The sequence below is a fragment of the Pedobacter sp. PF22-3 genome (assembly GCF_026239555.1).
Classification (GTDB): domain Bacteria; phylum Bacteroidota; class Bacteroidia; order Sphingobacteriales; family Sphingobacteriaceae; genus Pedobacter.
On sequence record NZ_JAPIVP010000024.1, the window covers coordinates 1 to 57,671 of the forward strand.

Below are 57,671 nucleotides of genomic sequence, written 5' to 3' on the forward strand. Positions count from 1 at the left end.
CCCAAGGAATAAGGAAAACGGCAGGATATAAACCAGGAATAACCCCAAACAAAATAACCCTTAGAACTAATAAAAATTAAAAGTTATATTGCATTAGTAAATCAAGTAAATTGGTGTAAAAAGCCTTAGTAATTATTCACCAAAACTGTCAAGCTTTTTTAGGAAGGGTCAGGTTGCAGTCGTTAGTTCAGACGTTGCGGTCGATGGTTCAGAGGTTGCGGTCGACAGTTCAGAGGTCGCAGTTAATAGTTCAGACGTTGCGGTCGGTAGTTCAGCCGTTGCGGTCGATAGTTCAGCCGTTGCGGTCGATAGTTCAGACATTGCGGTCGACAGTTCAGAGGTTGCGGTCGATAGTTCAGCCGTTGCGATCGATAGTTCAGATGTTGCGGTCGACAGTTCAGAGGTTGTGGTCGACAGTTCAGAGGTCGCAGTCGTTAGTTCAGACGTTGCGGTCGATAGTTCAGAGGTTGCGGTCGATAGTTCAGAGGTCGCGGTCGATAGTTCAGAGGTCGCGGTCGGTAGTTCAGAGGTTGCAGTCGGTAGTTCAGGCGTTGCAATGAGCCGTTTTACGGTTAAGCATTGCATAAAAGAGAAACAGCAACCCGTTTAGGTGACTGTTATTGGAATGAGGAAATAAATTAGGGATGATTTTTTAGGGTATTATGGGTGTTTTAGTTCAGGGTTCGGAACGGTATACCCGAAATCTGTTTGTATTGGGGGCTGGTTGACCCAAAAACAGATTTTGCGTAATTTTTCACATCCTGAGCCAGGGCAACTATACCCGTTTCTGCATCGTAAAGCGTGTTATTGCGGTTAATGCGTAGGGTACTCAACTGCGAGCTGTTGGCTACCACATCGCGGTTTTTCTGCAATAAATCGTTATATAAACTGGTGAGGCTGGCCAGCTGCAAATCTACCTCGTTAGGAGCGTACTGCGGTATGGTGGCTAAGAGTTTAATCTGCTTATCCAACGTATCGAGCAGGTTATCGTAACTCTGTTGCGAGGCCGAAACCTGGTTAACCACCGTACCGCTGGCGGCCAGGTTATTCTTTTCTTCGGCGGTGAGTTTGGCTGTTGCCCTTTGCCCCTGTATTTTGCGGTGGTGGCTTACTGCATTATCCAATACCTGTTGGGCTACACTGTTGGCCTTAACGGCGCTCAGCACACGGGTACTCAACTTTTTTAAGGGCTTAAAAGCCAGATCGCGCAGGGCTATGGCATTGCTGTTTTTGGCGGCAGCATCGTGCACCTGCTCGTTAATGGTTTTGGCTGCGGTGGCTTTCTCGGTTAAACTGCTCAGCTGGATGTTGGCATTGCTGGGGTTGTACACGGCACCATAACCGGTTACATAACTTAAAAGGGTTTCGAAATTGGCTACGTTTTTGGCGTGGCCGGTTTCATTCGTTTTAGACATAACTTGTAGTTTTAAAAGGTAAATAAATTGGATTAATTGGCATTAAGTTAATATTATTTTCTTTACAACTAAAAGGAGTGGAGATATTTTTTTTAAAAGAGTGGGGGAAACCGTAAAGAGGGGTGATATGAATTGGAGAGATTTGATTGAATAATTTAAAACCAAATCTTATGGCCAATTACAGATTAAATTTGAACCAACAAGCCAATGGCAATTATGAGGTTCACGAAGCGGGATGCAGGTATTATCCTGAACAAAATTACGATTACTTAGGGGTGTTTAGCTATTGTACCAGCAGTTGCGGAAGCGAAAAGAAAGCATGCTTACAAATAGATTAATGGTTGTGTGCATTGTTCGAAGCCTTGCCATACGTGTTAATTGAATTATTATTGGAGCAGGGGTTAAATGACTGCTGTCACTATTTTTTTATTTTAGTGTATTTTTTATTGGAGTAACAGATAGCAGATTCATTTGTATGATTGTTTATGATTACATTAGACAATTAAATAAATTATAAAGCGATAAAATCTATCATCCCACATGAGGTTCTATTTTTTTTTGAATTCCAATATCTATTTTAGTTCCTAACAATTTAAAGCAGCTTTAATGGATTTGCTATATTTTAGCAGAAAAAACACACCAAATTTTAATATGGCTAAAAATACTATAAATAAGAAGAACGAAGAACCTTTAGAAAAGCAGCTTTGGAAAACAGCTGATAAATTGCGCAAAAATATAGATGCTGCTGAGTACAAGCATATAGTGTTAGGTTTGATATTCTTGAAATATATTTCTGATGCTTTTGAAGAACAGTATGCAAGTTTAAAAGCAGATGAAGCAAATGGCGCCGATCCGGAAGATAAAGATGAGTATAAAGCAGAAAATATTTTCTTTGTGCCACAAGATGCAAGATGGATTCACCTACAATCGAAAGCAAAACTCCCAGATATTGGGAGGTATGTAGACGATGCAATGGATGCAATTGAAAAAGAGAATTCTTCATTGAAAGGCGTACTTCCAAAAGTATTTGCCAGACAAAACCTTGATCCAACCAGTTTAGGGGAATTAATTGATTTGGTAGGTAATATTGCTCTAGGTGATGTTAAATCGAGAAGCGCTGATGTTTTAGGCCACGTTTTTGAATATTTTTTAGGTGAGTTTGCATTAGCAGAAGGTAAAAAAGGCGGACAGTTCTATACGCCTCGAAGTGTGGTGGAGCTATTAGTTGAACTATTGGAGCCTTACAAAGGTAGGGTATATGATCCATGCTGTGGTTCAGGGGGGATGTTTGTCCATTCGGAAAAATTCGTGCTTGAACATCAGGGAAGAATTAACGATATTTCTATTTATGGACAGGAAAGTAATCAAACGACATGGCGACTAGCCAAAATGAACTTGGCTATACGTGGTATTGATAGCTCACAGGTAAAATGGAATAATGAAGGTTCTTTTTTAAATGATGCTCATAAAGATTTGAAAGCTGACTATATAATTGCTAACCCACCGTTTAATGATAGTGATTGGAGTGGTGATTTACTTAGAACAGATGGAAGGTGGAAGTATGGTACTCCATCTTCGTCCAATGCGAATTTTGCGTGGATTCAACATTTCATTTATCATTTATCCCCAAATGGTAAAGCTGCATTTGTTATTGCAAATTCTTCATTAGCTTCTGAGAACAAAATTGAAAATGAAATTAGAGCTAAAATAATTAATCAAGATATAATAGAGTGTATTGTATCAATACCTGGCAAGCTTTTTTATTCCACACCAATCCCAGTTTGTATCTGGTTGTTAGATAGAAATAAAATAAAAAATACAAATGGTAGAAAAGGAAAGATCTTATTTATTGATGCAAGTCGTTTAGGAAAACAGCTTACAAGAACAAGTAATTCACTGACAAAAGATGATATTGATAGAATTACATCAATATATCGTAATTGGAAAAAAAGTGATGAAAATTACAAAGATCTGCCTGGTTTTTGCAAAACAATTGATATTGAAAATGTAGCTAATAATGATTATATCCTTTTTCCTGCTAAATATCTAGATATAGATCATTATGCAGAAGTTGTATCTGTTGATAAGATAAAAGAAAATATGGCTAAGCAATGGAATTTATATAATCAAGCTATTATTGAAACCAATTCATCTATTAAAGATATTGAAAACCTATTCTTAAAACCGCAATTACAATTTCCGTTACCTCTAGAAACCAAAAAGTTCAAATTAAGTGAAATATTAGAAAAATCCAATGAAAGATTGGGCAGTAATGAAGAACCTGAGATTTTAACATGTACAGAGAATGCTGGGTTAATTTTTCAAAAAGATAGGTTCTCTAAGCGGATAGCTACTGACAATACAAGTAAATATATGGTTGTTCGAAAATCAGATATAGTGTACAACCCTTATTTATTGTGGGCAGGGGCAATTGATCAATGTTGGATAGTTGATATTGGTATTACTTCTCCAGCCTATGAAGTACTTAGAGTAAAAAAAGGCTTTAATCCAACATTGATAGGTACATTATTGAAAAGTGATTTGTTGAAAAAAATGTATGATGGTATTTCAATCGGTACTATTCAAAGAAGACGAAGAGCGCCAGTAGAGCGTTTCCTTGATTTAGAAGTAGTTCTTCCTACTATGAAAGAACAGGAAAAGTTAAATGTCCTATCTGAAAAAGTCCAAATAGAGATTAAAAATCTTCGTAATTCTGAGAATAAGTTGCAAAATTTTTACAAAGAATTAAATAATTACTGGTTAAATGGCTCTTATGATAGTCAATAGTATTTAAAAAAAAATAATTAAATATTTTCAGCTAAAGAATAGGAATAATATGAAGATTTTATATCAATTTTTTTTGGCATTTAACTCAACATGGCTAATAGTGGTGGTTTATCTTGTAAAGGAGAAATTCAGATTTAATTTTTTACAAGAAATTCCAAGCTACTACTCTTGGGTTCTCTTTATATTAATACCAATTGCTTTAACTGCGCTAAGCTTCCTTGTCGCAAGAAAATTGCCAAGAGACAGATTGCAAACTACTTCAATCAAAGAGATTGAATTGGCTAATAATAATTTTCTGCCTACCTATTTAGGGTATTTTTTTGTATCGCTAGGAATAAATGATATTTCTACATTAATTGTTGTTTTTTTAATAATATACGTTTTTACAGTTTTATCGCAAACACTTTATTTTAATCCTATATTCCTACTATTTGGTTATCATTTTTATTTTATAAAAACATCGGGAAATGTTAAGATATTTTTGATTACCAAAAAACGATTAAAAACACCTGGTGATGCAGGATTCAATGATTTAAGAAGAATTAACAATTATACATTTATTGAACTCTAAATTAATCTCTTATGGCAAATTACATTTACGGAAAAGTAAAAAGAAAACAAAGTGTTTTTAGAATAATCGAAACAGAAACAGAAGTTTACAAAATAGCTGAACTAAATTTAAATGGAGTTGATTATAATCCAGCAACTTTAATCGAAAATGAAGAATTATATCAAATATCAAATTTTTCTCAGTCTGGATATTCCTTTGATTTTCTAAATAATGATTTAGATTCAGTAAATCATGATCAAATAAGTAAAGATGATTTGAAAAAGCTATCGTTTATATGTACTGTACAAGCTAATTTGTATTTTTTTCAAATAATTAATTCTAGTTTTTATATCAGTAAAAAATGGTTTTCAATTGAAGAATTGTCTTTAGAAACTAACAAGCCAATCATCACAATAAATCCATTCGCAGATGCTATATATGATAAGCAAACTGATATTCTTTATTTCAAGAAGTTACCAGCTGCTCAAAAAATATTTAAAGGGATGGATCAATTATATAAAGAAGCCACTGAGGCAGAAACAGATGCATTTTTGCAGAATGAATTTCTTAAAGTAAACGATACATTTAATGTTCAGAAAGTTACTGTTCCCAATAGAAAGAGAATAGCATTAGTTAATGAAACTTTAAGTCATTTTTCTGATGATGAAAAACAAGCGATATATAACTATACGAATCAATATGGTCAAGTTAGCTATGAAGGGGGCAAATTTAAAATTGAAACTGACGATGATTTAAAGTTTGTGCTATGGGGAATTGAACAACGTTTTTATACTACACCTATAGGGGGAGAAAAAAGAGTAGCTAATTCTGTCATTTCAATTTAAAGAAAGATTCAAAGTTATGACTGAATTCAACGCCTCAATATTACAATTACAAGATTTAGAATTCTCGCTTTTTAATATACCTGATTATCAACGTCCATATATTTGGTCAATTAAGGAAACGCGGCAACTATGGGAAGATATTTTGTTGAGCATAGAACAAAAGAAAAACGATTATAGAATTGGTACAATTATTTTACATAACAACAAAGAGACACATCGTTTAGATATTGTTGATGGGCAGCAGCGCTTAACTACATTATCATTATTATTATACTTGTTGAGTGATAAATCTGTGGAATTGCCATGCCAGTGCTTTTTGGAGCAAAAGCAATTTTTACATAAAAATTCCATAGAAAATATTCAAAATAACGCTATAGAAATTCAGCAATGGATAAATGATGAATTGGAAGACAGTGAAATTGTTTTAAAGTATGTACTTACGCAATGCTCTATGGTTGAAATTAGGGTAAATAGCATAACTGAGGCTTTTCAAATGTTCGATTCGCAGAATGGTCGAGGTTTGACTCTGGAAGCCTACAATTTATTGAAAGCATATCATCTTCGTTATTTTGGTGACTTGCCGGAAGAAGAAAAGATACTTCATGATCGGACATGGGAGAGTTCAGCTAGAAATAATGATGAGAAGGATTATTTAAAGCAGTTGATTGATGAGCAACTATATAGAACCCGTATTTGGTCAAGACATTACCCCGCTTATAGTTTTACTAAAAAGACTATAGGAGAGTTTAAGGGCTGCGGAACCTGCAATTTAAAATATCCTTATCAAAACTTTGTTAATAGCCAACAGCTAAAAACAGATAGTAAAAATGTAGTGCGTTTTGCCGATGATGGCTTATCTCCAATCACTCAAATTAATCAGTCTATTGTAAATGGTACTAGTTTTTTTGAATATATCCAAAACTATGTGAAAATGTACAAATTACTTTTTCTACAGAGTCATTTGCATCAACACCTAATGTTTTTTGCGGATTTTTATAAGGATTATTGCATAGGATTTAAGAAAAAAGGAGATTATTACTTATTAGAACTCTACAAGTCTTTAGTTATGCTTGTTTTTGATAAATTTGGCATTGTAGGTTTAAAGAAATATCATCAGTTGCTTTACGCTTATGTATTTAGATTTCGTTTGGAGAAAAAGTTCGTCAAATTTGATAGTGTAGCTCAATTTCCAGCAGGTACTATAACACAGATACATCATGCTAAAGATTTGTTGGATTTGAATTTTATAAAGAAGCCCGCATTAGCAGACATACATAAGCAAGTTAATAATCATAACAACGGCATTGTAGAACGCTTTTTTAATCAATATTTTAATGTAAATATTAGGTAGTTTATGGCAGCCTTAAATAATGCTATCGCTAAAAATGTTGCGCAGATATTAAAACAGTCCTATGTTGTGCCCTTATATCAGCGAAATTATAACTGGGGTGTTAACGAAATTACCCAATTTTTACAGGATATATATGAAAGTTTTAAGAACAATAGTAAACAGAATTATTATATAGGAAGTTTAATTGTTTTTAAAAGAGAAATAGAAAATATTCGATTTGAAGTGATAGATGGGCAGCAGCGTTTAACTACTTTGCATTTAATTGCTGAGCTAATTGATAGTGAAAATATTGAATTTAGCCATTTGAGATATGATTCTAGAAAAGAAGTAGAAGCTTTTTTTGATAGACTTAGCAGAGAAAAAGGTAAGATTAAACAGGATGACCAAGATTTAGAGCAAAGTAATTTATTAAGTTTCTTTTCAGCGGTAGATACTATTCTTAATTCAAAATTAGATGGGGAATTAGACTCTGTATTGTCTATTTCTAACTTAAAAAAAACGGGTAAATTGAAAGAATTTGCTAATTATTTCTTTAATAATGTGATGTTAGTTGAAGTAGAAATGCCTGCAGATACAGATGTTGCCAATTATTTTGAGATAATGAATAACAGGGGAGGTCAGTTGCAAGAACATGAAATCTTAAAAGCCCAACTGATGTCTAAAATTAAGGATAATAAACAACGTTCTATTTTTGGTAATGTTTGGGATGCCTGTTCTCAGATGGATCGCCCAATACAAAAATTTTTTACTCCAGATCAAAGAAGCTTAATATTTGGAGATAATTATGATGAAATTAAACTTAAGAAACTTTATAAACTAGAATATCATAAAGGTAAGGTGGAACGCTATTCCATACATGATATTATACATAGTAAGGTTATAAAATCGCAAGAAGCTTTTTCATTAGAGAAAGAAGGCGAATTAGATGAAGATATTAAGTACACCTCAGTAATTGATTTTACAAATTTCCTAATCCATGTTTTAAAATTAACATATTATGAGGCTGAAATACCTTTAAGTAGTGATAAATTGCTTAAAATATATAAATCGATACCATCAGCTATAATAGATGTAATTTCTCCGATGGAATTGCTAGAAAAAATATTTTTTTATAGGGTAATCTTTGATCGTTTTATTGTTAAATCATCAATAGAAAGTGAGCAAGCAGATAGACGTGACGGAATTGTAAAAGGGGGAGCTGATAGTGAGCTAAATGGTAGGTGGATGTTGGTGAAACCTGTAATGTATTTGAAAAATACAAAATACAAGGGAAGAAGATACCCTACTCTAAATTTTAAAAATACATTTGAGAATGAGTTTTACCAAGGTAGGATTTTGAAACTCTTATCTATGCTACAGGTGACTTATCGACAACGTAAAAATAAGAATTATCTTCAATTCATCTTGAGCTTATTTGAAATTAGTAATTCAAAGACTATTGGAATTACAGCAATAGATTTTTTGCGAAAAGTAGAAGGATTTGCTTTATCTCAATTTGATAAATTAGAACTTAGAGAATATCTCGAAATTGAGGATATCTGTATAGATAAATCTGTCTACGCACAGGGAACAAATACTCCTCATTTTGTTTTTAATTTCATAGACTATTTGTTATGGGTTGATAAAGTCCATAATAAGGCAGAACATAATATTGATGAGGAGTTTGATTTTACGTATAGAAACTCTATTGAGCATCACTATCCACAAGCATTAAAAGAGCACTTACACACAAATACTATATTGAATAAGGACGTAATCTTAAATTGTTTTGGTAATTTATGCTTGGTAAGTAGAGGAGCAAATTCAAAATTAAATGACAGAGAACCTTTGGGTAAGGCTGCTGACCAACGTTTTAATTTAAGCACGCTTACTCCCAAAAGAAGAATAATGTATAGCGTTACCAACAATAATAAAAGTTGGAATGAAAAAGAGATAATAGAACATCATTTAATATCCGTAGGTATCCTGCGTAGGAGAAAAGAAATATTAAATCATAATTGATTTTACCACCAATGACTGAAAATTTAATAGAATTATTGGCTGTAGAGCGTTTAAAACAACTTGGATATGAATATATCTATGGCGCTAATATAGCTCCAGATGGAGAACAACCCGAAAGAGATAGTTTCGAACAGATTTTATTATTGGGCAGATTAAAGAGATCAATCGAAAGAATTAACCCTCAAGTTCCTTCTGATGCGCAAGCAGAAGCCATTAAAGATTTACAACGCATTGCATCGCCAGAGTTGCTTACTAATAACGAAACTTTTCACCGTATGCTTACTGAAGGCATTCCAGTATCTAAGCGGGTATACGGCGATGATCGTGGGGATAGGGTTTGGCTAATTGATTTTAAGAATCCTCTAAATAATGATTTTGTAGTTATTAATCAGTTTACCGTTGTTGAAAATGGAAATCATAAGCGGCCCGATATAATATTGTTTATCAATGGTTTACCTTTGGTTGTAATTGAACTTAAAAACGCTGCTGACGAAAAAACAACATGTCAAAGTGCATTTAGGCAGGTTGAAACCTACAAAACCATAATTCCAAGTTTATTTACTTACAATAGTTTTGTAGTAATTTCTGATGGATTAGAGGCGAAGGCGGGCTCTATTTCTGCAAGCTTCAGTCGGTTTATGGCTTGGAAATCGGTAGATGGAAAAGCCGAAGCATCCCATTTAATCAGTGAGTTGGAAACACTAATAAAAGGAATGTTAAACAAAGATACTTTAATTGATCTTATTAGGCATTTTATAGTGTTTGAGAAATCTAAAAAGGAAGATCTAGCAACAGGAATTATTACTATTTCAACCATTAAAAAATTAGCAGCTTATCACCAGTATTACGCAGTAAATCGTGCAATAGAATCAACTCTACGGGCTACAGGTTTCCAAATATTGAGTAAAAATGAAATAGGAGTAGTTATGGAAGACCCTATAAGTTATGGGTTGCCAGGAGTAAAAAATCAGCACATTGGAGATAAAAAGGGTGGAGTTGTTTGGCATACACAAGGGAGCGGGAAATCATTGTCTATGGTTTTTTATACTGGCAAAATAGTTTTGGCTTTAGATAATCCTACAATTCTTGTAATAACCGACCGCAATGATTTGGATGACCAGCTGTTTGATACTTTTGCTTCATCTAAACAACTACTTAGGCAAGAGCCAGTTCAGGCAGAGGATAGAAACCAACTGAAAGATTTGTTAAAGGTGGCATCTGGTGGTATAGTATTTACTACAATTCAAAAGTTTAAACCTGAAGGAGGTAATGTTTACGAACTGCTTTCTAACCGAAAAAATATTGTGGTTATCGCCGATGAAGCACACAGGACCCAGTATGGTTTTAAGGCTAAAACTATTGATGATAAGGATAGAAAAGGAAATGTAATTGGGAAAAAAATTGTTTATGGTTTTGCAAAATATATGCGGGACGCGCTACCAAATGCAACATATTTGGGATTTACTGGTACACCAATAGAAAATACAGATGTAAATACACCTGCAGTTTTTGGTAATTATGTAGATATATACGATATCGCACAGGCAGTTGAAGATGGTGCAACGGTTCGTATTTATTATGAAAGTCGCCTAGCCAAAGTTAACTTGAGTGAAGTAGGTAAAAAGTTGGTTGCTGATTTAGATGAAGAGCTTGACCAAGAAGATTTAACAGATACACAAAAGGCAAAAGCAAAATGGACACAGCTAGAAGCACTTGTTGGTAGTGAAGATAGAGTTAGGAATATCGCAAGTGATATTGTTACTCACTTTACCCAAAGACAAGAAGTATTTGAAGGTAAGGGGATGATTGTTTCAATGAGTAGAAGGATCTCAACCGAATTATATGATGCCATTATTGATTTAAAACCAGAATGGCATTCTGATGATTTAAATAAGGGAGTAATTAAAGTAGTAATGACCTCCGCATCTTCTGATGGAGCTGAGATCGCCAAGCATCACACTACTAAACAGCAAAGACGAATGCTTGCTGAAAGAATGAAAAATCCAGATGATGAATTGCAATTGGTTATTGTTCGTGATATGTGGCTTACTGGTTTTGATGCACCAAGTATGCATACGCTTTATATTGATAAACCAATGCAAGGGCACAACTTGATGCAAGCAATAGCAAGGGTAAATAGGGTTTATAAAGATAAACCAGGGGGATTAATTGTTGATTATTTAGGTATTGCTTCTGATCTGAAAAAGGCTTTATCTTTCTATTCTGATGCTGGAGGCAAGGGTGATCCTACAATTGCACAAGAGCAAGCTGTGCAATTAATGCTGGAGAAGATGGAAATCGTTTCTGCGATGTATCATGGCTTCAAATATGAAAGTTATTTTGAAGCAGATACTTCTAGAAAATTGTCGATGATTTTGGCTGCTGAGGAATACATTTTAGGGTTAGATGATGGTAAGAAAAGATACATTAATGAAGTAACTGCATTATCAAAAGCCTTTGCCATTGCAATTCCGCATGATCAAGCAATGGATGTGAAGGATGAGATTTCTTTTTTTCAAGCAGTAAAAGCGAGACTTGCGAAATTCGACGGAACTGGTTCGGGAAGAACTGATGAAGAAATAGAAACTACAATAAGGCAAGTGATAGATCAGGCGCTTATTTCTGAACAGGTAATAGATGTTTTTGATGCAGCGGGAATCAAGAAGCCCGATATTTCGATTCTTTCTGATGAGTTTTTAATGGAGTTAAGGGGGATGAGGCACAAAAATATAGCGTTGGAGGTGTTAAAAAAACTGCTAAAGGATGAGATAAAGGCTCGAGTTAAAAAAAACTTAGTGCAAGGTAGGTCATTAATGGAAATGCTTGAGGATTCAATAAAGAGATATCATAGCAAAATTCTGACTGCAGCAGAAGTAATAGACGAGTTGATTAAGCTAAGCAAAGATATTGTTAATATGGATAATGAGGCAAAGGCTATGGGATTAACAGATTTTGAATATGCTTTCTATACTGCGGTAGCCAGCAATAAGAGCGCGGAAGAGCTGATGCAGAAAGATAAATTGAGAGAACTTGCAGTTGTACTAACCGAAACAATCAAACAAAATGCCTCAATTGACTGGGCTATTAAAGAAAGTGTAAAAGCCAAACTTAAAGTAGCTGTTAAAAGGCTTTTGAGAAAATATGGCTATCCACCAGATATGCAAATGTTAGCGACGGAAACAGTATTAAAGCAGGCTGAAAAAATAGCAAATGAATTAGCTAGAAATTAATATCTTTTCGAAATTATAAATGGTCATCTTCCTAACAGATGGTAGTTTAATTTCATCCGGATACATAAAGCTAATCATTCTGATCGGGCTTTTACTTTTATAGCAGTTTTTCTATTTATTCTTCAATAGCTCCACTTTCTCTCTTTCGCTCGCTAATAATCTTTCGTACAAATCTTTGTTTGCCTCTAATGCTTCCATTAATTTATCTAATGGATTATAGATGGTAGGTAGTTAAATAAACAACCGTTATTATGATTGGTTACGGTATTGCCAATAATATTAAAAACAGCTTCCTCTCTGAAATTTTTTTATTGATTCCGCTGTCAGACCCAGCAGCTTGGCTACTTCTTTTAAATTTCTATCTTCAATTTCTTCGCTTTCCTGAACCGGTTTCCTCTAATGGCTTGTTATTTTTCTGTTGATTTAGAAAAATCCAGTAAATCAGATACCGATATTTTTAGGTGGTCAGCAATCAATTTAATGCTACTAATTGAAACGTTGGTTTCAGCTCTTTCAATACGACCTATTTGTCTAGTATCAATTTCAGTTAATTCCGCCAGCTTCTCTTGTGTAATTTTTCGAAGATCACGAATTTCGACAATGCGTTTTCCAATTTTGACTAAATATTCTTGATCTCTATATTGTTTTCCCACCATGCAAAGTCCAAATATTATTGAAAAAATATTAGGACTTATTTGTCCTTTTAATCTGAGTTTATTATATTTGATTAATTAATAAAGAGTTATAAATAAGAGTTTTGCAGCTCCACATCTCAGGCCGTTGATGCAAAACAGTAGATTTATAGCCCATTCTTGTGTAGTTTATGCTATTTTAGCATTTCTAAATGAGAGTGGGTTTCTGCTGTAATTCCATATCAACGTAAGGCCTGAGAAACTTTAAGGAGCTATGGTAGGTAGAAGCCCACTTTTATATTTTACCCCAACAAGACTCGTAGAACCATACGAGTATGAAAACTAAACCCATTACCATTGCGGGGAAACCGCTTTCGCGGTTTTACAAACTACCTTTCGAAAAAGGGAGCAAGGTGTTAAGGTTAGCCACGCTTGAATCGCACAGCACATTCAGCGTAGGTAAAAAGCCTGAGCCGCTGGTTATACAATCGCTTTCTTTTGAACAGGGTTTGGTAACTGTTCAGGTTAAATTGGGAGGGGAAGAAATAAGGGTTTACCTTGCGGTAGAATACGATCATCTGTTGGTGAGCTGTAGTGTGGATACGGATGAAAGCTACCTTGGGCGTTATGCTTACCTTACTTTGCGCGCCATGATGCGGAATGGTTACTGCGATTTTCAGGAATATTACTGGCCAGCATGTTTTGCTTTGGGCAACAAGCGATCGAGCTATGTAGATGTGGTTAAAAAACCTGGCGGTTTTACCATTACATTGAAGAAAAAGTTTAGCGGTTTGGTTAGGCCTGGTGATGATTTGCCGGATGTTACGGAACGGGTGGTGGTACCGCGTGAAAGGTTGTCGGGTAAACACGACGTGGCACGCCTGGCCCCGGTTAGCATTGGTTATTGTTTCGCCAATACCGATCTGCAGCATTTCAACAGCAACCATTATCCTTTTTTAATTCCTTATGTTTTTGCGGCCACGGCTTACCTAAAAACGGTAAAATCTTTTAAACGTTTCGTTTTTAATGAGAACGATGTGGATGGCATAAGCCTCTCGCCACAACAGGAGGAGCTGAACAGCATTTGCTTCGCCATGAAACCGCTGGCGCCCATACGTTTTAGCGCCAATGGCCACCTGCCCGAAACTAATGCAATTAATGACGCGAACCAGCTCGCCCTTTTTAAGTTATGGCACAAGGCTTTACCGTTATTGATGCAACAACGTTTTACACATTACTTTTATAGTTATGGCCTGCGCAATGTTACTGGCAAACCTGTAATGCGGGATATGAAACTGGTTGATTTTACAATGGAGGTGCCTGTTTTAAGCTTTGTGTTAAAAGATGAGGGTGATTATTACGAACTGGAACTGAAGCTTAAGGTGAAAGGGAAAAATCTGCATTTTAATACCGATAAGCCTGGGCTATTTTTAGTTTGCGATAGGGTTAAACCGTATTTATGGTATTTGCTTGAGGCTGAAATGGATTATAAGCTGGTTTGGTTTTTTAGTAGGGTAAATTTTAGGGTGCAGGTACCAAAAGGGTATTATAGGGAGTTTTTTGAGGGGTTTGTAGAGGGGGTGGAGAGGTGGTATGAAGTGAAGAGGGGATAAGTTTTTTTTCGCTCTATGCCGCGAGGCATCAAACTTTTGAAGCATCAAAAGTATGCAAAAATGCTTCGTCAATCCAGCAATGGGCCTTTTGCGCATAGCCCTAGCGCATCAAAAAAACAGCGGCACTTTGTTTAATCAGGTATGTTGGTTAGTTTTTTTGGTCTGATTGAGCCCTTCGGGGTTTGTGTCGGGTTGTGGTTAGTGAAAGTTAGTAGGTTCCCCGTGACACAAAACTCACTGCGTTTGAGGTTTGGTAGTGCTAGTTGTGCTGATCTGCAACTGTTTTTTTGATTTTTCTGGCCCTTGGGATTGACGGGCGTACTTCGGTTAAGGTTGTGGGGGTGGTGAGAGGGAGTTGGCAAAGCGCTTAAAGAACTAGCTGTTTAAGGTTTAGTAGTGGTCTTCATCCGATGACTACCGGATCCCGCGCAGGTGGGAACCACGGAGTGCTCTGCGAAGCTAATCTTAATGCACTCGCTATTTTGTTGCCCTAGCTCGGGCTTGCCTCGGCTCACCGCCGCCGAAGGGCTCTTTCTTTTGGCTTGGCCCAAAAGAAACAAAAACCCAAGGCTTGCATCCTTCCTTGTAAAAACCTACGGAAATCTAAATTGCGGCAGTATCGAGGCTCTCAGCCTGGCTTATTCCACCGCTCCCGCTTTGATCCTGCCTTGGGCTGTGGGGTATGAAGTGGGGGTGCAAAGATTTCCGTGCTTTTTCCGGCGGAAATCTGCGAGGCCGGGTAGCAAGGTGCCGATAGCGTGATGTATAGGGATAATTTCTAATACGGTCGTCATTCCCGCGCAGGCGGGAACCTTAAAGCGTTTGCTATTATCTGCCCTTCGCGCAGGCTTGCCTCGGCTACCGATGAAAAATCGGTACAGGTCCACCGCCGCCGAGGGGCTCTTTCTTTTGGCTTGATCCAAAAGTAACAAACCTGAGCGCAGCGAAAGCATGCCTGCCATTAAAAATAACAAACACAAAGGCATAACTGAAAGGCTTGCATCCGTTTTTTATGTGTTCATATTGTTTTTTATAGGTATAAAAGATTGCTGCGCAATTCTTGTAAAAACCTACGGAAATCTTTATCGCGACAGTATCTAGGCTCTTACCCTGGCTTATCCCATCGCTCTCGCTTTGATCCTGCCTTGGGCTGTGGGGTTATGAGGGGGAAGTGCAAAGATTTCCGTGCTTTTTCCGGCGAAAATCTGCCAGGCCGGATAGCATGGAGCAGATCGCGTGGTGCAAAGAAAGAAATGCATTATTTCTAATACAATAAATTCGTCATTGCGAGAAGGCTTTTTCAGCCGACGAAGCAATCTTTATAGCCGGGATCACTAGCAGGAAAGATTGCTTCGTAGTTCCTCCTCGCAATGACGACCTTTCGATAGAAACCTGCCAATGATAGCCTGTCAAAGGATCTCCTTCCATTATTTCCTAGGCCGGTAGCAGGGTGCAGATCGCATGAAGCACAGGATCTATAAGCTGTTGCATTAAGATCCCCGCCTGCGCGAGGATGACGGATTTTCTTTCTGTAAATCATTTCTAAACGATGAGGGGAACTCTCCTCCTGATTTAGGAGGGGCGGGCGGTTAAGAATAGAATTCTCTTTCAGTCCTTTCCCTTTCGGGGGAAAGGTGCCGATAGTCGGATAGGGGCTCTGTGTTCCTCTGTGTTTTACTTTGTGTCCTCTTTGGTTAATTTTTGAGCTTTGACCGATTTCAAAAACACAAACCCCACCACACCTGATAGTATAGAAGCCGTTAATATCGCAAACTTCGCTTCTGATACATGCAGCACTTCGCTAAAAGAAAGCAGCGCAATAAATATCGACATGGTAAAACCAATTCCGGCGAGCATGCCCAAACCTAAAATATGTTTCCAGCCTGCGCCGGTGGGTAAATCGGCCCATTTCAGTTTCACGGCTAACCAACTGAAAAAGGTTACGCCGATGGTTTTACCTGCAAATAAACCTACGATAATGCCGAGGCCTAAAGGAGAAATTAATCCGGTTAACATTTCTTTCTGGAAAGTGATATTGGTATTCGCTAAAGCGAAAATAGGCATAATGATGTAATTAACGGGAGTGGTTAAAAAATGCTCCAGTTTTTCTAATGGCGATTCTTCGTCTGTTTCGTTAGTGGGGATGGTGAAAGCCAGCAATACTCCTGCAATGGTGGCATGGATGCCCGAATGGTGGATGAAATACCAGAGGAATACACCGGGGATGAGGTAAAAGACCAGTTTCTTTATACCGAAGTAGTTCATTAACGCTAAAAGCACAAGAATACCGCCGGCCATGGCAAGATATTCGAAATGGATCTGGTTGGTATAAAATATTGCGATGACGAGAATGGCGCCGAGATCATCAACAATGGCCAGCGCAGCCAGGAATATTTTTAAACTGGTGGGTACGCTTTTACCGAGCATGGCAATAATGGCAAGTGCAAAGGCAATATCGGTAGCCATAGGGATGCCCCAGCCACCTGCAGTTTCTGTATTGTTATTGAATAGTGTATAAATGAGGGCAGGTACAAGCATGCCTCCTAAAGCCGCAATTACGGGCAAGGCTGCACTTTTAATGGAAGAAAGTTCGCCCTCCAGGAGTTCGCGTTTGATTTCGAGTCCGACCAAAAGAAAAAATATGGCCATTAAGGCATCGTTTATCCAGGCGAGAATACTGTAGTTTACTTCACCAAAGCCTAATTTGATGGCTAAAAAGTTTTCGAAACTTTCTTTTGAAGCGGTATTGGCAATGATTAGGGAGATGGCTACGCAGATCAGTAATAGGAAACCGCCCACTTGTCCGGAGCGGAAGAAACGCTGAAATACTTCTAGATTGATGAGTTTAGGCATAGCGGTAAAAATAGGGAAAATGAAGGGGGAAGGGGAAGTTTTTGTGAGTAAATCTATTATTTTAATGGTATGGATTTAGGTTCTATTGAAAGTTATCTAATACTGTCGTTATTCCCGCGCATGCGGGAACCTTAATGCTCTCGCTATTAATGTAATCAAATATGTAGCTTTTGTCTGGCTGTTTTCTGTCATCCTGAGGCACGAAGGATCTTTTACCTAAAGATTCTTCACGGTGTTCAGAATGACAATTGAAGGTTTGTCCTTGGCTCGGGCTTGCCTCGGCTACCGATGAAAGATCGGTACAGGTCCGCCGCCGCCGAAGGGCTCTTTCTTTTTTCAGTTGTGTATATTTTTTTATAGGCCTTCAAGCTTGCTTCGCAGGTTGGCTTGGCCCAAAAGAAACAAACCTGAGCGCAGCAAAAGCATGACAACCGATAAAAACAAACAATAAAAGGTCATAAACCCAAGGCTTGCATCTTTTCTTGTAAAAACCTACGGAAATCTTAATTGCGGCAGCATCGAGGCTCTTAGCCCTTGCTTATTCCACCGCTCCCGCTTTGATCCTGCCTTGGGCTGTGGGGTTATTAGGGGGAAGTGCAAAGATTTCCGTGCTTTTTCCTGCGGAAATCTGCCAGGCCAGATAACAGGGGGCAGATAGCATGTGTGCTAGAAAGAAATGCGTTATTTCTAATACAATAAATTCGTCATTGCGAGAAGGCTTTTTCAGCCGACGAAGCAATCTTTATAGCCGGGATCACTAGCAGGAAAGATTGCTTCGTCGTTCCTCCTCGCAATGATGATATTTCTTAGGTATCTATCAATGGTAGGTACGAAAAGATCTTTTGATCGGAAGATTCTTCACTGCGTTCAGAATGACAAAAAAAGTATCAGGTTTTTCGGTCTGCGGCTTTTCGTTTTATTATAAATCTGAACTTATTTCAGGATTTATAGGGTGTTGCATTAAGATCCCCGCCTGCGCAAGGATGACGGATTCTTTTTCTGAAAATCATTTCTAAACGATGAGGGGAACTCTACCTCTTGATTGAGGAGGGGCGGTGGGGTGGTTAGGAAATAGTATCCTTGCACTTTTTTATAGGATTGCCTCATTTTTTTCTGTCAATCCTGATGTACGAAGCAACCTTTATAGCCGGGATCATTAGCAGGAAAGATTGCTTCGTCGTTCCTCCTCGCAATGACGATATTTCTTAGGTATCTATCAATGGTAGGTACGAAAGGATCTTTTGATGGAAAGATCCTTCGCTGCGCTCAGGATGACAATAAAAATCCACAGACCTTTCGATCTGCGGCTTTTCGTTTTTTTCGTCATTCTGAACTTGTTTCAGAATTTGTTAAAATGCTGATCCGATGTTAAATTTAGAGCTTATGACGCATCTTGCATTAAGATCCCCGCCTGCGCGAGGATGACGGATTCTTTTTCTGAAAATCATTTCTAAACGATGAGGGGAACTCTACCTCTTGATTGAGGAGGGGCGGTGGGGTGGTTAGGAAATAGTATCCTGGCACTTTTTATAGGATTGCCTCATTTTTTTCTGTCAATCCTGAATACGAAGCAACCTTTATAGCCGGGATCATTAGCGGGAAAGATTGCTTCGTCGTTCCTTCTCGCAATGACGATATTTCTTAGGTATCTATCAATGGTAGGTACGAAAGGATCTTTTGATGGAAAGATCCTTCGCTGCGCTCAGGATGACAATAAAAAAGCCACAGACCTTTCGATCTGCGGCTTTTCGTTTTTTTCGTCATTCTGAACTTGTTTCAGAATCTGTTAAAATGCTGATCCGATGTTAAATTTAGAGCTTATGACGCATCTTGCATTAAGATCCCCGAATGCGCGGGGATGACGGAAAATCGCTTAAATTATGGTTTCTTGCCAATATTTACCCTGATATTCACTTCGAAATCGCCATCGGTATAACCACTGATGGCCGAAGTAGCGGTGTTGTAATAAGCCATGAAATATAAGGTTGATTTGTAATTCATGCCAAAACCCACCGTAGCATTTTGCGTATTGTGGTACATGGCCATTACGTAAAGTTTATCATTCGCGAAATTGGCATTTAAACCGGCATCCCATAAATTTTTATAATTTTTAATGCCTCTGAAAACACCTTTAGGTTCCAGGCTAATTCCATTGATGCCTTCGCCTATACTAAATTTGTAACCTACCGCTGAATAAAATGTTGGCTTATCGGCAAAGTTTAGATCATCTTTTCTAAAAACAGAACGCATATTAGGCACGGCACCTTCAACGGTTAATCCTTTCGAGGTGTAAGAGATGCCGAAATCGCCATCCAGGTAATAACCCCTATCGTTAAAACGGGCGATGGATGGGTCGTTAATATCGCTGTTTCTTACGCTGCTTAAATCGAGTTTATCCTGACTGGCGCCAAAGGAGATCCCGAAGTTCAGTTTCTGATCATCACTGTTTAAGGGGAGGTGATAGGCAAAGGTTCCAACGGCTTTGGTGCGCTGGATGCCGCCCGATTTCTCGTTATAAATGTTTACGCCCCAACCCACTTTGTTAACCTGCTGATCTAAAGTTACGCTTTGGGTAATGGGTGCCCCCGGAATGTTAGACCATTGCTTGCGGAAACTGCCGTTAATGTTAAACCCTTCGTTAATACCTGCCATGGATGGATTAACCAAATAGCGGTTTTGAAAATATTGCGCATTGAGCGGAAGGATCTGTGCCTTTACGCTGCAAGCAAATAATGTACTGGCTGCAAATAGAAACGTTACGCGACGCATTTGCTTTATGTTTTTGGTAATTGCTTTCATGTCTGTAATTAGTCTCTAATGATGTTGATAAAACCTTTGAATGTACCAATGCCTTTACCGAGATCGATAATGTAGTAGTAGGTGCCTTCGCTTAAAGGGCTACCGTTTATGGTTCCGTCCCAATCGTTGGCATAAGTTTGTTTGGTATATAAAATCCGCCCTGCTTTATCAAATATTTTTAAGGTATTGTTTGGGTAATAATCGATGTTTTTTACGATAAATTTATCGTTATACCCATCACCATTAGGGGTAATTACTGTACTGGCTTCTAACTTATAATCTTCGGTTACGGTTATTAAAATCGTTTGATCGCTAACACAACCACTGGCGTTGGTTACGGTTACTTTATAGGTGCCGCTTTGTTTTGGCCTGATGGTTGCCGATGCGGTATTTTGTCCGCTAGTGATTTCAGTACCTGTCCAGCTGTATTGTACACCACCGGTTGCAGTTAATATAATGGCATCGCCTTTAGAGATGGTTACACCCTTATTGCTGCTGATGGAAACCACAGGTAAAGTATTTACGGTTATAGTAGCGGTTCCGGTTTGCGCCTGACCGCAATTTGCATCTTTAACATTTACTAAATTATAGGCAAAAGTACCGGCTGCATTAGTGGGTGCCGAAACCGTTACCGATGCACTTGTAGCGGTTGTCGTTACCGTTTTACTTGTTCCGCCGTTAATGTTATAGGTAAAAGTATAAGGTGCAGTTCCGTTTGCACCCGTAAAGGTGATGGTTTGGGGCGCTCCGTTTAAACAAACTGCAGCTGTACCTGTTACAGTTGCTGTAGCGGTTGAAGTTACCGTTAATTTGAAAGTTTTGGTGATCTTGTCTACACCTCCAAAGTCTGTACCTCCATTATCCATTACCGTAACCGTGATGTTGGCTACACCGCTCACATTGTTTTTTAAGTGGTAGGTAATGGTTCCTTTATCGGTACCGTTTGCTGCTACGGTTAATACATCAAACAGGTTGGCATTATCTGAAGTAACAGCAAGTGTGGTGTTTTGCGTAGTTTCCGGACCGGCAGAAATCCCGGTTAAGGCAATAGTTTGGTTAGCTGGGCTATAACAAACGGCCTGATCGGTCACCGCATCAAGTGTTGGGGCACCATTACCGAATAAATACCTGGTTTTAATCGGGTAGTGATCTGTTGTGGTAGAACTGTAGTTGGTTACCAGGGTTTTAACGCCATCTAAAACCTCGGCCGAGGCCGGGATGTAATTGAGGTTAAGGCTCTTGGTAATAATCACGTTATCAATTACGGTATTAAATCCGGCGGTTGATTGTTTTCCGGCTAAACTTAAAGGTAGGGTAACAGGAAAATAATTGGCTGCATCTTGTGTAAAATCGGAATACGATGTACCTGTGCCTGCAGGCATTGGGGCAATGGTTTTATTGGCATCGAGCACGTCGTTAAAATCGCCCAGGATGATTACCTTTTTACCTGGCAGGTTAAGATCTAACCAATCTTTTAATTGTTTATTTCCGCTTTTTCTACGGTTGTAGGAATCAATCTGATCGGCTGTGGTGCCTGTGTTGGCTTTGGCATGGATCTCCACAAAATAAACCGTATCCAGTTTATTGTTGATCTTTACCTGTGCCTGCATCATGTAAGGGAAACGGCCCGACGACCAGTTTTTGTAAGGGGTACCATCGGCACTGGTTGCCGGTACAGCAGGGTTATAGGTATCTCTTAAAATGCCCAAAGTAGAAATGGGCTTAATGAGATCGGTGCGGTACATAAAAGCCAGTTTTTGTGCCAAGGGATAATCGGCATCGGCTTTGTTATCGGCGTATGATCCGAACTCGCTGAACACCACATTGTATCCTGCCGGTAAAACCGTGTTCCGGAATAAAGTGGTATCTACTACCTCTGCGAAACCATAAATATCTGCATTAATATTGTTGACTATGGTTTTAACGTTTGCAGCTTGTAATACATCGTTTGATGGATCCTGAGCCGGGCTGCCAAACCATTCGATGTTCCAGTTCACTACCTCCAGCGTATTGGCAATATCAAAAGTGTTTCCGCTAAAGGCAACGGTTTTGTTTGCCGAACCAGCAGTAGCAATATTTGCATTTCCGGTATAACTGGTATTTACTGCCGTTGGCGAGAATTTGGCATAAACCGTTTGTGAAGTATTGTTGATATCGGCTTTCGGATAGGTAATGGTGCTGCTATACGTTCCGGTGCTGGTTTTAGACAGTGTAAAGTTGGCCGGAGCAGTAACGGTAACATCACCCGTGAGGTTTCCGGCAGAAAAACCAAAGCTGCTGGCTGCAGAAGTGGTGTTGGTTGCCTGAAAACCGAAATTGATGCTTGATGGCGAAGTGGTAATATCAACCGCTGGTGGCGTGTTCGAATTGGTTACCGCAAAATCATCAACTGTCCAACGGCTGGCCGATGAAGTGGTAGAATTATATACAATAGCCACATAAACTGGCGTGGCTTTATAGGCAGATAAATCGATATTGTCTGATTTGGTCCATTTATCGCTGCCCGTTTCAGGGAATTTACCATCTAAACTGGTCCATGTAGCCAGTGCAGGATCGCCGGAGCCGGTATAATTGGTGGAAATTTTAAGTTGTAGTTTATCTCCTGCGAAAGCAGATCTCGTCCAGAAAGATAAAATAGCATAGTTAAATGAGCTGATATTTAAGGCTGGTGAAATCAACCAATCTTCATTTAAAATGTTACCGCTAGAATAGCCGTTAATCTGCAGTGCATTTCCTGAACTTGCTACACCTGTTGGGTCGGAGGCATCATGACCGAAAGTAGTGGTACAGCCCCAGGTTTGCGGACCAGTTACGCTGTATTGATAAAAACCATCAGACAGGGCCGAGCTGCCTACTGTTGTACAGTTTTCGAAATTGAAAGCCGTTTGGTTAGGATCTACTGCCGGACCGGTTAATGAAAGTGAAACCGAAGTTGCGCCCGCACTGCTATGTAAAACGGCACCAATTGAATTACCTACCGCTGTTGGGCTGAATTTTACATACACCGTTTGATTGGTGGCTAAATCGGCCACACTATAACTTAATGTGGTAGAAAAAGTAACATTATCTTTAGAAATAGAATAAGGTGCAGTGGTGGTTAATGTAGTGGCATTGGTTAAATTACCGGCAGAGATTACATAACTTTTTGAAGCTGATGTAGTATTGATGGCCTGATTGCTGAACGCCAAAGTTTTTGGCGTAACCACCAGGTAGGGACCTGAAGTAGAAACAGGTTCTGTTACCGAACTGTTCTGTGGATTAGGTCCCCTCACAATAAAATCTGACGAATTTTCATCGCTATCGTATCCATTACCTGCAAATTCTTCTGTGCCACCAATACCCATGGTGGTGGCATTTGATGTTGCACTTGCCTTTCTTTCAATTGATGTGGTGTTGGTTGTAGCAGGTGCAGGGGCAGTACCTTCGTAGCCATTTGCTGTTCCAAAACCAACTTTATCAATAATATTTGCATTAACCGGGTTTGCACCTGTTTGTGGGGTAGCCGAATTGCTTAACAATATTTTTCCGGTTGTACCCGATAGTGTGAGTGTACCAATTTTATCTGGTGTCGGTAAATCTAATGTACCACCTGTGCCCGCTGATTGTTGGATCAGGTAAAAACCTTTGGGAGCGATAGAACCCGATAAGGTGGTTGCTGCCCAGCTGCCTGTACCGGTAGCACTTGCATACTGAACGCTCCAGCCGGTTAAATCAACAGCACTAAGTGTTGGGTTATATAACTCAATAAAGTCGTTTTTATAGGTAGCGCCGCTGTTGCCACCGCCACCATAAACTTCAGAAATAACCACGTGGTTGGCGCCTGTTGGTTCTTTAATGGTGGTGTTTTGCGGATTTGGAGCAGTAACCACAAAATCGGTACTGTTGTTATCGGTATCGTAACCGTTGCCGTTAAATTCTTCTGCACCGCCTACTGCTAAAGTAGCCGCTGTTGAAGTGGCACTTGCTTTACGCTCAATAGAAGTGGTATTTGAGATTAGCGGTGTGGGCGCGGTTTCGAAACCGGTAGCGGTTGGCCCAAAACCTACTTTATCTATCACTGCAGTTGTTGACGGATTGGCTCCGGTTAAAAGCACATTCGAGTTGCTTAAAATTACTTTTCCGGTTGTACCAGATAAGGTTAACGTGCCGATTACATCTGGTGTAGGCAAACTAACCGTTCCGCCCGCACCAATAGCCTCCTGAACCAGATAGAAACTTTTTGCAGGTATACTGCCGGTTAAATCTGTTTTAGCCCAGGTACCTGTACCTGTAGCATTTAAATACTGCACACTCCAACCGGTTAAATCAACTGCGGTATTGCCAGGGTTGTATAATTCGATAAAGTCGTTTTTATAGGTAGCGCCGGTATTTCCGCCACCGCCATAAATTTCTGATATGACGATGTGTGTTGCTGCTGCAGGCGGTGTTGTACCCGTACCTGTTGTGGTAATATTCTGTGTGCTTGCACCAGTACTCGAAATACTGATATTACCTGATGCCGGGCCTGTCGTTGTCGGGCTAAAGCGTGCCGAAACTGTTTTGCCTGTAGCCAGCTCAGCCACGGTATAAACCAGAGAACTGCTATAGGTAACATTATCTTTAGAGAGGTAAAAAGGTGCTGTAGAGGTGATATTTACCACATCAGTTAAGCCAGTTGCGCTCAGGGTAAAAGTTTGTGCAGTTGAATTGGTAGCTGTATTTTGAGAACCGAAATCGAAAGCGGTTTGGTTTACCGTTAAAATGGTTGATAAGCCGTTTCCGCTTACCGTAACGTTAACAGGAGTGGCACCGGTACTGGTACTGGTAATTGTGCCATTGGCATTGCCTGCAGCTGTTGGACTAAAACGTACATAGACCAGTGGTGATGCTGCAACTTCGCCTGTAGTGTAGCTGATGGAATTGCTAAAAGTAATATTGTCTTTCGAAACAGCAAAAGGTGCTGTAGTATTTACAGAAACACCTGCGGTTAAATTGGCCCCGCCTAAAGTATAACTTTGTGCTGTAGAATTTGAATTGATGTTTTGATCGCCAAAAACCAATGTCGTATTTGAAGCTGAAAGAACCGGTGTTGCGGTAGCGCTGCCTTTTGGGGTGATGCTAAAATCGTCGATCGTGTAAATACCGTCGCTTCCTAAATCGTCGGTATCCGTCCAGCGGATATAAAGCGTAGCACCATTTGTCCAGGTAATGGCCGTAATGCTCCCCGAAATAGCGGTTTGATTGGCAGGAAGATTTCCATCAACACCAGCCGCGGCAGTAGTGGTGGTTAACTTTTCGTTAAGGTCCATACCAGAAAGCGGTAGCCAGGTGGCCGATGCATCAGCAATGCTGGTGGCATTAAAGCTATATTCGAAGTTTAGTTTTTCGTTTACGGTAGCGTTTGAACCAGTTCTCCATTGCTCCATCACGCCCGATAAATCGATCGAGGTTACTGTTGCGCCCGTATTGTTCTGGAAGCCGGCACCGAATCTTGGTGCCAATGCTGCAGAGGCCAAACTTCCTAACGAGCGGTCGGCCGCTCCGGCTGTGCCTGTATTGTAAGCTGCGCCACTGTTTGATGAAGTGGTGTAAACCGCTAATGTTAAGGCCGAACCTACGGCTGCGGTGCTTGTGCCGCTGGCTTTAACAGCGCTCCATCCGGTAACTGTTGAGGTTCCTGTTGCCGTCATGCCGTCGAAATTTTCTGATTTAGCTGTATTTAATGCCGTTAATGAAACCTGTGCAGATACTTTATAAGCGAAAACCAGAAAAAGTAAAATGAGAAGTAAAGGTCTTTTCATATAGTTAGTTTTGTTTACAACAAATGTATATGCAATTGCCTTATTATCAGATTAACTTAATGTTAATTCGAACGAATGTGGAAAAATAAATGTAATATGATGTAATTTTATGATTGTATAAACGTTACTGTGCTTTTTGAATATATTAATGCTTAGTGGAGAGATCTTTGGTCTTTTTATGAACACCGTTCGTCATTCCCGCGCAGACCTATCGTGTGGACACATTTCTGTTAGCTGCATTCGTTTTTTATAGCACATATCCCTAATGCGATCGTCATGCTGAATTTATTTTACAAGTAGAAGTTAGTATTTTCAATTGTCTTGTAGCTACTACGTGGTCAGCATCTTTCTTGCTATTAACTGGTTCTCATTCCTTAAGAAGCAATAGTTTTGGGAACAAATGTTAATTTTTTCCGCTCTTTGCCGCGGGGCATGGTAGTTTTTCGCATTTATTAGTTGTTTTCAATTGTGCTCAAGAATGCTTCGCATTTTGGAGCGCCAAAGTACCCAAAGCGCTTTGTCAATCCAGCAATGTGGCTTCTCACCGCCCATGCTGATCAAAAAAACAGTGGCACTTCGTTTTGTGTTCGATTTATATTAAATTTTGAATTCAACGCTAATGAACACAAAACCACTGCGTTTCAGGTTTGGCAATGCTATTTGGGCAATTGTGCACCTGTTTTTTGATTCTCCCGCCACTTGGGATTGACGGCGTCCTTCGGTAAAGACTATGGTTTATTAAGGTCAGCTAGCATGCTGCCCAAAACATTCTTAAAAAAGATGTGTCCACACGATAGGCGCAGACGGGAACCTTAAAGCACTTTGCTATTCTTTCTCCACAGGCTCAGGCTTGCCTCGGCTCACCGCCGCCGAAGGGCTCTTTCTTTTCTCTTGATAGAAAAGAAACAAAAGATCAAGGATTGCATCTTTTCTTGAACTAAGCTATCGAAATTCTAAGTGCGGCAATATGGAGGCCCCGATGAAAAATCGGGACTGTATATTGCCTTGGGCAGTAGGGTGTTGAAGGGTACTTCAAGAATTTCAATGCTTATTTCGGCGAAAATCTGCGAGGCCAGGTAGCGTGGTGCAGATCGCAGAGCTTATCATAAAGGTTTGGTCTTGTGGTTACAGACTTTTGTTATTAAGCCTGATCCGATATTTATCGGATGGAACGGAAAGCCCGCAATCCGATCCTTCATCGGATGAGGACTTGAAGTGTAAAGCAGGGCAGGAGGCCGCCACATAGCATCGGATCGCTCACTTCCAAAAAAAACAATACCATTTATCTGATCACCTAAATTCGATTACAAGCTATTTTAAATGTAGTTGATGAAGGCTTTATTTTCTGATCGTCAACCCCGATCCGATAGCCATCGGATTTCATTCAGGGTCTTACTGCTATTTTAGATGCTGAAACAAGTTCAGCAGGACGATTTGGTGGTTGGTGTATGATCAATAAAGTATGAGGATTACAGATACTCCTCAATACTTCCTTTGCCATCACGGATCACTTCGAATTCGCCAGTTGTACAATCGATTACGGTAGAAGCTTCGTTATCGCCGTAACCGCCATCAATAACCAGATCAACCAGGTTTTCGTATTTCTCATGGATCAATTCGGGATCGGTAGAATACTCAATTACGTCATCATCATCTTTTATTGAAGTAGAGAGAATGGGGTTACCGAGTTCTTTTACAATACAGCGGGCAATATTATTATCGGGCACACGGATACCCACCGTTTTTTTATTCGAACTTAATAATTTGGGTACGTTGTTATTGGCGTTAAAAATAAAGGTAAACGGCCCTGGCAGGGCTTTTTTTAAAACCCTGAAAGTAGTATTATCAATCGGTTTAATGTAATCAGCAATATGTTTTAAATCGTGGCAGATGAAAGAGAAATTGGCTTTCTCAGGCTTTATTCCTCGTATTCTGCAAATTTTTTCGATAGCCTTTGGATTGGTGATATCGCAGCCCAAACCATATATCGTATCGGTTGGATAGATAATCAGGCCTCCTTTTTTAAGTACTTCAACAACCTGTTCTATAGCCCTTTCATTAGGGTTTTCTGGATAAATCTTAATAAGCATAGCGTAAAAATAACAATTTAGTGGTGTCAGTTGTTTAATAATCTTAATCTTTGTACTTACAAAACATACGCTAATCTGATTTTATGAGAAAAGCCTTCGTCGCGATCGCCGCATTTTTAATTGCCCTAACCATTATGTTGGGCCTTTACCATCCTTTTTTGTGGTGGACTTTCATTTTTACAGGTCCTTTTGTACTGCTCGGTATATACGATTTATACCAGCCTAAACATAGTATAGTAAGGAATTATCCTGTTTTTGGGCGCTTAAGGTACTTTATGGAAGAGTTGAGGCCTAAAGTATATCAGTATTTTGTAGAAAGTGATACCAATGGTACACCCTATAACCGGTTAAACCGTTCGCTGATTTACCAGCGGGCCAAAACCGATAACGATACAATTCCATTCGGAACGCAATTAAATGTTTACGAAAATGGCTATGAGTGGTTAAGTCACAGTATTGCGGCTATTTCGCACCATGAATTGAATTTAGATCCGCGTGTTACGGTTGGCGGACCGGATTGTAAGAAACCTTATTCTGCCAGTATTTATAATATTTCGGCCATGAGCTTTGGTTCGTTAAGTCAGAATGCCATTTTAGCTTTAAATGGCGGTGCCAAACTCGGTAACTTTGCGCACAATACAGGCGAAGGTGGAATCAGTGATTATCACCGTCAGCCGGGAGGCGATTTAATCTGGCAAATTGGTACAGGTTATTTCGGTTGCCGTAATGCGGACGGTACTTTTAACTACGATGCTTATGCTGAGCGGGCGCAAACCGATCAGGTAAAAATGATCGAGATTAAACTTTCGCAAGGTGCCAAACCAGGACATGGTGGGATGCTGCCGGCTAAAAAAGTAACACCAGAAGTGGCCAGGATCCGTTTAGTGCCCGAAGGTAAAGATGTATTGTCGCCGCCCGCGCACTCAGCCTTTAATACGCCTATCGGTTTGTTGGAATTTGTAAAAAAATTGCGCGATTTATCAGGTGGTAAACCGGTGGGATTTAAATTGTGTATCGGTCGTAAAAGCGAATTTTACGCCATTTGTAAAGCCATGATAGAAACCGGAATTTACCCTGATTTTATCACCGTTGATGGCGGCGAAGGCGGAACAGGTGCTGCACCACAGGAATTTTCGAATTCGGTGGGTATGCCATTACGCGAAGGGGTAGCTTTTGTATATGATGTTTTAAATGGTTTTGATCTGAAAAAACACATCAAAATTATTGCCTCGGGTAAAGTGGCAACAGGTTTTGATTTGGTTAAAAATATTGCCCTTGGTGCTGATATGTGTAATGCTGCACGAGGAATGATGTTTGCTTTAGGCTGTATTCAGGCTTTAGAGTGTAATAGCAATACTTGCCCAACAGGGGTGGCTACGCAGGATCCGAGTTTAATGAAAGGTTTGGTGGTAGAGGATAAAACCGTTCGTGTTAAAAACTTCCATAACCTTACCGTGGCCAGCGCGGTAGAATTGTTAGGTGCTGCGGGTTTGAGAGAAACACATCAGTTAAGCAGGGCTTATATCAACAGGCGCGTAAGTCCAAGTGTAATGCAGAGTTATCTGGAGACTTTTCCTTATATCCCGGCAGGTAGTTTGTTAAAAACTCCATATCCAACACGTTACGAATTAGGAATGGCCCTGAGTACTGCGCAGAGCTTTGCGCCTACCGATTATAAGGTTTCAGCAGTAGATTATGCGCATGCCAATCCGTACGGTGATACCATGCATGAGGAGGGAAGATAAGTCTGGCTGGAAGAAAGCACGTTTTTTTAGCGCAAGGGCAGTTGTGGGTAGGCTTCCGAAGTCTGAAAGGGCATGAGTACGGATAGAACTTCGGAAGTATAGCTTATGGCACAACTCCTTATTTTTTTTTTGGAAAGCAGGCGCAGCAGTACTTAGGATTGTTCATTTCCTGCTTTTCATTACAAGTCCGCACTCGTTCCTCGTTTGCGGGCTTTTCATTTCAATCAGGTTTAGGTGGCCACAATTGTGGTGATATTTACGGGAAAATCACCAAACGTTCCTATGGAACGAAAACACGAATTGAACAATTGGTTACCCATGAGGTGTCCCGCTGGGACGATTGTCCAAAATCATCCAATTGGTATAGGATTATATTAACCCGGTCGTCACCCTGAGTTTATCTCAGGGCCGCGATGAAGAAAAAAAAGAAGTCAAGTTTATAAAAACTTGACTTCTTTGGTTTATGGGACTGTTTTTCCTAAACCCTAAACCCTAAACCCTAAACCCTAAACCCTAAACCCTTCTAAAACTCTGCGTTTTTCGGGAATCTTGGGAAAGCAATTACATCGCGGATGTTGGTCATCCCGGTTACGAACAATACTAATCGCTCAAAACCTAAACCGAAACCAGCGTGTGGCGCTGTACCAAAACGACGGGTATCTAAATACCACCACAATTCATCTTGTGGGATGTTTAAAGCTTCCATGCGTTGGGTTAAACGGTCTAAACGTTCTTCACGCTGCGATCCGCCAATCATTTCGCCGATGCCTGGAAATAAAATATCCATGGCGGCTACCGTTTGTCTGCCTTCAGCATCCGGTTCATTCTGGCGCATATAGAAAGATTTGATATCTGCAGGATAATCAGTTAAGATTACCGGTTTTTTAAAGTGTTTTTCTACCAGGTAACGTTCGTGCTCGCTTTGTAAATCAGCACCCCATTCATCAATCAGGTATTTAAACTGTTTCTTCTGGTTTGGTTTAGAAGATTTTAAAATCCTGATAGCTTCTGTATACGTTAAGCGTTCAAAATCATTGGCTAAGCAGAAATCCAATTTCTCTAACAAGCTAAATTCGCTGCGTTCGTTCTGTGGTTTTTGTTTATCTTCTTCGGCTAAACGCGTATTTAAGAATTCTAATTCGTCTTTGCAGTTATCTAAAGCATATTTTATGACGTACTTCATCATATCTTCTGCAAGCTGCATGTTGTCTTCCAGGTCGGCAAAGGCAAACTCAGGCTCAATCATCCAGAATTCGGCCAAATGGCGTGTGGTATTCGAGTTTTCAGCCCTGAAGGTTGGTCCGAAAGTATAAATTTTGCCAAAAGCCATGGCTGCCAGCTCGCCCTCTAACTGACCGGATACGGTTAAGTTGGTGGCACGGGCAAAGAAATCTTGAGAGAAATCTACTTTACCTTCCTCTGTTCTTGGCGGGTTGTCGAAATCCAAAGTGGTTACTTTAAACATTTCGCCTGCACCTTCAGCATCACTGGCCGTAATTACAGGCGTATGCATGTATACAAAGCCACGTTCGTTGTAAAACTGGTGGATAGCGAAAGCCAAAGCATGGCGTACCTTAAAAACGGCGTTAAAAGTATTGGTGCGGAAACGCAGGTGAGCAATTTCGCGTAAAAACTCTAAACTGTGTTTTTTAGGTTGCAAAGGAAATTTTTCAGGGTCGCTATCACCTAAAATTTCTACGCTGGTTGCTTTAATCTCTACTGTTTGGCCTTTACCCAACGATTCGATCAATTTACCAGTTGCGGCAATGGCCGCGCCGGTTGTTATTCTTTTCAACAGCTCGTCGGGCAAATTATTAAAATCGATCACTACCTGGATATTGCTCATGCAAGATCCGTCATTTAAGGCAATAAACTGATTATTACGGAAAGTTCTAACCCATCCCATAACCGTTACGTCTGTGTCAAATGCTGTCGACTTTAATAAATCTTTAATTTGCTGTCTCTTAATCATATCGTTATCTGTAAAAGGCGCAAATTTAGAAAAAAAACTGGTATCAGTTAACAGTTTGCGGTTTTCGGTTTGCAGTTTTTTTAAATGGTTAATTCATGTTAGCCTCGGGTACGATCACATTGCGCTATTTTAATATGTTATATAATGATTGCTGATGAAATTTCATTTATAACACTCGTTTTTATTATTTTTTATTAAATTATTGAGTGTAGTAGCTGATTTTTGGATTTTATATTTGTTTTTTTTATTTAATAATTTAATTAACATTGATTACGATGCTTAAATGGTGTATTTAATGAGGTTTATTTGTCTTATTTTTAATTTTAATATGATTTTTGTGTTTTTAAACTTAATTATTTAAGTGTTTTTAATTTTTTTATATAAAATTTTGAATTTTTTTATCAAAAATATTGCGATAATGAATAAAATGTGTACTTTTGTAATGCTCGTTAATTATTATTATATATTTGGTTTAAAAAAAGCGCTGGCAACGGCGCTTTTTTTATAAAAACTTTAAGACTTATTCATAATCAACATAAACCAAACAACCTAAAACCAAGAAAGCTCCAGAAAACTGGGGCTTTTCTTTTTTTATATATTATCCCAATAGGATAACTGTCGGATAAAGCGTGGTGGAAAGAGTTATAGTTTCGTTATCCTTGCGCATGCGGGAATCTTAATGCGATATGCTTTTCCCTTTACAACTAATACAATCCCCCTAGATCTGCGGTTCTTTTCTGCGCGATTAGCGGGAAACAAATGAATTTGCCTTCTAGGTTATTCTCCCAGATTAAAAAGATGAGAAATGCAGGTTAAACACATATTGAGTTAAGGACTAAGAAATGTCGTCATCCTCGCGTATGCGCGGATCTTAATACGCTAGCGCTTGTATTTCGTCAAATTTTTTATGCAAAAAAAAAGCTACCCGATTTGGATAGCTTTTCAATATATGTTTTGTTGTTGTTATTCTTCTGAATAAGAGATTTTATTCACGTATTTATCAATTTCCCATCTTCCGGTACCCTCTTCGCCAATTACTTCGAACAATTCTAAAGCTCTGCGTGCTTTATATTCCTCTTCACGTTGCTCTTTCAAGAACCAGTTTAAAAATTCCATGGTTACGAAATCCTGTTCTTTGTGGCATCTGGCTGCAATGTTTTTGAAACTTTGGGTAATGGAGATTTCAGCTTCCAAAGCGTCTTCGAAAACTTCTCTGAAACTTACGAAGTCTGTTTTGATTCCGCTAACTTCCGGAGAGATTGCATTTCCACCCATATCCAATACATATTTGAATAATTTAAGCTGGTGTACTCTTTCTTCTTCAGATTGCTTCAAGAAATAATCTGCCGAAAAGTCAAAGCCATTTTGATCGCACCAAGATGACATGGATAAATATAGTGATGAAGAGTGAGCCTCTTTTTTAATTTGCTGATTTAATAATGTTTCGATATCCTGAGATATTAAACATTTGATACGCATTAGATCTTTCATATTTCTGTACTTTAATAACAATACAAATGTAAACTGAATTTGTTCTGGATACTAATTTATTTGCAATATGAAATTAGTCTAAATTGCTGATAATTAGTTATTTGTAATCAGTTTAAATAAGGTTGGATGGATGATGTAAGATGTGAAACGGATGATGGAAAATGAATGGATAACGCGAGACGGATAGTGGCTGAGGATCAGAAGGATGATGGCAGTTGGCGGTTTCCAGTTTGCGGTTTTCGGTTTTCAATTTTCGGTTGGCAGTTTTCAGTTTCTATCCAGGCCATCACCCTGAATTTATCTCAGGATGAAGCTTCAAATCAATTTGCAGTATCCAGTACAAAGATACTTTTTTCACTAATTTGTCATCCTGAACACAATGAAGGATCTTTTGTGATGGAAGATATGCGGAGAAGGATTTCCTCTATGATCGATTATTAACAATTAAATAACTCATTTTAGATCCTGAATCAGGTTAAGGAAGATGGGGTGATAGGAATTGCAATTAGCCAATAACCAATTTGCAAGACTAATAAACCAATGGCTGATAAACCAATAAACTAACTAGTAAACTAATCTATAAAGGCAATCGCTAATGATATGATTAAGTTTAAACATGGTAAAGGTACCGTGTAATAAATCTTTTAAAGCGATAATTTCCAGCGCACTAAGTAAATAGATGTGTTCGCAACCGTTAAAGGTAACCAATTCAAAATCCGCTTTGTGAGTATTTAAAAGGAGTGCTTCAACATCAATCTGTTCTACAACAGCTTTAAGTTTTTGAAGGGAAAGACAGTTGTAGCGTGCAAACTTACCGCCAAAATCTACGTAAAAGCAGTTTAACTTATCTGATTGATAAATTGAACCATGGGTATTTGAGAATACGTTAACGAGTTGGTTAATATCTATACACGCTTTTTCCATCGGTTACAAAAATTGGCATTATTTAGATTAAATACAAATAAAATTGCAAAAAAAAATGTTTAGCGTTAGGTGGGTAGTGTTTAGAGGAAGGAGTGAGGTGCTGAACGCATCATTATTTGTTTTATAAATTAATGTCGCAATGTATTCAGCCGTTTTAGTACTTAAAAAAAGTCGTCATTATATAAAGGTTTTTCAGCCTGCGAAACAATCTTACTACGATCGCTAGTGACGTACGCTCAGAGATTACTTCGGCCCGGCAACGACGATTTTTGATGTAATCTCCTATGCGCTATTTAACATCAAATACCATATGGTGATAGCTGCCTCCCATAAATTCCTTTTCATTTTGGATCTTAAAGCCCATTTGCTGGTAGAGTTTCAAGGCGCGCTCATTATTTTGGTCCACTAATAAACCAATATTTTCATGTCCCAGTCGCAAACCCAAAGCAATGCCTGCTGTAATGAGTTGTTTGCCTATGCCTTTGCCTTGTGCACTGGCGTGTACGCTAATACTGTCGAGATAAAATTCGCCACTTTGAGTTTCTGCATCTAGGTTGTGATCATCCGCATCCGGCTGATTTAGATAAGCTAAAAATGGTTTTCTGAGTTCAATCAGTTTTGCACCATCATAAGCAGTTAATGAACCGAGTACTTTTTCTGCTTCTTCAAAAACCAAAGTGTTTTCATAGCTGTATTGATTTCCCGCCTGTTGAAAAAAATGTTCAAAGATGAGGTTAATGGTTTCGCGATTTTTTGTGTGGGTTAACTTTGGGGCAAGCTCGCCCATGGCCTGAAGTAATAGGGGGACCACTTGAGCTGCGTCTTCTGGTTGGGCTGGCCTGATCATTAAATATCGCTTAGGTTAAAGGTTTCTGCCACGCGGATTCCCTTTTCTGTGCGTTGAAGGGTACAGCATTCGTTAATGGGATCGTGCTCCAGAAATAGGATATAATTGTTCTCTACTGCTTCTTCCAAAAAGGCTTGTTTCTCGGTTAATGTTTTTAACGGAAACATATCGTATGCCATTACATAGGGCAGGGGCAGGTGACCTACTGAAGGTAACAGATCAGCCATATACACAATAGTTTTCCCTTTGTAGCTAATTTTAGGCAACATCATGGCATCCGTATGGCCGTAAGCAAAGCTGATATTGATGTCTTTTTTCCATTCTATATTTTCTTTTTCGGCTACAAATTTAAGCTGTCCGCTTTCCTGGATTGGAAGGATGTTCTCCTTTAAAAAAGAAGCTTTTTCCCTTGCATTCGGCTCTACAGCCCATTGCCAATGTTTTTCATTGCTCCAATAGTTGGCATTTTTAAACGCAGGCACCAGTTTGTCATTTTTTCTCACTATTGCTCCGCCTACATGGTCGAAGTGCAGGTGTGTAAGAAAAACATCAGTAATATCGGCTGTATTAAAGCCCAAATGTGCCAGTGATTTTTCCATCGAATCATCCCCATGCAGATAATAATGACTGAAAAACTTTTCGTCCTGTTTGTTTCCAATTCCGGTATCCACTAAAATCAACTGATTGCCATCTTCGATCAACAAACAGCGCATGGCCCAGGTGCAAAGATTGTTCGCATCAGCAGGATTGGTTTTTTGCCAGATGGCTTTGGGCACAACGCCGAACATGGCACCGCCATCTAACTTAAATAAGCCTGTGTTTATGCTGTGGAGTTTCATTTAGGGTTTAGGGTTTAGGGTTTAGGGTTTAGGGTTTAGGGTTTAGGGTTTAGGGTTTAGGGTTTAGGGTTTAGGGTTTAGGGTTTAGGGTTTAGGGTTTAGGGTTTAGGGTTTAGAAAAAATGGACTATAAAAATACAAAAACCCTTTAGGATTAACTAAAGGGTTTTTGGAATAATCTCGGTTTTACTTAAGTTTTGGCACCTTATGCCTTCCGCCTTTAAATCTTGTGCCTTATAAGTGAATCACTTCTCCGTAGGCATCAGCGGCAGCTTCCATAATGGCTTCGCTCATGGTTGGGTGAGGATGAACAGATTTGATCATTTCGTGTCCGGTAGTTTCTAATTTACGGGCCACAACAATTTCAGCAATCATTTCGGTAACATTGGCACCAATCATGTGCGCACCTAATAATTCTCCGTACTTGGCATCGAAAATTAATTTTATGAAACCATCTTTGGCACCGGCAGCACTTGCCTTACCTGATGCAGAGAACGGAAATTTACCAATTTTTAATTCGTAACCAGCTGCCTTAGCTGCTTTTTCGGTATATCCTACAGAAGCAATTTCTGGTGAGCAATAGGTACATCCAGGGATATTATTGTAATCTAAAGGTTCAGCATGTTGACCGGCAATTTTTTCTACACAAATAATACCTTCTGCCGAAGCTACGTGTGCCAATGCTTGTCCGCCAACTACATCGCCAATGGCATAATAACCTTTAACTGAAGTGTTGTAGAACTCATCGGTAACAATTTTGCCTTTTTCGGTTTTGATTCCGGTTTCTTCTAAACCAATGTTTTCGATGTTAGCTACAATACCTGCTGCTGAAAGTACGATGTCGGCCTCGATAGTCTGCATGCCCGAAGCGGTTTTAACAGAAACTTTACAACCTGCCCCGCTGGTATCAACTGATTCAACACTTGCTGAAGTCATTACGTCGATACCCACTTTTTTAAGGCTGCGTAACAATTGTTTAGATACATCTTCGTCTTCAACCGGAACAATGTTCTCCATAAATTCTACGATGGTTACTTTCGTGCCCATAGTAGCATAGAAATAAGCAAACTCTACACCGATAGCACCAGAACCTACCACAACCATGCTCTTTGGTAACTCAGGGAGTACCATGGCCTGGCGGTAGCCGATAATTTTTTTACCATCCTGTTTCAGGTTAGGCAATTCTCTTGAACGGGCACCTGTAGCAATGATGATGTTTTTGGCACTTAGTTCTTTTTGAGAACCATCAGCACCTTTAACTTCTAATTTGTTTCCTGGCTTTACTTTACCAGTACCCATAATCACGTCAATTTTATTTTTTTTCATTAAAAATTGAACGCCTTTACTCATGCCATCGGCAACGCCACGGCTGCGTTTTACCACAGCAGCAAAATCTGTCTTTGCTTCGGCAACCTGTATTCCGTAATCAGCAGCATGATTAATATATTCGAAAACCTGAGCACTTTTTAAAAGCGCTTTAGTAGGGATACAGCCCCAGTTTAAACAAATACCACCTAATGATTCACGCTCAACAATGGCTACTTTTAGTCCCAATTGAGAAGCTCTGATTGCAGCTACATAACCACCAGGGCCGCTGCCTAAAACAATAACGTCGTAATTCATCTGTTTTTTTTAATTTGTTATTTATCTTTCAGATCGAGTTTGCCATAATATATGATATTTAATTATGGACAGCATGTTCCTATCTGATTAAAGATATCTGTTTCTTAATTGTTCTGTATTTACAGGCAAGGTGTTGATTTCGCTCTTGGTTTAAGGCTTAAACTTTACATTACCAAAAATTAAAGGAGATAGCTCCGTTAACCATCGTCCAAAACTAAAAAAAAAATGTCAATTGGCTAAGCCAATATTCAGATACCTGTTAAAATTTACAATGACTGAATATTGTTAAGATTATTCTCTTTACAAATGAAGGCTTAATTATCGAAGTTTGCAGAATTATATATGGATAAGCGATTAAAAAAATAAATAATAGGGATGTTTATGGTTCAAAAAATGTTGTTGATATCTGTTATTGGAAAAATACCAATATTAACTTTAGTTTTATGCTTAAATTATAAGCAACTGCAAGTTTTGTTATTAAAAATTTAGATTTATTATGAATGTATTGATAAACTGAATGTTGTAATTAGTATAGTATATATTAAATGTTGAAAAAATATGACCGACTTAATAATTATTTAACATTGAATGTTAAAATGTGTTAAATTTTATTAGGACATTTGCATCAACAAAATCTCCTTACATTATCATTAACAAAAAAACATTTAAAAATCAAAGTATGAAGAAATCTTTACTTTTAAGATTAGTACTGGTTATTGTTGCATTTGTAGGTATAACTTTTGGTGCAAATGCACAGGTAACCTCATCATCAATGACAGGAACAATTAAGGATGCCAAAGGCGCCTTACCTGGTGCGAGTATTAAAGCAACACACACACCAACTGGAACTGTTTATACTGTATCAACCAACAACGATGGTAGATTTAGTATGGCAAACATGAGAGTTGGTGGACCTTACACAGTAGAAATTAGTTTTGTCGGTTACAACCCAGAGAAAATTACCGGAATTCAATTAAAGTTGGGTGAGCCATTTGCTTTAAACCTCATACTAAGCGACAATAGTAATGTGCTACAGGAAGTTAATGTATCTGGTAAAAAAGACCCTCTTTTAAATAGTAAAAGAACTGGTGCTGCTACAACTGTGTCAAAAGAGCAAATCCAAAATTTACCAAGTTTAAGTAGAAGCATTAATGATTTTACCAGACTTACTCCGCAAGCAAATGGAAACTCTTTTGCAGGGTCTAATAGTAAATATAATAGCTTAACTATTGATGGTGCTGTTAACAACGACGTTTTTGGATTAACTAGCTCTGGTTTACCAGGTGGGCAGGCTAATACTCAGCCAATCTCTTTGGATGCGATTCAAGAGATTCAAGTTGTATTAGCTCCATACGATATTACTTATGGTAATTTTACTGGTGGAGGTATTAATGCGGTTACCAGATCAGGCTCTAATACTGTAGAAGGTTCTGCATGGTTTTACGGTAGAAATGAAAAGTTAGTAGGTAAAAGTTTCTTAGGTGAAAAAGCGACAAGTTTTTACAACACCAATTATGGTTTAAGAATAGGTGCTCCAATTATTAAAGATAAGTTGTTTTTATTTGTAACAGGTGAGCAGACAAGAATTAAAACTCCAACATTGAATAATGCTGGTGATGCTGTATCCGTAATTAGCACAGCAGATGCGCAAAGCTTAGCTAACTATGTTAATTCTAAATACGGTTATGATATTGGAACCGGTGCTGAAGTTCCGGCTAAGACTCAAAGTGATAAAATCTTTGCACGTTTAGATTGGAATATTAGTAGTAAGCATCAATTAACATTGCGCCATAATTACATCAAAGCATTTGATGATAATATTAGCAGAAGTTCTACAGCATTTCGTTTCGAAAATAATGCTTATAAATTTAATAACAACCAAAATGTTAGTGTGCTTGAGTTGAGGTCTCAGTTCAATTCAAATCTTTCTAATAATTTAATTATAGGTTATTCCAGAGTTAGAGATAGCCGCGAAACTGCTGGATCATTATTCCCTCAGGTAGAGATTCAGAACTGGGGAGGAATTTCAGGTAGAACTGTTACATTCGGATCTGAAAGAAGTTCAACTAAAAATGAACTAGACCAAGATATCGTTGAATTTACGGACAATTTGAAGTTGCTAGTTGGAAATCACACTTTCACATTGGGAACACACAATGAGTTTTTTAAATTCAGAAACCTGTTTGTAAGTAATTACAACGGAAGATATCGTTTTACCTCTCTACAGAATTTCAATGATAATAAACCTAATAATATTGACATTACTTATCCTGCTGTAGCTGGTACTTTACCTGCAGCTCAATTTAAGGCAGCTCAACTAGGTTTCTACTTTCAAGATGAGATTCAAGTAGATCAAAGTTTTAGAATGACCGCAGGTTTACGTGTTGATGTGCCTATTTTTAATGATAAGCCTGCAAATAATCCAGCGGTTGCTACATCTTTCCCTGGCTATGGAACTAGTAATATCCCAAGTGGTCAGGTATTGGTTTCACCACGTATTGGATTTAATTGGGATCTAACAGGAAATCGTTCAGTTCAGCTAAGAGGTGGTTCCGGATTATTTACAGGAAGAGTACCATTTGTATGGATGTCTAACCAGTATGGAAATACAGGCTTGGATTACAAAACAATTTCATTAAGTGGTACAACTGCTAATAATACGGGATTCCAGCCTGATGTTACAAAGCAATCAACTGTTGGAACAGCAGGAAATACTTATGCGGTTAACTTAATGAGCCCTAACTTTAAAATACCGCAAGTATTTAGAAGTAATTTAGCTTTAGATATGAAATTGCCAGCAGGTATTGTGGCAACTTTAGAAGGAATTTACAGTAAAACTGTAAATAATATATTATATAAAGATATAAATGTTAAACCTTCTACAGCCTCTTTAAATCCGATAGTATCGGGTGGTGCTGATACACGTCCTTTCTATGGTTCTAAAGTTAGTAGTACTTACACTGGAGCCTATTTACTTGACAACACTAGTAAAGGAGACTCTTATAGTTTGACAGCTCAATTGCAGAAATCTTTTGATAATGGATTATTCGCGAGTACTGCTTATACTTATGGTAAATCTAAAGATGTTAACTCAGGTGCCAGCAGTGTGGCACTATCAAACTGGGAATTTGTTCAGGTTGTTCGTAATGCAAATGATCCAGAATTAGTTTATTCAAATTTTGATATTCGTCATAGAATAATTGGTACACTAGGATATACCTTAAATTATGGCAAAAATAAAGCAAGCGGAACAACGGTATCCCTATTTTATGTAGGTAATTCAGGTTCACCTTTCACATATCTTTATAATGGAGATTTAAATGGTGATGGAGCATTTTCAAATGATTTATTGTATGTGCCACGTAACCAGTCTGAAATAAGAATAATCAATAATTTAACGGTGGGTACAGGAACAGCTGCAAGAGTTTATACTCCAGCTCAACAATGGGCCGCTTTAGATGCATTTATTAATAATGACCCTTATTTAAGTAAATTAAGAGGACAGTATACACAAAGAAATGGAGCGAGATTACCTTGGCAGCATCAGTTTGATTTCAGAATCATGCAAGATATAGGTACAATGATCGGTACAAGTAAAAACCGTCTGCAATTATCTTTCGATATCATTAACGTTGGTAATTTATTAAATAAAAATTGGGGCAGACAATACTTTATCACTAACCAAGCTTATCAGCTAATTAGTTACAGTAGCTCAAATAATGGTAGCTTTACTTTCTCACCTGAAACACCTTCAAATATTTTGTCAGAATCATTTTCTTCAAGATGGCAAGGACAAGTTGGGGTTAGATATTTATTTAATTAATGCTTAAAAGAACAAAAAAAAATCCCCGATCATCGGGGATTTTTTTTTGTAAAGTATTTTAAGCAAAAACCCATTTATCTTTTTAAATTATATTTCGTGTAATAAACTAACTACTTCATGTAAAAAATAATAGTCGCTTAATAGTAGATAAGTATTTTTATAACGGAAAACAAAATACTATTATGAAACGCACACTCTCTACGAAAATATTCCTTTTCGCCAATTAGATCATAATGTTTTTTTTTAAGCAGTTCATCCCTCATAATCTGATTCAATTTTAATCCCTAAACTTTAGCGCTTTTATAACAGATCATCCATTGTTTTACCTAATCATTCGTGTTTATTATACAAAGTTGAATATCCTTATTCAGATCATGCTGTAACTAATAATATGTATTATGATGAACTATATCTCAAGGATATACAAATTTATCTGATACAATGCAAACACGTATACATTACAATGGGAGTATGGAAATACAAGCCGGAAGTTATTATATGGGATTAAGTTCTATGAGCATTATAATTGCTTTAGTATAAATGTTAACTGAAAAATAGAATTTTTGAGGGTTATTATTGGCAGATCTAAACTGTTGATAAAAACAAGTTCGGGGTCCTATATCAGGAAAAGAAAGCGGATGGAGGAGAAAGTATATTTCATAAATGTATAGAAAGGGCATAAAAAAGGGGCTTGAATTTTATTTCAGCCCCTTTTTATTTAAAGTATTTTATTTCTCAATTATAAACAAAAGTTCCTTTTTCGCTTTCGATAGTTACCTGTTTCTGATCGCCTTTTTCTACGCGACCGATGATCTGCGCATCAATATTAAAGCTTTTCGATATTTCGATTAGGCTATCCGCAATTTCCTGTGGTACATACAGCTCCATACGGTGCCCCATATTAAACACTTTGTACATTTCCTTCCAATCGGTTCCCGGTTGCTCCTGGATCAGCTTAAACAGCGGAGGAACAGGAAATAAATTGTCTTTAATGACATGGATATCATCATTGATGAAGTGAAGCACCTTAGTTTGGGCACCACCGCTGCAGTGTACAATGCCATTAATCTGACTGCGGTGTTTCTCCAATATCTGTTTAATCACCGGTGCATAGGTACGGGTGGGAGATAGTACCAGTTTGCCCACGGTTATTTTACCATGACCTTCAATTTCAATTTCGTCGGTTAGTTTTTTGCCACCTGAGAAAACCAGGTCGAAAGGAACGGCTGGATCAAAACTTTCAGGGTAATTATTGGCTATAGATTTTTCGAAAACATCATGACGGGCAGAGGTTAATCCGTTCGATCCCATGCCACCATTGTATTCGGTTTCGTAAGTCGCTTGTCCGGATGAGGCTAAGGCCACAATTACATCGCCAGGTTTAATGTTATCGTTGCTGATGATGTCTTCGCGCTTTAAGCGACAAGTCACCGTAGAATCGACGATAATAGTTCTTACCAAATCGCCAACATCGGCAGTTTCGCCACCTGTGGAGTAGATCGAGATGCCCTGTTCGCGTAAGTCGGCCAAAATCTCTTCTGTTCCATTAATTACAGCCGCAATTATTTCGCCGGGAATCAGGTTTTTATTCCTTCCAATGGTTGAGGATAACAAAATATTATCGGTAGCACCCACGCAGATTAAATCGTCAATATTCATGATAATGGCATCTTGGGCAATACCTTTCCATACCGAAATATCACCGGTTTCTTTCCAATAAACGTAAGCTAAAGAAGATTTGGTACCGGCACCATCGGCGTGCATGATGTTACAGTATGTCTCATCACCACCTAGAATATCGGGGATGATTTTGCAGAACGCTTTAGGGAAAATTCCTTTGTCGATGTTTTTGATGGCATTGTGCACATCTTCTTTTGAGGCAGAAACGCCGCGTTGATTGTACCTGTTATCACTCATGTTGCCGCAAAGATAGTTTTTTAAGGTGGAAGGTAAAAGGGTAGAAGATAGAAAGTCTGAAGTCGGGAGTCAGAAGTCAGGAGTCGATAGATCGAATATCGGTATGGAGTAGAGGTTTTTACTTTCACGGGCTTTTCTTAACAATATAATTGAAAAAGGTTTTGGAAGTGAAAGGTCGTTTTTCATAGGAGCCTGCAGCCCCGCTTTTCCTTCTGCCGTTTTAAAAGCTGTGGAAAAGGGAAAATGTTTAACGAATAAAACGGCATCCGTACAATCGGGCTTAGGTACAGCAGGCTGTTCCTTGTGGCTGGGTTTTTCCCTGCACAGGCTTATCTGAAATAAACCTGATTGCATGGATGCTGTAAACGATGAATTAAAGGCATAGAAAAAATTTACAGCAGGAAGGAAAGCAGGAGTGCCGTAACCGAGAAGTACTGGAGCTGCTTTCCAAAACAATTTGAACTAATAACATGAATGGTATACAAAGACCAGCTGCAAAATTAAGTTTCTGTTTTTTTTTGGAAGTGAGCCTTCATTTTCCATGGCGGCCTCCAGTCCCGCTTTTCCTCCTGCCGTTTCAAATTTCGGGTATTAAAAAAACTGTCGATTAAAACGGCATCCGTACAATCGGGCTTAGGTACAGCAGGCTGTTCCTTGTGGCTGGGTTTTCCCTGCACAGGCTTATCTGAAATAAACCTGATTGCATGGATGCTGTAAACGATGAATTAAAGGCATAGAAAAAATTTACAGCAGGAAGGAAAGCAGGAGTGCCGTAACCGAGAAGTAGTGGAGCTACTTTCCAAAACAATTTGAACTAATAACATGAATGGTATACAAAGACCAGCTATTGCAAAATTAAGTTTCTGTTTTTTTTGGAAGTGAGCGTTCATTTTCAATGGCGGCCTCCAGTCCCGCTTTTCCTCCTCCCTTTTTAAATTTCGGGTATTAAAAAAGCTGTCAATTAAAACGGCATCCGTACAATCGGGCTTAGGGTACCGAGGGTTGTTCGTTGTGGCGGTTTTTTTTCTTGCACCGGCCTATGTTAAATAAACCTGATTGCATGGATGCTGTAAACGATGAATTAAAGACATAGAAAAAATTTACAGCAGGAAGGAAAGCAGGACTATTTTAACCGATGAGCACAGGTATTGCTTTCCAAAAAAAAGCCTTTGCCAACGTAAAGCAATTTCGATTAGATCCTGACCACGAAGTAGCTATTAGGCCTTTGAAACTATAAAAAATGCTAATAAAACAAGTTCAGGAGAACACTATTTCGGAATATCAGCTGATGAACCTACTTATTAGCGATCATTGTAAGATTGCTTCATCGCTCCCCTTCGCAATGACGGATTTATGAAAACAAAAAAGGCGTAGAGTATAAACCCTACGCCTTAAACCTTTTAGCTTACGCCTTTCTTATTTCATGAATAATAATTCTCTGAATTTTGGTAAAGGCCAAACGCTATCGTCAACAATTTGCTCTAATTTATCAGCATGGTAACGGATGATATCGAAGTAAGATTTAACTTTCTCATCGTAGGCAATCGCTTTTTCGCGGGTATCTTCGATTTTGTTGGTTACTTTACGTTCTTCTAACATCGCATCGATATTGGTTTTCACAATTTCTAAATGCTCAGTTAACTTTTTAACGATATCAATAGGAACTTTGCTATCTACACCAATTGCTTTTAATCCCTGTACGTTTGCGATTAAAGAATTTTGGTAAGCAATTGCAGCAGGAATAATAGCCGTGTTCGCTACTTCACCCATTACACGTGCTTCGATCTGAAGTTTTTTGTAGAAGTTTTCTAACATGATTTCATGACGGGCATGAATTTCACGTGAGCTGTAAATACCGGTAGTTGCAAATAATTCAGCTGATTTCTCCGTTAAATAGGCATCTAAAGCTTTTGGTGTGGTTTTGATGTTTGATAAACCACGTGCTGCAGCTTCATCTTCCCACTCCTGGCTATAACCATTCCCTTCGAAACGGATTGATTTAGATTCTTTGATGTATTTTTTGATCACAGTTAATAAAGCGATGTCTTTTTTATCACCTTTTTTGATCAATTTGTCAACTTCAACTTTAAATTTAACCAATTGCTCGGCCATAATTGCGTTTAAGATCGTCATTGGAGCAGAAGAGTTTGCTGAAGATCCAACAGCTCTAAGCTCAAATTTGTTACCTGTAAATGCGAAAGGAGAGGTACGGTTACGGTCGGTATTATCTAATAAAATCTGAGGGATTTTAGGGATACCTAACCAAAGTGCGTTATCTTCTTTGATTTTTTTGCTGATACGTGAATGCTCAATCTCATCTAATACATCGTTCAATTGTGAACCCAGGAAGATAGAGATAATTGCAGGTGGCGCTTCGTTAGCACCTAAACGGTGATCATTACTTACTGATGCAATACTTGCACGTAATAAATCGGCATGCTCGCTAACTGCTTTAATGGTGTTTACAAAGAAAGCAAGGAACATTAAGTTGTTTTTTGGCGTTTTGCCTGGTGCCAATAAGTTTTTACCTGTATCGGTAATTAACGACCAGTTGTTGTGTTTACCTGATCCATTGATACCTGCGTATGGTTTTTCGTGTAATAAAACACGGAAGTGGTGACGACGGGCAACTTTTTCCATCAAATCCATCAACAATTGATTGTGATCGATAGCTAAGTTGATTTCTTCATAAATTGGTGCACACTCAAATTGTGAAGGTGCAACCTCATTGTGACGGGTTTTTAAAGGAATACCTAATTTTAGGGCTTCGTTTTCGAAATCTACCATGTAGCTGAATACGCGCTCAGGGATAGAACCGAAATAATGGTCTTCTAATTGCTGGCCTTTAGCAGACATATGTCCGAATAAAGCGCGACCAGTTAACAATAAATCCGGGCGGGCGTTAAATAACGACTCATCAACAAGGAAATATTCTTGCTCAATACCTAAAGATGCATTTACTTTAGTGATGCTTTTATCGAAATACTGGCAAACATCAACAGCCGCTTTATCTAGTGCAGCCAATGCTTTTAATAAAGGTGCTTTATAATCTAATGCTTCTCCTGTGTAAGATACGAAAACGGTTGGGATACAAAGGGTTTTACCTGCTTTGCTTTCCATAATGAATGCTGGAGATGAAGGATCCCAGGCAGTATAACCACGAGCTTCGAAAGTATTACGGATACCACCGTTAGGGAAACTCGATGCATCTGGTTCTTGCTGAACTAAAGCACTGCCTGAAAATTTCTCAATTGCACCTTCACCGCTAGGCTCAAAAAACGAATCGTGTTTTTCGGCTGTAGTACCGGTTAAAGGCTGGAACCAGTGTGTATAGTGGGTTGCTCCAGCAGCCATTGCCCATGATTTCATGGCCGTAGCAATCTGGTTTGCGTCGTCTGCATTAATTAATTCACCTTGGTTGATAGATGAAATTAATTTCTCATATACGTCTTTAGATAAGAAATCTCTCATTTTTTTCTTATCAAATACATTAGCGCCAAAAAAGTCAGAAATTTTAGCAGAAGGAGATTTAACTTCAGGCGAAATTCTGTTTTGAGCCTCTTTTAATGCGATGGTTCTTAAGCTTTTCATTAATTCGTTATGTTTTTTGTCAAAAATAGTATATTTTATTAATTCTGGTGAAATAATCGTAAAATTTAAATCAATTTTATTGAAAATGAAATATAAAAATGGTTTTCAGGTGAGAAATTTCATTTTTTGTAAAGAAAATAGATTTTTTGAATGTTTTATGGAATTGAGGATTTAGCTGCATCATGGTATAAAAATGAAAGCTATGTTCAACTCTTCTATTAACGTATACAAGACCGAGTGGCTCGATCTTGTATTTGCAGACCGCAACAAAAACTATGGCGCTTATGATTTAAGGTCCAAATCGTCGTCGATTATGACCAGGGTACTTTTGGTTTCAGGTAGTATATTCATAATCGCCTGTTTCTCCCCTTTAATTTATAACAAATTAGTTCCTAAGGAAAATGTAGTTGTAGAAAAAGCAAAAGTTATTGATTTAACTAATGTGATTCACCAAATGAAGCCAAAAATGCCCGAGCCGGAGAAAAAGATTGAACCTGCAAAAGCTGAACCGGTGAAAGTAAAAACAATTGCACTGCCATCGCAAGTAGTTGTGGTAAATAAAGTAGATCTTCCCGATCCGCCAACAATTAAGGAAATTGAATCCGCGGTGATCAGCGATAAAACGCAAGATGGTATTGTTGCGCCAAATTTGGTCATCAGTGAGAATAAAGGCAGTGGTGATGGTACTGGTACCGCGAAGGATGGTGAGGGTACCGGTGATCCGAATGCGGTTAAAGATCTGAGTGGGGTTGATGAATACCCGGAGTTTAACGGTGGGGCCAAAGCCTGGTCTAAATATATGGAGCGTAATTTAAGGTATCCTTCAGGAGCACAAGAGGAGGGGGCGTCAGGTAAGGTATATGTGAGTTTTGTGGTGGAAAAAGATGGTTCTATTACCGATGTGTCTGTAATAAAAGGGATTGGGTTTGGTTGCGATGAAGAAGCAATGAAGGTAATTAAAAAATCGCCACTTTGGAAACCTGGTAAAAATAAAGGTATTCCGGTACGCGTAAGGTACAATATGGCCATTAATTTTCAGATTTCTAATTAAAATTTCTAGCTGAACCCATGAAAAAGTACACTTTAATTTGGATAATTCTATGTTTGATGGCGGTACACTTAAGTGCCAGACCTCTGTTTATTGCTGATGGTATTAGAACAGAAAGCATTAAACAAGCCAATGCAGATATTAAAAATGGCAAACTCAAATTCCTGTTGCAGGGAGGGATTGTAGCTACCCGTGTTAAAGGACAGGAACGATTTGAGCAAAAATATGGTGTGGTGTATTTTGATTTGGGCTGTGTAGGACCTTCAGATATCAGGATTGAAGATTACAATAAAGTAGTCGCCTCTTTTATGGACAAGAAATATGGTAAAGCTTGGAGAAAAGAAGTGAGAAAGGATGTGCAGGGGATATGAGTGGATGGATGATGTAGGATGTAGGATGGATGATGTAGTATGTAGTATGGAAAATGGACAATGGTTATCTTTCCATCTTACATTTACCATCTTTGATCTTTAACTATTAACGCTCTTGGTTTTTAGGTAGATGTAGGGTTAGGTGAACGGTTTGGGCGGTGTCCAGGCCGTTTTTTTTGCCCCTTATCCGTCACGCTGCCTCGATTTAACATCCGAATTGGGTCTGTTTAGTAACCTGAGTTCGATTATTAATATCTGTTTGAAAGATATTCTGCCGATATTTTTTAACTCAAAGTCGTCACCCTGAATTCATTTCAGGGTCTTAATAGCAGGAAGAATGCTGACCACGTAGTAGCTACAAGACAATTGAAAACACAATTTCTAATTGTAAAATAAATCCGATACCTATCGGATCAGTATGAAGATCGCGTTAGAAAAAAGAGGTTAAACTAATCAAAATACATAAATATTATTCGAGCTCAGGTTATTATGATATATTTTGGAAAGCAAATACAGTGCTTTTCGGTTCCGGTTGCCCCGCCCTTTGTTTCAAATCCTCGCTCTCGTACCTCTGGCTGCGGGTTTTTCACTTCGGTCGGGTTTAGGTGGCCGGGTTGGTGGCAGTATTAATGGTTTATTGCGAATGCAAAAAACAGGCTATGTGTTGAATAACTGGCTTTTGTTTGATAAACCCGACAGCGGTTAGCCAGTACAGTTGCCATGAAAAGCAAACCGCTCATTTTCTTATAAAAGAGCTTATAATGGAGTTGTATCTGCTGATCTACAGGTTTTTATCGATAGTGGGAGAGTTGTCAACTTTCTTGCCACATGCTAGTAAAGTTTATAACTCTATTCCTAATGACATAAAAAATGGATGATGGTTTTTAATTCCATCATCCATTTTACATCTTCCATTCAAATATTACCCTTGGTTTTCAATCCAATTGCGTGCATTTACAAAGGCTTCCATCCATGGCGAAACTTCGTCTTTTCTGCCTGCCGGGTAATTTGCCCAGTGCCATTGGAACAATGAACGCTCAATGTGCGGCATCATTACGAGGTGGCGTCCGGTTTCATCGCACAACATTGCGGTGTTATAATCAGAACCGTTCGGACTGGCTGGATAAGTTTCGTAAGCATATTTGGCCACAATTTGATATTGATCTTCTGCGTACGGCAAAGAGAATCTGCCTTCTCCATGCGATACCCATACCCCTAAAGTGCTACCGGCGAGGCTTGATAACATGACCGAATTGTTTTCCTGTAAGGTTAACGAAGTGAAAATACTTTCGTGTTTGCCACTTTTGTTATGCAGCATTTTAGGTTTATCTGCATGGTCTTTATTAATTAAGCCCAACTCCACAAATAACTGACAGCCGTTGCAAATCCCTACAGATAAAGTATCAGGGCGGGCAAAGAATTTTTCTAAAGCAATCCTCGCTTTCTCATTATATAAAAATGCACCAGCCCAGCCTTTTGCCGATCCTAAAACATCAGAGTTAGAGAAACCACCCACAGCACCAATAAACTGGATATCTTCCAAAGTTTCTCTGCCAGTGATTAAATCGGTCATGTGTACATCTTTCACATCAAAACCGGCCAAATACATCGCATTTGCCAGTTCTCGCTCAGAATTACTTCCCTTTTCGCGGATAATGGCGGCTTTTGGTTTTGGTTTGGTTTCGTCAATTACCGGTTTCTTACCATCAAAAGTTAGCGGAAAACTGTAATTTAAAACATGGTTTTTATAATTGTTGTAACGCTCTTTGGCTAAACCATTGCCCGTTTGCCTGCTGTCTAATAAGTACGAAGTTTTAAACCAAACATCGCGCAGGTGATCGATATCAAAACTAAAGCTATCTGCAGCATTTTGAACTTCAAGTGTTGCTGATGAGTTTACATTACCAATTTTATGGTAAGTAACACCGTTTTCAGTCAATATGGCTTCAACAGCAGCATCAGCCTGGAAAACAACGGCAATATTTTCAGCAAAAAGCAATTTAATGCTATCCTGCTCTGCTAAAGCCGATAAATCTATCTGCGCGCCTAAATCGCGGTCTGCAAAACACATCTCTAAGAGGGTAGTAATTAAACCACCGCTGCCTATATCGTGTCCGGCCTGGATTTGACCTGCTTTAATTAATTGTTGTAAAGTATTAAATGCATTTTTGAACTGATCTGCATTTTTAATATCAGGTGTTTCTGTACCTACCTTGTTTAAAATCTGTGCGAAAGATGAACCACCTAATTTATAGCTGTCGTTAGATAGGTTAATGTAGTAAATAGCACCACCCTCTTTTTGTAATACGGGTTCAACCACTTGGGTGATGTCGTCGCAGTTGGCACCTGCAGAAATAATCACCGTTCCGGGAGCAATCACATCACCGTTGGCATATTTCTGTTTCATTGATAAAGAATCTTTCCCGGTTGGGATGTTGATGCCTAAATCTATTGCAAAATCCGAACAAGCTTTTACTGCTGAATATAACCTGGCATCTTCGCCTTCGTTTTTACAGGCCCACATCCAGTTGGCAGAAAGCGAAACGCTTTTTAAGCCATCTTTTAAAGGTGCCCAAACGATGTTCGAAAGTGATTCGGCGATAGCATTGCGGCTACCTGCAGCCGGATCAATCAGTGCTGAAATAGGAGCATGCCCAACTGAGGTGGCAATACCTTCTTTACCCTGAAAATCTAAAGCCATTACACCACAGTTATTTAACGGCAATTGTAACGGCCCAGCACATTGTTGTTTCGCTACGCGGCCGCCCACACAGCGGTCAACCTTGTTCGTTAACCAGTCTTTGGAAGCTACTGCTTCTAACTGAAGTACTTGCTCTAAGTAAGTGCTTAATTGGGCAGCATCGTAATTAAGTGCGCTGTATTTACGATCTACTGTGCTGTCTTCCATTACAACTTTTGGCGAGCTGCCAAACATGTCAGCCAACTCAAAATCCATTGGTTTTAAACCGGTAGTAGCCGATTTGAAAGTAAAACGGTGATCGCCGGTAACTTTACCTACAGTATACATCGGTGAACGCTCGCGGTCAGCAATTTTTTGTAGGGTTTCGATATGGTCATTGCCGATAACCAGTCCCATTCTTTCCTGCGATTCGTTACCGATAATTTCTTTTGCCGAAAGGGTAGGGTCGCCAACTGGCAGTTTATCCAGGTCGATTAAGCCACCGGTTTCCTCAACCAGTTCTGATAAACAGTTTAAGTGACCACCTGCGCCGTGATCGTGGATAGAGATGATCGGATTGTGATCGCTTTCTACCATACCACGAACGGCGTTTGCAGCGCGCTTTTGCATTTCTGGGTTTGATCTTTGGATGGCGTTTAATTCAATACCGCTTCCATGCTGACCGGTATCAGCAGACGAAACTGCTGCACCACCCATGCCAATTCTATAGTTTTCACCACCTAAAATTACGATATTATCGCCTTCCTGCGGTTTAAGTTTTTGCGCCTGGCTGGCTTTGCCATAACCAATACCGCCCGCAAGCATAATTACTTTGTCAAAACCCAGTGTACGGTTATCTTCTTCGTGTTCGAAAGTTAAAACCGAACCGGTAATGAGTGGCTGGCCAAATTTATTTCCAAAATCTGTAGCACCGTTTGATGCTTTGATGAGGATATCCATTGGGGTTTGGTATAACCACTGTCTTTCTTCTGTACTTTTTTCCCATGGGCGGTTATCTTCTAAACGAGAAAGCGCAGTCATGTAAACGGCTGTTCCAGCTAAAGGCAAAGAACCCTGGCCACCAGCCAAACGATCTCTGATTTCGCCACCGGAACCCGTTGCAGCACCGTTAAAAGGTTCAACAGTAGTTGGGAAATTGTGGGTTTCTGCTTTTAACGAGATGACGGAGTCGAAATCGCTTAGCGCATAAAAATCAGGCTGATCAGCACGTTTAGGTGCAAACTGCTGTACTTTAGGGCCTTTAATAAAAGCGACGTTATCTTTATAGGCCGAAACAATATCGTTCGGGTTTTCTTCAGAAGTTTTACGGATCAGTTTAAACAATGAAGTCGGTTGCTCTACGCCATCAATTACGAATTTTCCGTTAAAGATTTTGTGACGGCAATGCTCTGAATTCACTTGCGAGAAACCAAATACCTCAGAATCGGTTAAAGGTCTTTCTAGTTTTTTTGCTAATGTATTTAAGTACTCAACTTCTTCATCACTTAAAGAAAGTCCTTCCTGTTTATTATAAGCCGCAATGTCGGTAATTTCTAAAATCGGTTCAGGTTTGATGTTAATGGTATAAACTTCCTGATCGAGTTTGTCGTATTTTTGAGAAAGCATCGGATCGTAATCAGCAAAGGTTTCTTCAACCTGCTTAAATTCTTCGATCCTGATAATGCCCTGCATGTCCATATTCTGCGTAATTTCTACCGCATTGGTACTCCATGGAGTAATCATAGCTGCCCGTGGACCTACAAAAAAGCCTTTTAAAGCTGTTTCTTGCGAGATTTTGGCGCCGCCAAATAACCATTCGAGTTTAGTAATATCAGTAGTAGAAAGCGCTTTGTCTGTTTGTAAAACAAAAATCGCCTGCGATTGACTAAGGAAGAAATGAATCATGCTTTTTTTTTGAAGTTGCAAAAATAGCGTTAAAATTTTAAAAAGCTTGTTGTGGCGTGCAATATAATTGCGCTTTTATTACTTTTGACGTTAATCTAACTCACAGATCGTCATTTCGAGCGGAGTGGTGAAATCTGTTAGTATAGATCTCTCCACTCCGCGATGCTTCGGTCGAGATGACGACTTTATTTAGAAGAAATTTTATAGAAATTGCCGCTACAAATGTGTTTTCTTATTAAATCAAATTTATGTTCAATAAAATCCATCACATTGCCATTATCTGTTCTGATTACGAAAAATCAAAAGATTTTTATGTGAATAAACTGGGCTTTACGGTGCTGGCCGAAGTGTACCGGGCAGAAAGGAAATCGTACAAGCTGGACCTGGCAGTAAACGGTGTTTACCAGATCGAGCTTTTTTCTTTCGAAAATCCACCTGCACGTCCATCGCGACCAGAGGCACAGGGTTTACGCCATTTGGCTTTTGAGGTAGCAGATATTGAACAGGAAATTAAACGGTTAAATGAACAGGGAATTGTGACCGAACCGATCCGCATTGATGAATTTACGGAGAAGCGTTTTACTTTTTTCGCCGATCCGGATGGTTTGCCTTTAGAATTGTACGAGGTTTAGCATGAGTATTTTTAAATTCAAACAGTTTGAGGTTGACCAGGCAGGTTGTGCTATGAAGATCAATACCGATGGGGTTTTAATTGGGGCTATGGCCAATCACAATGCACCTAAAACTATATTGGATATCGGTACGGGTACCGGCGTTATTGCGTTGATGTTGGCGCAACGTTTTCCTGAATCACATATATATGCTGTGGAGATAGACAGGCAAGCAGCAGAAACAGCCAGTAATAATTTTAAAGTATCCGTTTTTAATGAGCGATTAACTATTAATCATGTCGCGATTGAACAATATAACCCTTCTGCACAATTCGATCTGATTGTTTCCAATCCACCTTTTTTTGTGAATGATCTTAAAAATGAAGAAGTACGAAAGGGAATTGCCCGGCATGCAGGTGAAGATTTTTTTAGGCTGTTAATTGAAAAATCAAACTCGCTTTTGGCTGATGATGGGCAAATCTGGCTTGTTTTGCCGGTTAAACAGGCTGACGATGTGATTGCAATCGCATCTCAATATCATTTATCTTTTGCTGAGCGGATCAATTTACATTCCGATGAAAATAAGCCAACTTTTAGACAGATTATCTGTTTGAAAAAAGGTGAAACGTCTTTAAAAGAAAGTGATTTTTATATTTATAAATCTATAAAGGAACATACCCAAGCCTATCAGCTTTTGTTGAAAGATTTTTTTCTGGCTTATTAGGTAACATGATGTCGTTTTGAGGGTAGGTTTTTGTGAAAAAAATATGAATAGCTGTTTTTTTGCAAATAGAAGGCTGCGAGAGATCGCCATTACCAACTCGATTTTGAACCACGAAGTGCTCATAAATGCTTTTGAAAAAAAATAAAAGCATATGAATAATCTTAATGTCAGCGTTTAAAATATTACTTCACAGCGCATTTTGTGGTTCCTGCATGAGCGAGAATGGCAACTGCACTAAGGAAATACGTCAATGGTATTGAACATTTCAGCGCCTTAATTAAAGTAATAGTATGGTTCGTACTCAAGCCTAGCATGAGAGAATACTGTTACAAGTTCTGAGACATTTTACCAGCTTACTTTCCAAAAAAAAGGAGCTGCCGTTTCTGATATAGTTTACAATAATCTCATTATCATTTGTAAATTAGGAGGTGTAATCTCATCTAATTTAAATGAAAAGTATCCTAAATGTGTTCTTGCTGTGCCTCCTGGCAATATCTTCACTTGCTCAATCAAAAAGACAAAAAACTGGAGATCCTTTAGCGGGGATCGATACTTTGTTCAATAAAATATTGAAAGATCAGCAGGTGGCTGGTTTTGCGGTAGCTGTGGTAAAAGGCGATCAGGTAATTTATAGTAAAGGTTTTGGTTACCGAGATGTCGAAAGCAAAAAACCGGTTACACCGAATACGCTTTTTGCTATTGGTTCGAGCACTAAATCATTTACCTCTGCACTTATTGGTTTACAGCAAAAAGAAGGGAACCTATCATTTGATGGCATTGCTACTTCTTATTTACCACAGTTAAAGTTTTATAATGATAATATGAACAACCAGATTACCGTGCGCGATATGATGTGCCACCGCACTGGTTTATCACGTTACGATTTATCCTGGTTCGTGTTTAATACTTCCAACCGCGATAGTATTATACAAAGGGTGCGTTATATGGAGCCAACTGCCCCTGTACGCGCGAAATGGCAATACAATAATTTTATGTTTTTGGCGCAGGGCATGATCGTTGAAAAACTGACCGGTAAAACCTGGGAGCAAAACATTAAAGAAAAGTTTTTTAATCCCTTGGAGATGAGCCGTTCCAATACCAATATTTTTGAATTCGAAAAGGATAATGATGCTTCGTTACCCTATAGTATAAATGATAAAGGCACTATTGAAAAGATTGATTATTATAATATAGATGGAATGGGGCCGGCGGGTAGCATCAATAGCAGTGTGAACGATATGACGCACTGGTTAAAAGTGTGGATTAACGGGGGCACTTATAAAGGACAAGAGATTTTACCTGCATCTTATATAAGAGAGGCTGCGAGCTCCCAGATGGTAATAAGCGGTGGTTTACCCGAAGCGGATAAGGATATTTACCTATCTAACTATGGTTTTGGCTGGATGATCAGTTCGTACCGTGGGCACTATATGGTAGAACATGGCGGCAATATTAATGGCTTTTCGGCAAGTGTATCCTTTTTTCCAACAGATAAAATAGGTATTGTGGTTTTAACCAATCAGAATACTTCCAATGTTCCCAAAATAGTGTATAGCAGCATTGCCGATAGGCTATTGGAACTGAAAAATATAGATTGGAACGGTAGGGCCCGTAAAGCAAAAGCAGAAGCGAAAGAAAGGGAAAATGCAGCGAAGAAAGCAGCAGAAAATCCACGCGTTTTAAATACGAAACCTTCACATCCTTTAAAAGATTATGATGGCCTGTTTGATAACCCTGCCTATGGTTTGATCAATGTATCATTTAAAAATGATTCGCTATTTGCCACGATGGGAAAAGAGAAGATTTTGCTCAGGCATTATCATTATGATGTATTCAGCATCAGTGGCATAGATAAAAAGGAAAAGATTGATACGGCAGAAAGCGATCTGCGTTTCAATTTTATTAGCGGACAGGACGGTAAAATTGAAGGAATTGGTCTTCTGCTTGAGCAGAGCATAAAACCAGCCATTTTTATCTACAAACCAAAAACGGTTGAGTTAAATGCTGCAGCCTTAGAAAGTTACATCGGTAGTTACGGCGATAAGGGAATGACCAAGGTATATTTAAAAGGCAAAATTTTATTTGTTTCAGTACCCGGTCAGCCAGAATACGAAACCATTTCAGTTGGAAACGATGTTTTTAATTTTAAAAATTTAAAAGGCTTTAGTTTAAAATTCGAGAAGAAAGAAGGCGTAACAAAAGCTTTGTCTGTTTCATTTATACAGCCTAACGGAACATTTAAGCAGGTTAGGCAAAACTGAAAATAGAGTGGATCAACCCGGTTATCGGGCATAATTATAATTTCTACATGTTGGTAATATCCTTTAAGGAAAAAACATCTTTTAACAGCTGTTTTAAATGGACAGAAAATAATTAACCAGTAATTAATTTGTAAAGCGCAATGCATATTAACTTTACCTCGTGAAAAAAATAGGATTAATTTCAGATACACATGGTTTTTTGGATGATGCGGTTTTTAAGCATTTTGAAAACGTAGACGAAATCTGGCATGCCGGCGATTTTGGTCAGGATGTAGCTGCCCCGCTGGCCGCTTTTAAACCTTTGCGTGGGGTGTTCGGGAATATTGATGATGCAGCGATCAGAAATGAATTTCCGGAGAAAAATCGATTTAGCTGCGAAGGGGTAGATGTGTGGATGACGCATATTGGCGGGTATCCAGGTAAATACTCTTCTTATGTTAAGCCAGAAATATACACTAACCCTCCAAATTTATTCATCACCGGGCATTCGCATATTTTGAAAGTGATGTTCGATGAAAAGATAAAATGTTTGCATATAAACCCCGGTTCAGCAGGAAAACACGGTTGGCATAAAGTGCGAACCCTGATTAGATTTTGCATTACTGATGAAAATATTCATACCTTAGAGGTTATAGAGTTATCGGGTAGATAATGTAAAATATACACTAAGTATGGTTTGTGGCGTTAAAACACTAGGACAATTTATTATAGAAAAACAGGCAGATTTTCCCTATGCCAAAGGCGAACTTTCGAGGCTGCTGCGGGATATTGGGATTGCTGCAAAAATCGTTAACCGCGAAATTAACAAAGCCGGTTTGGTTGATATCCTTGGTGATATGGGAACCACTAATATTCAGGGCGAAGAGCAGAAAAAACTAGATGTTTATGCAGATAAACAGTTTATTGCAGCCTTAACCAGCGGAGGTGAATGTTGCATCGTAGCTACGGAAGAGGAGGATGAGATTATCCATATCGATTCGCCGGTTTCGCAAAATGCAAAATATATTGTATGTATCGATCCTTTGGATGGATCGTCGAATACCGATGTAAATGTTGCGGTAGGTACCATCTTTTCTATTTACAGAAGGAAATCGCTTGAAGGTAGGGCCAGTTTAGCAGATGTATTGCAAAAAGGTACTGAGCAGGTAGCTGCTGGCTATGTTATTTATGGTTCTTCTACCATGCTGGTTTACACAACCGGAAAAGGGGTTAATGGTTTTACGCTTGATCCATCTATTGGTGAGTTTTGCCTTTCGCACCCACAGATGAAAATACCGGAAAATGGGTATATGTACTCATTAAACGAGGGCAACTATGTGCATTTTCCAGATGGTGTAAAAAAATACATCAAATA

33 protein-coding genes (1 of these 33 running past the window's edge) are annotated in these 57,671 nt (G+C 38.9%); 17 read left to right on the plus strand and 16 right to left on the minus strand.

Going from position 1 to position 57,671, the window contains the following annotated elements; translation table 11 throughout:
* Nucleotides 1-671 precede the first annotated feature (671 nt).
* On the minus strand, nt 672-1,415 hold the full coding sequence (locus OQX63_RS21780) for a hypothetical protein (protein ID WP_265852913.1): 744 nt from the start codon (nt 1,413-1,415) through the stop codon (nt 672-674).
* Nucleotides 1,416-1,585: 170 nt separating this feature from the next.
* On the opposite strand from OQX63_RS21780, the gene OQX63_RS21785 reads away from it, so the two are divergent.
* The 7 genes from OQX63_RS21785 (at nt 1,586) to OQX63_RS21815 (ending at nt 12,179) form a co-directional block, all read left to right on the plus strand.
* Entirely contained in the window at nt 1,586-1,753 is a 168-nt protein-coding gene (locus tag OQX63_RS21785) for a hypothetical protein (RefSeq protein WP_265852914.1), read from the plus strand.
* 313 nt (nt 1,754-2,066) lie between these two features.
* Entirely contained in the window at nt 2,067-4,202 is a 2,136-nt protein-coding gene (locus OQX63_RS21790) for an N-6 DNA methylase (protein ID WP_265852915.1), read from the plus strand.
* Nucleotides 4,203-4,251: 49 nt separating this feature from the next.
* A complete protein-coding gene (locus OQX63_RS21795; RefSeq protein WP_265852916.1) occupies nt 4,252-4,773 on the plus strand; it encodes a hypothetical protein in 522 nt (173 codons plus the stop codon).
* An 11-nt stretch (nt 4,774-4,784) separates the two neighbouring features.
* Nucleotides 4,785-5,597 carry a hypothetical protein gene (locus OQX63_RS21800; protein ID WP_265852917.1) on the plus strand — a complete coding sequence of 271 codons (813 nt, stop codon included), beginning with the start codon at nt 4,785-4,787 and terminating at the stop codon, nt 5,595-5,597.
* A 16-nt stretch (nt 5,598-5,613) separates the two neighbouring features.
* A complete protein-coding gene (locus OQX63_RS21805; RefSeq protein WP_265852918.1) occupies nt 5,614-6,948 on the plus strand; it encodes a DUF262 domain-containing protein in 1,335 nt (444 codons plus the stop codon).
* 3 nt (nt 6,949-6,951) lie between these two features.
* Complete coding sequence (locus OQX63_RS21810) at nt 6,952-8,949, plus strand: DUF262 domain-containing protein (RefSeq protein ID WP_265852919.1); 1,998 nt, start codon at nt 6,952-6,954, stop codon at nt 8,947-8,949.
* A gap of 11 nt (nt 8,950-8,960) precedes the next feature.
* Nucleotides 8,961-12,179, plus strand: coding sequence for a type I restriction endonuclease subunit R (locus OQX63_RS21815; RefSeq protein ID WP_265852920.1), 3,219 nt, complete (start codon nt 8,961-8,963; stop codon nt 12,177-12,179).
* A 407-nt stretch (nt 12,180-12,586) separates the two neighbouring features.
* Here the strand turns inward: OQX63_RS21815 and OQX63_RS21820 are convergent, their stop codons facing one another.
* Complete coding sequence (locus OQX63_RS21820) at nt 12,587-12,835, minus strand: helix-turn-helix domain-containing protein (protein ID WP_265852921.1); 249 nt, start codon at nt 12,833-12,835, stop codon at nt 12,587-12,589.
* 311 nt (nt 12,836-13,146) lie between these two features.
* On the opposite strand from OQX63_RS21820, the gene OQX63_RS21825 reads away from it, so the two are divergent.
* Complete coding sequence (locus OQX63_RS21825; protein ID WP_265852922.1) at nt 13,147-14,424, plus strand: hypothetical protein; 1,278 nt, start codon at nt 13,147-13,149, stop codon at nt 14,422-14,424.
* 1,674 nt (nt 14,425-16,098) lie between these two features.
* Here the strand turns inward: OQX63_RS21825 and nhaA are convergent.
* From nhaA to OQX63_RS21845, 4 genes are all read right to left on the minus strand, one after another.
* Nucleotides 16,099-17,277, minus strand: coding sequence for a Na+/H+ antiporter NhaA (gene nhaA / locus OQX63_RS21830; protein WP_265852923.1), 1,179 nt, complete (start codon nt 17,275-17,277; stop codon nt 16,099-16,101).
* Nucleotides 17,278-19,155: 1,878 nt separating this feature from the next.
* Nucleotides 19,156-20,076 carry a PorP/SprF family type IX secretion system membrane protein gene (locus OQX63_RS21835; RefSeq protein WP_265852924.1) on the minus strand — a complete coding sequence of 307 codons (921 nt, stop codon included), beginning with the start codon at nt 20,074-20,076 and terminating at the stop codon, nt 19,156-19,158.
* Nucleotides 20,077-20,084: 8 nt separating this feature from the next.
* Nucleotides 20,085-25,856 carry a lamin tail domain-containing protein gene (locus tag OQX63_RS21840; protein ID WP_265852925.1) on the minus strand — a complete coding sequence of 1,924 codons (5,772 nt, stop codon included), beginning with the start codon at nt 25,854-25,856 and terminating at the stop codon, nt 20,085-20,087.
* Between the two features lie 1,469 nt (nt 25,857-27,325).
* Entirely contained in the window at nt 27,326-27,946 is a 621-nt protein-coding gene (locus tag OQX63_RS21845) for an L-threonylcarbamoyladenylate synthase (protein ID WP_265852926.1), read from the minus strand.
* A gap of 83 nt (nt 27,947-28,029) precedes the next feature.
* Between OQX63_RS21845 and OQX63_RS21850 the strand changes: the two genes are divergently transcribed.
* On the plus strand, nt 28,030-29,691 hold the full coding sequence (locus OQX63_RS21850) for an FMN-binding glutamate synthase family protein (protein WP_265852927.1): 1,662 nt from the start codon (nt 28,030-28,032) through the stop codon (nt 29,689-29,691).
* Nucleotides 29,692-30,214: 523 nt separating this feature from the next.
* On the opposite strand, the gene asnS is transcribed toward OQX63_RS21850, so the two are convergent.
* The 6 genes from asnS to lpdA all read right to left on the minus strand — a co-directional run bounded on the left by asnS (nt 30,215) and on the right by lpdA (nt 37,386).
* Nucleotides 30,215-31,663, minus strand: a complete 1,449-nt coding sequence (gene asnS / locus OQX63_RS21855; protein ID WP_265852928.1) for an asparagine--tRNA ligase — start codon at nt 31,661-31,663, stop codon at nt 30,215-30,217.
* 963 nt (nt 31,664-32,626) lie between these two features.
* Nucleotides 32,627-33,154 (minus strand): ferritin, encoded by a 528-nt coding sequence (locus OQX63_RS21860; protein ID WP_265852929.1) that lies wholly within the window; start codon nt 33,152-33,154, stop codon nt 32,627-32,629.
* Between the two features lie 564 nt (nt 33,155-33,718).
* Entirely contained in the window at nt 33,719-34,078 is a 360-nt protein-coding gene (locus tag OQX63_RS21865) for a hypothetical protein (RefSeq protein WP_090503838.1), read from the minus strand.
* A 289-nt stretch (nt 34,079-34,367) separates the two neighbouring features.
* A complete protein-coding gene (locus OQX63_RS21870) occupies nt 34,368-34,925 on the minus strand; it encodes a GNAT family N-acetyltransferase (RefSeq protein WP_265852930.1) in 558 nt (185 codons plus the stop codon).
* Entirely contained in the window at nt 34,925-35,764 is an 840-nt protein-coding gene (locus OQX63_RS21875) for an MBL fold metallo-hydrolase (protein WP_265852931.1), read from the minus strand. The genes OQX63_RS21870 and OQX63_RS21875 overlap by 1 nt, the downstream gene beginning before the upstream one ends.
* 233 nt (nt 35,765-35,997) lie before the next feature.
* Nucleotides 35,998-37,386, minus strand: a complete 1,389-nt coding sequence (gene lpdA / locus OQX63_RS21880; RefSeq protein ID WP_265852932.1) for a dihydrolipoyl dehydrogenase — start codon at nt 37,384-37,386, stop codon at nt 35,998-36,000.
* Nucleotides 37,387-38,065: 679 nt separating this feature from the next.
* Here lpdA and OQX63_RS21885 point away from each other — a divergent pair.
* Nucleotides 38,066-41,209, plus strand: coding sequence for a TonB-dependent receptor (locus tag OQX63_RS21885; RefSeq protein WP_265852933.1), 3,144 nt, complete (start codon nt 38,066-38,068; stop codon nt 41,207-41,209).
* 735 nt (nt 41,210-41,944) lie between these two features.
* Here the strand turns inward: OQX63_RS21885 and OQX63_RS21890 are convergent.
* The 3 genes from OQX63_RS21890 to OQX63_RS21900 all read right to left on the minus strand — a co-directional run bounded on the left by OQX63_RS21890 (nt 41,945) and on the right by OQX63_RS21900 (nt 46,717).
* Nucleotides 41,945-43,126 carry an AIR synthase related protein gene (locus OQX63_RS21890; protein ID WP_265852934.1) on the minus strand — a complete coding sequence of 394 codons (1,182 nt, stop codon included), beginning with the start codon at nt 43,124-43,126 and terminating at the stop codon, nt 41,945-41,947.
* A 69-nt stretch (nt 43,127-43,195) separates the two neighbouring features.
* A complete protein-coding gene (locus tag OQX63_RS21895) occupies nt 43,196-43,582 on the minus strand; it encodes a hypothetical protein (RefSeq protein WP_265852935.1) in 387 nt (128 codons plus the stop codon).
* 960 nt (nt 43,583-44,542) lie between these two features.
* Nucleotides 44,543-46,717, minus strand: a complete 2,175-nt coding sequence (locus OQX63_RS21900) for a glutamine synthetase III (protein ID WP_265852936.1) — start codon at nt 46,715-46,717, stop codon at nt 44,543-44,545.
* A 202-nt stretch (nt 46,718-46,919) separates the two neighbouring features.
* On the opposite strand from OQX63_RS21900, the gene OQX63_RS21905 reads away from it, so the two are divergent.
* Both OQX63_RS21905 and OQX63_RS21910 read left to right on the plus strand, forming a co-directional pair.
* A complete protein-coding gene (locus OQX63_RS21905) occupies nt 46,920-47,768 on the plus strand; it encodes an energy transducer TonB (RefSeq protein WP_265852937.1) in 849 nt (282 codons plus the stop codon).
* A gap of 56 nt (nt 47,769-47,824) precedes the next feature.
* Nucleotides 47,825-48,136: a hypothetical protein gene (locus OQX63_RS21910; protein ID WP_265852938.1), complete on the plus strand. Its 312-nt coding sequence runs from the start codon at nt 47,825-47,827 to the stop codon at nt 48,134-48,136.
* 922 nt (nt 48,137-49,058) lie between these two features.
* Here OQX63_RS21910 and purL read toward each other — a convergent pair.
* The gene (gene purL, locus OQX63_RS21915; protein ID WP_416276544.1) at nt 49,059-52,721 is read right to left on the minus strand and encodes a phosphoribosylformylglycinamidine synthase; all 3,663 of its coding nucleotides are present in this window, start codon (nt 52,719-52,721) and stop codon (nt 49,059-49,061) included.
* Nucleotides 52,722-52,969: 248 nt separating this feature from the next.
* Between purL and OQX63_RS21920 the strand changes: the two genes are divergently transcribed.
* From OQX63_RS21920 to fbp, 5 genes are all read left to right on the plus strand, one after another.
* The gene (locus OQX63_RS21920) at nt 52,970-53,353 is read left to right on the plus strand and encodes a VOC family protein (protein WP_265852939.1); all 384 of its coding nucleotides are present in this window, start codon (nt 52,970-52,972) and stop codon (nt 53,351-53,353) included.
* Nucleotide 53,354: 1 nt separating this feature from the next.
* On the plus strand, nt 53,355-54,056 hold the full coding sequence (locus OQX63_RS21925; protein WP_265852940.1) for a tRNA1(Val) (adenine(37)-N6)-methyltransferase: 702 nt from the start codon (nt 53,355-53,357) through the stop codon (nt 54,054-54,056).
* A gap of 449 nt (nt 54,057-54,505) precedes the next feature.
* Nucleotides 54,506-56,317, plus strand: coding sequence for a serine hydrolase (locus tag OQX63_RS21930; protein WP_265852941.1), 1,812 nt, complete (start codon nt 54,506-54,508; stop codon nt 56,315-56,317).
* A gap of 160 nt (nt 56,318-56,477) precedes the next feature.
* Nucleotides 56,478-56,969, plus strand: a complete 492-nt coding sequence (locus OQX63_RS21935; RefSeq protein ID WP_265852942.1) for a metallophosphoesterase family protein — start codon at nt 56,478-56,480, stop codon at nt 56,967-56,969.
* 19 nt (nt 56,970-56,988) lie between these two features.
* Nucleotides 56,989-57,671, plus strand: partial view of a class 1 fructose-bisphosphatase gene (fbp, locus tag OQX63_RS21940; protein ID WP_265852943.1) — the 5' portion only. 397 nt of this gene lie beyond the right edge of the window; 683 of the gene's 1,080 nt are visible here — the first part of the coding sequence; the start codon lies at nt 56,989-56,991; its stop codon lies beyond the right edge, outside the window.

What these genes read in the sequence shown, in the direction of transcription:
- OQX63_RS21790 (WP_265852915.1), top strand. Translation starts at nt 2,067, where the DNA reads ATGGCTAAAAATACTATAAATAAGAAGAACGAAGAACCTTTAGAAAAG.
- OQX63_RS21805 (WP_265852918.1), top strand. Translation starts at nt 5,614, where the DNA reads ATGACTGAATTCAACGCCTCAATATTACAATTACAAGATTTAGAATTC.
- asnS (WP_265852928.1), bottom strand. Translation starts at nt 31,663, where the DNA reads ATGATTAAGAGACAGCAAATTAAAGATTTATTAAAGTCGACAGCATTT.
- OQX63_RS21910 (WP_265852938.1), top strand. Translation starts at nt 47,825, where the DNA reads ATGGCGGTACACTTAAGTGCCAGACCTCTGTTTATTGCTGATGGTATT.
- OQX63_RS21845 (WP_265852926.1), bottom strand. Translation starts at nt 27,946, where the DNA reads ATGCTTATTAAGATTTATCCAGAAAACCCTAATGAAAGGGCTATAGAA.
- OQX63_RS21820 (WP_265852921.1), bottom strand. Translation starts at nt 12,835, where the DNA reads ATGGTGGGAAAACAATATAGAGATCAAGAATATTTAGTCAAAATTGGA.
- OQX63_RS21870 (WP_265852930.1), bottom strand. Translation starts at nt 34,925, where the DNA reads ATGATCAGGCCAGCCCAACCAGAAGACGCAGCTCAAGTGGTCCCCCTA.
- OQX63_RS21875 (WP_265852931.1), bottom strand. Translation starts at nt 35,764, where the DNA reads ATGAAACTCCACAGCATAAACACAGGCTTATTTAAGTTAGATGGCGGT.
- OQX63_RS21905 (WP_265852937.1), top strand. Translation starts at nt 46,920, where the DNA reads ATGTTCAACTCTTCTATTAACGTATACAAGACCGAGTGGCTCGATCTT.
- OQX63_RS21815 (WP_265852920.1), top strand. Translation starts at nt 8,961, where the DNA reads ATGACTGAAAATTTAATAGAATTATTGGCTGTAGAGCGTTTAAAACAA.
- OQX63_RS21860 (WP_265852929.1), bottom strand. Translation starts at nt 33,154, where the DNA reads ATGAAAGATCTAATGCGTATCAAATGTTTAATATCTCAGGATATCGAA.
- OQX63_RS21825 (WP_265852922.1), top strand. Translation starts at nt 13,147, where the DNA reads ATGAAAACTAAACCCATTACCATTGCGGGGAAACCGCTTTCGCGGTTT.
- OQX63_RS21810 (WP_265852919.1), top strand. Translation starts at nt 6,952, where the DNA reads ATGGCAGCCTTAAATAATGCTATCGCTAAAAATGTTGCGCAGATATTA.
- OQX63_RS21840 (WP_265852925.1), bottom strand. Translation starts at nt 25,856, where the DNA reads ATGAAAAGACCTTTACTTCTCATTTTACTTTTTCTGGTTTTCGCTTAT.
- lpdA (WP_265852932.1), bottom strand. Translation starts at nt 37,386, where the DNA reads ATGAATTACGACGTTATTGTTTTAGGCAGCGGCCCTGGTGGTTATGTA.
- OQX63_RS21800 (WP_265852917.1), top strand. Translation starts at nt 4,785, where the DNA reads ATGGCAAATTACATTTACGGAAAAGTAAAAAGAAAACAAAGTGTTTTT.
- OQX63_RS21925 (WP_265852940.1), top strand. Translation starts at nt 53,355, where the DNA reads ATGAGTATTTTTAAATTCAAACAGTTTGAGGTTGACCAGGCAGGTTGT.
- OQX63_RS21780 (WP_265852913.1), bottom strand. Translation starts at nt 1,415, where the DNA reads ATGTCTAAAACGAATGAAACCGGCCACGCCAAAAACGTAGCCAATTTC.
- OQX63_RS21865 (WP_090503838.1), bottom strand. Translation starts at nt 34,078, where the DNA reads ATGGAAAAAGCGTGTATAGATATTAACCAACTCGTTAACGTATTCTCA.
- OQX63_RS21900 (WP_265852936.1), bottom strand. Translation starts at nt 46,717, where the DNA reads ATGAAAAGCTTAAGAACCATCGCATTAAAAGAGGCTCAAAACAGAATT.
- OQX63_RS21785 (WP_265852914.1), top strand. Translation starts at nt 1,586, where the DNA reads ATGGCCAATTACAGATTAAATTTGAACCAACAAGCCAATGGCAATTAT.
- OQX63_RS21850 (WP_265852927.1), top strand. Translation starts at nt 28,030, where the DNA reads ATGAGAAAAGCCTTCGTCGCGATCGCCGCATTTTTAATTGCCCTAACC.
- OQX63_RS21920 (WP_265852939.1), top strand. Translation starts at nt 52,970, where the DNA reads ATGTTCAATAAAATCCATCACATTGCCATTATCTGTTCTGATTACGAA.
- nhaA (WP_265852923.1), bottom strand. Translation starts at nt 17,277, where the DNA reads ATGCCTAAACTCATCAATCTAGAAGTATTTCAGCGTTTCTTCCGCTCC.
- OQX63_RS21835 (WP_265852924.1), bottom strand. Translation starts at nt 20,076, where the DNA reads ATGAAAGCAATTACCAAAAACATAAAGCAAATGCGTCGCGTAACGTTT.
- OQX63_RS21890 (WP_265852934.1), bottom strand. Translation starts at nt 43,126, where the DNA reads ATGAGTGATAACAGGTACAATCAACGCGGCGTTTCTGCCTCAAAAGAA.
- OQX63_RS21795 (WP_265852916.1), top strand. Translation starts at nt 4,252, where the DNA reads ATGAAGATTTTATATCAATTTTTTTTGGCATTTAACTCAACATGGCTA.
- purL (WP_416276544.1), bottom strand. Translation starts at nt 52,721, where the DNA reads ATGATTCATTTCTTCCTTAGTCAATCGCAGGCGATTTTTGTTTTACAA.
- OQX63_RS21930 (WP_265852941.1), top strand. Translation starts at nt 54,506, where the DNA reads ATGAAAAGTATCCTAAATGTGTTCTTGCTGTGCCTCCTGGCAATATCT.
- OQX63_RS21885 (WP_265852933.1), top strand. Translation starts at nt 38,066, where the DNA reads ATGAAGAAATCTTTACTTTTAAGATTAGTACTGGTTATTGTTGCATTT.